The 57,671-nt window shown below is 61.7% G+C and carries 42 protein-coding genes, 1 tRNA gene and 6 pseudogenes (1 of these 49 running past the window's edge); 32 read left to right on the top strand and 17 right to left on the bottom strand.

Going from position 1 to position 57,671, the window contains the following annotated elements; all coding sequences use genetic code 11:
* The 5 genes and pseudogenes from ACVIIW_RS17470 to ACVIIW_RS17490 all read left to right on the top strand — a co-directional run.
* On the top strand, positions 1-1,337 hold the 3' portion of the coding sequence (locus tag ACVIIW_RS17470; RefSeq protein ID WP_456701847.1) for a methyl-accepting chemotaxis protein. 556 nt of this gene lie to the left of the window's left edge; the window shows 1,337 of its 1,893 coding nt (coding positions 557-1,893); its start codon lies off the left edge, out of view; its stop codon occupies positions 1,335-1,337.
* A gap of 278 nt (positions 1,338-1,615) precedes the next feature.
* Entirely contained in the window at positions 1,616-1,882 is a 267-nt protein-coding gene (locus ACVIIW_RS17475) for a hypothetical protein (protein ID WP_456701848.1), read from the top strand.
* A 1,193-nt stretch (positions 1,883-3,075) separates the two neighbouring features.
* A pseudogene (locus ACVIIW_RS17480) lies at positions 3,076-4,174 on the top strand (M16 family metallopeptidase); the annotation flags it as partial.
* 7 nt (positions 4,175-4,181) lie between these two features.
* Positions 4,182-4,499, top strand: a pseudogene (locus ACVIIW_RS17485) (M16 family metallopeptidase); the annotation flags it as partial.
* Positions 4,500-5,177: 678 nt separating this feature from the next.
* Positions 5,178-5,366 carry a hypothetical protein gene (locus ACVIIW_RS17490; protein WP_456701849.1) on the top strand — a complete coding sequence of 63 codons (189 nt, stop codon included), beginning with the start codon at positions 5,178-5,180 and terminating at the stop codon, positions 5,364-5,366.
* 392 nt (positions 5,367-5,758) lie between these two features.
* Here the strand turns inward: ACVIIW_RS17490 and ACVIIW_RS17495 are convergent, their stop codons facing one another.
* A complete protein-coding gene (locus ACVIIW_RS17495; protein WP_456701850.1) occupies positions 5,759-6,922 on the bottom strand; it encodes a hypothetical protein in 1,164 nt (387 codons plus the stop codon).
* An 863-nt stretch (positions 6,923-7,785) separates the two neighbouring features.
* Here ACVIIW_RS17495 and ACVIIW_RS17500 point away from each other — a divergent pair.
* A pseudogene (locus tag ACVIIW_RS17500) lies at positions 7,786-8,024 on the top strand (TRAP transporter large permease subunit); the annotation flags it as partial.
* A 614-nt stretch (positions 8,025-8,638) separates the two neighbouring features.
* Here ACVIIW_RS17500 and ACVIIW_RS17505 read toward each other — a convergent pair.
* Positions 8,639-9,139, bottom strand: coding sequence for a hypothetical protein (locus ACVIIW_RS17505; protein WP_456701851.1), 501 nt, complete (start codon positions 9,137-9,139; stop codon positions 8,639-8,641).
* Between ACVIIW_RS17505 and ACVIIW_RS17510 the strand changes: the two genes are divergently transcribed.
* Positions 9,111-10,142: an NEL-type E3 ubiquitin ligase domain-containing protein gene (locus ACVIIW_RS17510; protein WP_456701852.1), complete on the top strand. Its 1,032-nt coding sequence runs from the start codon at positions 9,111-9,113 to the stop codon at positions 10,140-10,142. The two genes, ACVIIW_RS17505 and ACVIIW_RS17510, sit on opposite strands and share 29 nt — an antisense overlap.
* A gap of 275 nt (positions 10,143-10,417) precedes the next feature.
* On the opposite strand, the gene ACVIIW_RS17515 is transcribed toward ACVIIW_RS17510, so the two are convergent.
* Positions 10,418-10,636, bottom strand: coding sequence for a hypothetical protein (locus ACVIIW_RS17515; RefSeq protein ID WP_456701853.1), 219 nt, complete (start codon positions 10,634-10,636; stop codon positions 10,418-10,420).
* A gap of 1,804 nt (positions 10,637-12,440) precedes the next feature.
* Here ACVIIW_RS17515 and ACVIIW_RS17520 point away from each other — a divergent pair.
* From ACVIIW_RS17520 to ACVIIW_RS17555, 8 genes and pseudogenes are all read left to right on the top strand, one after another.
* Positions 12,441-13,038: pseudogene (locus tag ACVIIW_RS17520) on the top strand (methyl-accepting chemotaxis protein).
* 477 nt (positions 13,039-13,515) lie between these two features.
* A complete protein-coding gene (locus ACVIIW_RS17525) occupies positions 13,516-13,704 on the top strand; it encodes a hypothetical protein (RefSeq protein WP_456701854.1) in 189 nt (62 codons plus the stop codon).
* Between the two features lie 604 nt (positions 13,705-14,308).
* A complete protein-coding gene (locus ACVIIW_RS17530) occupies positions 14,309-14,575 on the top strand; it encodes a DUF6894 family protein (protein WP_456701855.1) in 267 nt (88 codons plus the stop codon).
* A gap of 1,443 nt (positions 14,576-16,018) precedes the next feature.
* The gene (locus ACVIIW_RS17535) at positions 16,019-17,269 is read left to right on the top strand and encodes a tyrosine-type recombinase/integrase (protein WP_456701856.1); all 1,251 of its coding nucleotides are present in this window, start codon (positions 16,019-16,021) and stop codon (positions 17,267-17,269) included.
* 596 nt (positions 17,270-17,865) lie between these two features.
* Positions 17,866-18,036 (top strand): AMP-binding enzyme, encoded by a 171-nt coding sequence (locus tag ACVIIW_RS17540; RefSeq protein ID WP_456705186.1) that lies wholly within the window; start codon positions 17,866-17,868, stop codon positions 18,034-18,036.
* Positions 18,009-18,206 carry a hypothetical protein gene (locus ACVIIW_RS17545; RefSeq protein ID WP_456705365.1) on the top strand — a complete coding sequence of 66 codons (198 nt, stop codon included), beginning with the start codon at positions 18,009-18,011 and terminating at the stop codon, positions 18,204-18,206. The genes ACVIIW_RS17540 and ACVIIW_RS17545 overlap by 28 nt, the downstream gene beginning before the upstream one ends.
* Before the next feature lie 711 nt (positions 18,207-18,917).
* Entirely contained in the window at positions 18,918-20,021 is a 1,104-nt protein-coding gene (hisC, locus tag ACVIIW_RS17550) for a histidinol-phosphate transaminase (RefSeq protein WP_456701857.1), read from the top strand.
* A 220-nt stretch (positions 20,022-20,241) separates the two neighbouring features.
* Complete coding sequence (locus tag ACVIIW_RS17555) at positions 20,242-21,270, top strand: LLM class flavin-dependent oxidoreductase (protein WP_456701858.1); 1,029 nt, start codon at positions 20,242-20,244, stop codon at positions 21,268-21,270.
* A gap of 644 nt (positions 21,271-21,914) precedes the next feature.
* On the opposite strand, the gene ACVIIW_RS17560 is transcribed toward ACVIIW_RS17555, so the two are convergent.
* Together ACVIIW_RS17560 and ACVIIW_RS17565 are read right to left on the bottom strand one after the other, a co-directional pair.
* Positions 21,915-21,990 (bottom strand) — tRNA-Ile (locus ACVIIW_RS17560).
* Between the two features lie 325 nt (positions 21,991-22,315).
* Positions 22,316-23,290: a Bug family tripartite tricarboxylate transporter substrate binding protein gene (locus ACVIIW_RS17565; RefSeq protein ID WP_456701859.1), complete on the bottom strand. Its 975-nt coding sequence runs from the start codon at positions 23,288-23,290 to the stop codon at positions 22,316-22,318.
* Positions 23,291-23,396: 106 nt separating this feature from the next.
* Between ACVIIW_RS17565 and ACVIIW_RS17570 the strand changes: the two genes are divergently transcribed.
* Positions 23,397-24,362, top strand: a complete 966-nt coding sequence (locus ACVIIW_RS17570; RefSeq protein ID WP_456701860.1) for a TAXI family TRAP transporter solute-binding subunit — start codon at positions 23,397-23,399, stop codon at positions 24,360-24,362.
* Positions 24,363-24,392: 30 nt separating this feature from the next.
* Here the strand turns inward: ACVIIW_RS17570 and ACVIIW_RS17575 are convergent.
* A pseudogene (locus tag ACVIIW_RS17575) lies at positions 24,393-25,348 on the bottom strand (IS481 family transposase).
* Between the two features lie 124 nt (positions 25,349-25,472).
* Positions 25,473-26,687 carry an ABC transporter substrate-binding protein gene (locus ACVIIW_RS17580; protein ID WP_456701861.1) on the bottom strand — a complete coding sequence of 405 codons (1,215 nt, stop codon included), beginning with the start codon at positions 26,685-26,687 and terminating at the stop codon, positions 25,473-25,475.
* 365 nt (positions 26,688-27,052) lie between these two features.
* Here ACVIIW_RS17580 and ACVIIW_RS17585 point away from each other — a divergent pair, with 365 nt between their 5' ends.
* Genes ACVIIW_RS17585 through ACVIIW_RS17595 form a run of 3 tightly spaced genes read left to right on the top strand, consistent with a single transcriptional unit; the run spans position 27,053 to position 31,010 of the window.
* On the top strand, positions 27,053-27,886 hold the full coding sequence (locus tag ACVIIW_RS17585; protein WP_456701862.1) for a substrate-binding domain-containing protein: 834 nt from the start codon (positions 27,053-27,055) through the stop codon (positions 27,884-27,886).
* A 54-nt stretch (positions 27,887-27,940) separates the two neighbouring features.
* Positions 27,941-29,047, top strand: a complete 1,107-nt coding sequence (locus ACVIIW_RS17590; protein ID WP_456701863.1) for a molybdopterin-binding protein — start codon at positions 27,941-27,943, stop codon at positions 29,045-29,047.
* Positions 29,048-29,060: 13 nt separating this feature from the next.
* Positions 29,061-31,010, top strand: a complete 1,950-nt coding sequence (locus ACVIIW_RS17595; protein ID WP_456701864.1) for a molybdopterin biosynthesis protein — start codon at positions 29,061-29,063, stop codon at positions 31,008-31,010.
* A 74-nt stretch (positions 31,011-31,084) separates the two neighbouring features.
* Here ACVIIW_RS17595 and ACVIIW_RS17600 read toward each other — a convergent pair.
* The 3 genes and pseudogenes from ACVIIW_RS17600 to fdhD all read right to left on the bottom strand — a co-directional run.
* Positions 31,085-31,177, bottom strand: a pseudogene (locus ACVIIW_RS17600) (DUF1674 domain-containing protein); the annotation flags it as partial.
* A 189-nt stretch (positions 31,178-31,366) separates the two neighbouring features.
* The gene (gene mobA, locus ACVIIW_RS17605; RefSeq protein ID WP_456701865.1) at positions 31,367-32,008 is read right to left on the bottom strand and encodes a molybdenum cofactor guanylyltransferase MobA; all 642 of its coding nucleotides are present in this window, start codon (positions 32,006-32,008) and stop codon (positions 31,367-31,369) included.
* Positions 31,989-32,879, bottom strand: coding sequence for a formate dehydrogenase accessory sulfurtransferase FdhD (fdhD, locus tag ACVIIW_RS17610; RefSeq protein WP_456701866.1), 891 nt, complete (start codon positions 32,877-32,879; stop codon positions 31,989-31,991). Before fdhD ends, mobA begins: the two co-directional genes overlap by 20 nt.
* 107 nt (positions 32,880-32,986) lie before the next feature.
* On the opposite strand from fdhD, the gene mobB reads away from it, so the two are divergent.
* From mobB to ybaK, 8 genes are all read left to right on the top strand, one after another.
* Positions 32,987-33,514, top strand: a complete 528-nt coding sequence (mobB, locus tag ACVIIW_RS17615; protein ID WP_456701867.1) for a molybdopterin-guanine dinucleotide biosynthesis protein B — start codon at positions 32,987-32,989, stop codon at positions 33,512-33,514.
* Between the two features lie 9 nt (positions 33,515-33,523).
* The gene (locus tag ACVIIW_RS17620; protein ID WP_456701868.1) at positions 33,524-34,780 is read left to right on the top strand and encodes a molybdopterin molybdotransferase MoeA; all 1,257 of its coding nucleotides are present in this window, start codon (positions 33,524-33,526) and stop codon (positions 34,778-34,780) included.
* A gap of 45 nt (positions 34,781-34,825) precedes the next feature.
* Entirely contained in the window at positions 34,826-35,089 is a 264-nt protein-coding gene (locus ACVIIW_RS17625) for a sulfurtransferase TusA family protein (protein ID WP_456701869.1), read from the top strand.
* A 317-nt stretch (positions 35,090-35,406) separates the two neighbouring features.
* On the top strand, positions 35,407-37,059 hold the full coding sequence (locus tag ACVIIW_RS17630; RefSeq protein ID WP_456701870.1) for an OFA family MFS transporter: 1,653 nt from the start codon (positions 35,407-35,409) through the stop codon (positions 37,057-37,059).
* A 91-nt stretch (positions 37,060-37,150) separates the two neighbouring features.
* The gene (locus tag ACVIIW_RS17635) at positions 37,151-37,435 is read left to right on the top strand and encodes a hypothetical protein (RefSeq protein ID WP_456701871.1); all 285 of its coding nucleotides are present in this window, start codon (positions 37,151-37,153) and stop codon (positions 37,433-37,435) included.
* A gap of 249 nt (positions 37,436-37,684) precedes the next feature.
* Complete coding sequence (locus ACVIIW_RS17640; protein ID WP_456701872.1) at positions 37,685-39,394, top strand: NADH-ubiquinone oxidoreductase-F iron-sulfur binding region domain-containing protein; 1,710 nt, start codon at positions 37,685-37,687, stop codon at positions 39,392-39,394.
* Positions 39,391-42,159 carry a formate dehydrogenase subunit alpha gene (gene fdhF, locus ACVIIW_RS17645; protein ID WP_456701873.1) on the top strand — a complete coding sequence of 923 codons (2,769 nt, stop codon included), beginning with the start codon at positions 39,391-39,393 and terminating at the stop codon, positions 42,157-42,159. The genes ACVIIW_RS17640 and fdhF overlap by 4 nt, the downstream gene beginning before the upstream one ends.
* Before the next feature lie 119 nt (positions 42,160-42,278).
* The gene (gene ybaK / locus ACVIIW_RS17650; protein ID WP_456701874.1) at positions 42,279-42,752 is read left to right on the top strand and encodes a Cys-tRNA(Pro) deacylase; all 474 of its coding nucleotides are present in this window, start codon (positions 42,279-42,281) and stop codon (positions 42,750-42,752) included.
* A gap of 9 nt (positions 42,753-42,761) precedes the next feature.
* On the opposite strand, the gene ACVIIW_RS17655 is transcribed toward ybaK, so the two are convergent.
* Complete coding sequence (locus ACVIIW_RS17655; protein WP_456701875.1) at positions 42,762-43,445, bottom strand: GntR family transcriptional regulator; 684 nt, start codon at positions 43,443-43,445, stop codon at positions 42,762-42,764.
* Between the two features lie 150 nt (positions 43,446-43,595).
* Between ACVIIW_RS17655 and tcuA the strand changes: the two genes are divergently transcribed.
* The gene (gene tcuA / locus ACVIIW_RS17660; RefSeq protein WP_456701876.1) at positions 43,596-44,987 is read left to right on the top strand and encodes an FAD-dependent tricarballylate dehydrogenase TcuA; all 1,392 of its coding nucleotides are present in this window, start codon (positions 43,596-43,598) and stop codon (positions 44,985-44,987) included.
* On the top strand, positions 44,974-46,074 hold the full coding sequence (tcuB, locus tag ACVIIW_RS17665; protein WP_456701877.1) for a tricarballylate utilization 4Fe-4S protein TcuB: 1,101 nt from the start codon (positions 44,974-44,976) through the stop codon (positions 46,072-46,074). Before tcuA ends, tcuB begins: the two co-directional genes overlap by 14 nt.
* A gap of 3 nt (positions 46,075-46,077) precedes the next feature.
* Here tcuB and ACVIIW_RS17670 read toward each other — a convergent pair whose 3' ends face one another.
* Positions 46,078-46,746 (bottom strand): esterase/lipase family protein, encoded by a 669-nt coding sequence (locus ACVIIW_RS17670; protein ID WP_456701878.1) that lies wholly within the window; start codon positions 46,744-46,746, stop codon positions 46,078-46,080.
* Positions 46,747-46,751: 5 nt separating this feature from the next.
* A complete protein-coding gene (locus tag ACVIIW_RS17675; protein ID WP_456701879.1) occupies positions 46,752-50,156 on the bottom strand; it encodes an acyl-[ACP]--phospholipid O-acyltransferase in 3,405 nt (1,134 codons plus the stop codon).
* Between the two features lie 671 nt (positions 50,157-50,827).
* On the opposite strand from ACVIIW_RS17675, the gene ACVIIW_RS17680 reads away from it, so the two are divergent.
* Positions 50,828-51,448: a TetR/AcrR family transcriptional regulator gene (locus ACVIIW_RS17680; RefSeq protein ID WP_456705187.1), complete on the top strand. Its 621-nt coding sequence runs from the start codon at positions 50,828-50,830 to the stop codon at positions 51,446-51,448.
* A 15-nt stretch (positions 51,449-51,463) separates the two neighbouring features.
* On the opposite strand, the gene ACVIIW_RS17685 is transcribed toward ACVIIW_RS17680, so the two are convergent.
* The 3 genes from ACVIIW_RS17685 to ACVIIW_RS17695 all read right to left on the bottom strand — a co-directional run bounded on the left by ACVIIW_RS17685 (position 51,464) and on the right by ACVIIW_RS17695 (position 55,336).
* Positions 51,464-52,768, bottom strand: a complete 1,305-nt coding sequence (locus tag ACVIIW_RS17685) for a GGDEF domain-containing protein (protein ID WP_456701880.1) — start codon at positions 52,766-52,768, stop codon at positions 51,464-51,466.
* Positions 52,769-53,004: 236 nt separating this feature from the next.
* A complete protein-coding gene (pncB, locus tag ACVIIW_RS17690) occupies positions 53,005-54,309 on the bottom strand; it encodes a nicotinate phosphoribosyltransferase (RefSeq protein WP_456701881.1) in 1,305 nt (434 codons plus the stop codon).
* A 100-nt stretch (positions 54,310-54,409) separates the two neighbouring features.
* Positions 54,410-55,336 (bottom strand): LysR family transcriptional regulator, encoded by a 927-nt coding sequence (locus ACVIIW_RS17695; protein WP_456701882.1) that lies wholly within the window; start codon positions 55,334-55,336, stop codon positions 54,410-54,412.
* Between the two features lie 95 nt (positions 55,337-55,431).
* Between ACVIIW_RS17695 and pcaH the strand changes: the two genes are divergently transcribed.
* Together pcaH and pcaG are read left to right on the top strand one after the other, a co-directional pair.
* A complete protein-coding gene (pcaH, locus tag ACVIIW_RS17700) occupies positions 55,432-56,214 on the top strand; it encodes a protocatechuate 3,4-dioxygenase subunit beta (RefSeq protein ID WP_456701883.1) in 783 nt (260 codons plus the stop codon).
* Between the two features lie 3 nt (positions 56,215-56,217).
* The gene (gene pcaG, locus ACVIIW_RS17705) at positions 56,218-56,844 is read left to right on the top strand and encodes a protocatechuate 3,4-dioxygenase subunit alpha (RefSeq protein WP_456701884.1); all 627 of its coding nucleotides are present in this window, start codon (positions 56,218-56,220) and stop codon (positions 56,842-56,844) included.
* 21 nt (positions 56,845-56,865) lie between these two features.
* Here the strand turns inward: pcaG and ACVIIW_RS17710 are convergent, their stop codons facing one another.
* Positions 56,866-57,477: a LabA-like NYN domain-containing protein gene (locus tag ACVIIW_RS17710; RefSeq protein ID WP_456701885.1), complete on the bottom strand. Its 612-nt coding sequence runs from the start codon at positions 57,475-57,477 to the stop codon at positions 56,866-56,868.
* Between the last annotated feature and the right edge of the window lie 194 nt (positions 57,478-57,671).

A 57,671-nucleotide genomic window follows, 5' to 3' on the forward strand; every position in this document is an offset into this window, starting at 1 on the left:
CAGATCTTGCCCCGGAATCCAAGACTGAGTTGAGGACTCTGATTGCTTCTTATCGATCGAGCTTTCTTTCGTTTCTTGTATCGCAGCAAGCGCTGGACGACCAAGTTGACGATCTCCTCCAAATCTACAGCCGGAATCGTCCCCTTCTTTTGAAGGCAATAGCAGCCGCGGAGGCGCGCGCTGTCTCTGCTGAAGAGCGTGCCGTTCGCCTCAGAGAGACTTTGGGTTGGGCAATCGGGCTTGCAACGCTCGGGATTGGCTTCATTGCGGTGCTTGTTGGCCAGAAACTGGCGAGACTTATAAGCCACATGAGCGCGGCAATGCGTCAAATTGCGGCCGGGCAGTTCGATGTCACGCTGCCGGGGCTTGGCCGTTCAGACGAGATCGGGGACATGGCTCAGGCCATGGAAGCGTTTAAGCTGCGATCGAGGGAAAAACTGCAAGAGGAACTTGCAGCGAGTCAAGAACAGGATCGCGCGCTCGCGGAGCGCCGCAAAGCAGAGCTTGGGGAACTGGCAGTCAGATTTGAAAGTGCCGTCAGCAGCGTCATTAATACGATGTCGTCCGCATCGACCGAATTGGAAGCTTCCGCTCGGGAGCTGACGGAGACGGCACAGCTTACTCGGGAGATCTCTGATAACGTTGCGTCCGTATCGGAGGAGGCATCAGCCAATGTTCGGCTGGTTGCTGCGGCAACGGAAGAGATGATGGCGTCCGCTTCCGAGATCGGCCGCCAGGTCGCGCGATCGACAGAGATCGCCCATGGAGCCGTGCGAGAGGCTGAGGAAACAGACCGGCGGATGAGCCAGCTATCGGCAGCTGCAACAAAAGCCGGTGGGGTGGTTGACCTAATTGCAGCGATCGCCAGGCAAACCAACCTCTTAGCGCTCAATGCAGCGATCGAGGCCGCTCGTGCCGGCGGCGCCGGCCGCGGCTTTGCCGTTGTGGCGCTTGAGGTGAAGTCGTTAGCAACTCAGACGGCGAACGCGACAGCTGAAATTGGACAGCAGATTTCTGATATTCAGGCGGCGACGCTGGAATCGGTCGGCGCCATCACCAGCATTGGAAACAGCATTGGCAGAATCTCACAAATTGCATCAGCGGTTGCCTTGGCGATGGACCAGCAGGGCGCAGTCACGAAAGATATTGCTCGGAATATTCAGCATGCCGCCGCGATGTCGACGACTGTCGCAGGCAACATCAGGCAGGTCGCGCAGAAAGCGTTCATGACAGGTGCATCATCGTCGCAGGTGCTGACATCTGCAAATGTGCTTGCCCGAACCAGCCATCATCTAAAAATCGAGGCCGATGACTTTCTCACCGGGATCCGATCATGATCCTTAGGCAGAGATGTTATGCAAGGCGCGGCGAAGGCGCTCTAACGGCACGTGGCGCTTGCCGGCTCCTGTAACAGGCATTCTCCAGACAGGGCGATACTTGCATGCCCTGACCGGGTAAAGTCGGCTTACCGCTAACGAATGTTGCAGCTCTGCGCCAAGCGAAACACGCGACCGCGCCATCCGAGCAAGGTTCTTGAATTGTCTCCTTATCCTCTCCGTTGCATCCACACAGCTGCGCCGAAGTAAATCGCGCGATAGTCGCGGAGCGTCCAGCCATGATTGCGCCGCCAATGGAGGCTGGCCTTGGCATACCGCCCGACACTGCCGACAAGGCCCTGGCGGCCGAAGGCACCCCAGCGCGCAGGAAAGAAGGCAAGCGCAGGCAGGCCGGAAGTGCAGCGAGTTCCGTAGCCGGGCAGTCCGCTATGCCCGACGCCGACACGGCGCGAGCCGCTAAGGTTACTGTGCTGTCGGATCTGGACACGAAGAAACTCGCGAGGCTCGGAGGAGGCGCATGCCAGGACGATATCGTCGGCAATTGAAGGAGACACTGACGCGCCAACCTCTTGGAATTCGATCCGGGCAGTGAGAGCCATTTCGCAACGCGCCATACGAAGCCCGAAGATGCCGACCACGTCGTGGACACCGTGGTCGCGCGGCTGCAGAACGAATCTACGGCGATTGAGGCCTGTGTAGCCTGTCTCAACGAACCTCGCCGACCCCGCCTACTCATGGCTATGCAAGTGCCCGAAGTGCACGACAAAAATCTCCGCCTCAAGGCGGTGTTCTCGGACGTTCAGGGCAGGCACATGCGTTGAAGGCACGAAAGGCTCGATCGCGGTCGATTGCATGAAGACCTACGCGTTCCGCTCACAGAAGTACCTCGAAGGGTTGTAGGAGGCGAGGAGTTCGCTCCCTTGGAGCCACCGCGCACGTTGAAGGGTGAGCCAGGAAAGCTGCTCGAGATCAAGCTTCAGCCGGCACCGCTGGGCAATTGGTGCGTACCAAATCCGATGTGGATGGCTTGAATGATTATCTCGAGCTTAAGTACTTGTGTCTCCGCATCTAAAGAGGCTCGGCGCTTTGTACTGCTGCCGATCTGGTGAAATTCTGGAAGGCGCTCAGGCCGTACGCCGTACAGATAAACAGATCAGTCATAGCGGGCCGAGCGAAGATGCTGCCCAAAACGCTGAAGTGGCTGATTAGCAAATCCGTTCGCTGCGCGCTCGGCCATCACAACCGAGCGATCCGCTTTGCGGATCGTCACTGATGACTCGGCAGTGTGCCCGGTGCGCGGTGGAGCTGCCCACAGATCACCACGTTCGCCGGCGTGGCCGGATAGGTAAGCGCGCAAGATCTGAGCCCACGACGTCCTGTCCGATGAACCACGCTGTGTGCGGATGCTGACAAGTTGGTTTGAGCGACCACGCTATAACGAAATGATTATCTGCTTTGGCATGGCTAATGCAACGGGCGGCTACACACTGGACCGACGTTATTGCGATGGATCAATCGCGGTCTGGAGAATCGCAAAAGATGGAGCGTCCGATGCACACGTCGACACCGACCTTATTTTTCATTGTGAATAAATTGCAACGGCGCTTGAAAAATGCTCTGACACTCCAGCTGAAATCCCGTCTTTGTCGACCCTTCTTTTCGCAAGTTCTAGCTGGAGTGCTTTTAGGGGCGCGGCATCCTCATCTCAATCGGTCATTCGCCCGCTAGCATGACGTTGATGTGCGCCCTCCTGTTGAACGGCGTCTCATCGGCATCTTTTGCAGGGACGCGGCCAACCAGCTTCACGCTTCCCAACGGCCTCCAGGTCGTGGTGATCCCGGATCACCGCACCCCCGTGGTCACAGAGATGATCTGGTACAGGGTCGGATCGGCCGACGAAACGCCGGGCAAATCCGGTCTTGCCCACTTCCTCGAACATCTCATGTTCAAGGGTACCGAGAAGCATCCCCTCGGCGAATTCACTCAGACCGTGCTCCGCGTCGGCGGCAACGAGAACGCTTCGACCTCCGTCGATTACACCAACTATTACCAGCGCGTGCCGAAAGAGCAGCTCCCGACCATGATGGAGTTCGAGGCCGATCGCATGAGCGGGCTGGTGCTCAAGGACGAGAACGTGCTGCCCGAACGCGATGTCGTGCTCGAAGAGTACAACATGGGCCTTGCCTAACAATCCAGACGGGCGGCTCCACGAACAGCTCATGGCCGCGCTCTATCTCAATCATCCTTACGGCCGGTCGGTGATCGGCTGGCGTCAGGAGATCGAAAAGCTCAATCGCGAGGACGCGCTCGTCTTCTACCGTCGCTTCTACGCCCCGAACAACGCAATCCTGGTGATCGCCGGCGATGTCGAGGTCGCCGATGTGCGTCCGCTGGTCGAACGCAATTTCGGCGCCATCCTACCCCGGCCGGCCATCCCGGCGCGGCGCATCCGTCCACAGGAGCCGGAACCTGCAGCGCCGCGCACCGTCACACTGTCCGACCCGCGCGTCGAGCAGCCCAGCCTGCGCCGCTACTATCTGGTGCCCTCGGCGACCACCGCCGCGGCCGGAGAGAGTGCCGCGCTCGACGTCCTGGCGCAGTTGGTGGGGAGCGGCAGCAACTCGTATCTGTACCGCGCGCTCGTCGTCGACAAGCCGCTCGCGGTCTCCGCCAGCGCTAGCTATTCCAGCATCTCGCCCGACCCGACCCGGTTCGCGATCTCGGCCTCGCCGAAACCAGGCGTCGGCTTTGCCGAGGTCGAGGGCGCGATAGACGGCGTGATCGCCGACGTCGCCCGGAACCCGGTCCGCGCCGAAGATCTTGAGAGGGTCAAGACCCACAGCCGGTACGCGTGCCGAGCGCGCCGGCGATACGACAAAGGCGATCGAGGAGGAGGTCCGCCGTATCGCCGAGGATGGACCGACTCAGAAAGAACTCGACGACGTAAAGTCCTATCTCAAAGGCTCGCAGATGCTGGCGATCGACACGTCCTCCAGTTTGGCGCTGAAGCTGCTGCAGCATCAGGAGCACAAGCTGCCGATCGATTACATCGAGAAGCGCAACGCCATCGTCGATGCCGTGACTCTGGATGATGCCAAGGCGGCAGCCAAGCGGCTGTGGGGCCACGGGCTTTTGACCGTCATTGTCGGCCGCCCTCTCTAAGCCCGGTCTAACACCAAAATGTCCAGCTGGTCTAAACCGAGGGAGCTGAGGCTGCGAGGCTTCAGCTTCCTAAAGGGGGCGTATAAGGATGCGCCCTTAGAGGGCGATTCCAAACAACTTGCCGCAATTTTTCTAGCCCGAAAATCGCCTGATTAAGGCGCAGGTGGCACTGGCACCAAGCGTCCAGCCCTTCACCGCCCCATCGTGGTACCTGCCAACCAGCTCAATGCCCGCGCTTGGCGAATCGCTCGATGGCCTGAAGCTGCCTGCGTCCACTGTTCTTATCCTCACCGATGTTGGCCGTTGATGACGAGGACCGGTTGGAGACTTTCCGCCGCGCGGCGGTCGCTTGGTACTCTGCCGTGGTTGATGTGAACGGAGCATTGCAGCGCGATCAGCGCGGCAAGACGTTTGCTGCATCACCGTCGGTTTGGTGCGCTCTGGGCGTCGTCGATCACGAGGTTCTCCGCGAGCTGATGGGCGGACGACTTAAACAAGCCCCTCACTGCTGGCGCAATCAACCACGCCTTCAATGCGGCGGAAGATGCCAGGCTTGCGGGTGTCGATTGGTCGCGAGGGCCTCATTGGCTGAAGTTCGGCGCGAAGCAGGGCCATTCTGGTGCAATCGCTCTGGGTGGCCCGAAGGACCGGCTTCGCTGGTGTACAAGGCGCTTCAGATTGAAGGGGCGAAAGAAGTACCGCGGACCGCTCAACCCGGAAGCCGTGGCGATGATCAAGAAGCTCGCTCGCGATGAACAGTTGCATCAGCACCAGATCGCCGCGCAGCTTGAAATCAAGGCCGTATCAACGAGGTCCTCAACGGGCAGCGCTTCCCGGAGGTTAACCCGGCGGCTTGAAAACCGATGACGTAACTTGGAGAGGACTTCGGCCCCCATCTTCATGATTGAGAGCGCCAAAGAGGGCATAGCTATTCCGCATCAGAGTCATCTTCTACTGAGAAAGCGCGCGGTTCAACCAGCAGTCTCTAAGGTAGAGCTCAGTCGCGAAGGCGATACGCCGGTTGTCAAAGGAGAAGTCAAAAGGGCAAGCAAGCGACGCAGGCTTTTAGCTCATTGAGGTTGAATTTTCCGATCTCACCCCGCTGATGGATGCACAAGGAAATTGGCCATCTTGGCCTACTCGATGGAGAAACAGTGCAGGAGTGGCCTGCCGCGATGCTTGATTTTTAAAACTAAGGTACGCCCACCAAAACTGAATCATAGGTTAGCTACGACTAGCTTGCTCTCACATTCCTGTCTTCACGAGAGAACTGCCGGCTCACGGACAGAATGGAGCTTCGGCTTAAATCCAACTCGCGCATTTTTGTAATCTATCAAAATCGAGTAGAAAAGAGCCGTTAGCCCACCGATGTTCATTCCGTCCTGAGCGCGCATAAACTCACATTTATCACACATGATCAGAGACAAGCCTTGAACTGCAGGTGTCAATGCCTTGCTGCGTATGGTTAGTAATACCGTTTCTTTGCCGTCAGTTAGCGAAAAGGCAAGGTCAGCGCTCATCCCCTTGCAAGAAGACACCCAAAAATCTGGTATCGTTTCCGGCAATGTTTCGGGCCAATCGCGTTTCCGTAAGTAATTTTCGGGATCGCTTAGAAATACTGGACCCCCTGCGGTGTCGATCATAGCTACGGATGTGTTTTCTCCCTTTCCCGGCCAATCTGTTCTCTGCGCACCTATGACCAAGGATTGCGGTTTGAGCGCCATCCAAGCCAAATTTTGAAGGATCTTTAGCGTCGTCGAGAAGCCGTCCGGTTTTGCCCTGCATAGGGTAAGGTACGATCCAGGTGCAACCCGCAGCTTACCGCCTGAGGCAAGAACTTGATCGACGGGAGCATAGTCGATCTGAACGTAGTCTGCCCCGTATGAAAGCGGGGATCGCAGTTCATGCGAATCTCCGGCTGACCAAGGGTCTACACAGCCAATCCCAAAATTTGCTGTGTACTCCCCACAGTCATTCACGTCAGTGCAGGCGTAAAATGTGCAAGAGGATATCGTATGCGTGCCTCCCGCGCGCGGTAGCACAATTGGGCCTGTGACAATATTTGCTGGCGCGCCCCATGGTTCTCTGACATCTTCAGCTTCGATTTTGTAACTCTTTTTGAAATTGGGTAGTCGCTGGATCTCGTCAAATCGAGGCAAAATGAGAGTCGAGTTTCCAGAATCTACAAGCAGCTTGATATTGGGATGCCCGCCGCCCGCCAATCCCACGTGTACGTACGCGTCGAAGTTTCCATCCTTAGAGACGCTGTCAATCGGAATGCGAATATCTGCATCCGTGGCTATCGCTATCTCAGATGTCGCTTGACGCTTCTCAACTAGCAGCGTCAAAAAGCTCGAGACGGACTCAATCTCAGATCGATCTATCATAAGTGGCGGATGGAGCCTTGGGCCCGAACGGCTCATGCGTGTCTCCTCCCTATTTTAATGCGTCCGATACTCGCCCGCACCATGCACAAACGTACCACTTCGTGGGATGCGAAACTATCACAAGCCAGTAGGGATGCTGTGGGGCGGACATGGCCCCACGACCTTGAGTGACCACGCAGCCGCACTCTCCGCTGGCCCAGTGCGACCAAACGCTTGAGATACACGATACAGGCCAATCCGCAGCAAAAAAGCTGAGCAGAAGTCGCCGGCAATCAAAGTTTCCGAGTACTAGAAACGGGCAAGCCGCTCTGCCGCAAAGAATGTTTGAGCGCTATCAAAATGAGGAAACTCGCGTCATTGGCTGCCGCAGGGTGCGATGTAGAACTGGGCGCAGTTGCTGTTGGCGTCGCAATAGCAGACGGCGAGCGTATTGTGAGCGGGGCTCTGACGCGCCGCCCCCTATTCGCTTGATTTCCCAGGCCACCGCCGAAGCTCGAGCCTTCGGCACACGGGAAAGCGATCTTCGCCAGCACCTCTCAAGCAGCACCTCACCACGGAGTTGGGATACCACGCGATTGCGCTGCTTGAGCCTGAAATGGAAGTACAACTCGGACGTGGTTTACAGCGCGACGAGACAGATTGCGTGCGACTACCTCCCAGACCCCGTGCTTCGTCCATTTCGTCGAGCACGAACCAGAACGGACGGACCACGTTGAGTCACTCTTAAAGTGAAAACTTATATACTATTCTCGCTGAAGAAGCAGGGCTACGCTTCAATCGCATTTGTAGCTGTGACTTTTCCACCGAACCGCCTTTCTCTGTGTTGCAGAAGCTGGCGAAAGAGAGTTTTCGTATACGAGCCCCCTTATCCGGCTGCGCTGCAGGGCAGCGCCTGCGAGGGTCTGCTACTGTTTCCGCTCGCGCGGCTGGTCGGGGTGCACGACGTCCACTACGCGAATGTGGTCGTCCTTGGGCATCGGCCTGTTCGCGCCGCCGTTCGGACTTGTACGCGGTCTGTGCCATCAGCCGCATCAACCGGGATATGGGCATGAGGCCGATCGTGGGCTACATCATCGCGCTTCTGATCGGCACCCTGATCGTAGCAGCCGTGCCGTGGCTCTCGATCGGCTTCCTTTGACAAGCTCGGCGGGAGCCTCACGGAAGGCGAGCTTCCTGCTCAGGCGAATTTCGGCATATACAGCGGCAGACAGTCCCGGGCATGTTAGCCGACCGGATAAACCAATCTCGACAGCTTATCGACAGCTGAGCTTCCTAGTATGCGAACGTCTCGATCTAGCCGATAGAGCCGCCTTCTTGGCTGAGGCAAACATGTCATGAAGTTCAATGAACACAGAACGGGCCCAGCCTCGCGCTGGCATAGCTTCCGAATCCGAAAGCACCGAGCCAACGTCGGGGTCCGCTGGACGGTCCCCCTCATGCCTGCCGCAGTGGGCGTCAGTCCTGGCCCGATGGGCCACAGGAGCGGCGGCCGCCGACCTCGTCTCGTCCCAGGACCGCGTCCTAGCGAGCTGGGCAGTGGAAGATGGGCAGGGCGAAGACGAGAATCGGCAACAGGCGGTCATCCGGACGAGGGCATGGCGGGACGAGGGCAATGTCAGAGACGAGCTGAATTTGTCGTCATTGTCCCTGACCGCTTTGCCAGCCTCACTCCTGCCCACGCTCCGCACCCTCAACGTCATCGGTAACCAATTGAGCAGCCTGCCGAGCCAGCTTCCGGGCGGACTCCGGGACCTATACGCCTCTGACAACCGTCTGACTGGTCTGCCCGCCCTCCCGAGCAGGCTGAGGCACCTCCAGCTGATGGCTAACGAGTTGGCCAGCCTGCCGGCAGAGCTCCCATCCAGGCTCCGCAGCTTGACCGTCGATGGTAACCAGCTGACCGATCTGCCCGCCCTTCCGGCAACGATTGAGGAGTTTTCCGCCAGCAATAATCAGCTGATCAGTCTGCCCGACCTTCCAGCTAGGCTCCGCCGCCTCGACGTCAGCGAAAATCAGCTGACGAGCCTGCCCGATCTTCCAGCCAGATTGCGCTACTTGGACGCAAGCGACAACCAATTGACAAGCCTGCCCGAAATCCCGGCCAGACTTGGATATCTGGATGTCAGCGAAAACCGGCTGACGAATTTGCCCGAGACGCTCCCGGGCGGGCTTGAAATGCTCGGCGCCAGGAACAACCAGCTGACGAGCCTGCCCCTCGACCTTAATGACGCAGCTCGGCAGCGCGTACAGCATCGACCTACGGTCGAATCCGATACCGGCCCCGGTGCTGGCCGATTTGGCGTCAGCCACGCGTGGCGCGCATTATACCGGCCCGCAGGTTTTACTTTCTATGCCGCTACAACCGCTGGAACATCAGCCGCGGCTTCTGCACGAGGTTGTCGCGGATTGGCTCGCGGACGAGCCCGGCGCAGTGGATGCATGGCAGGGCTTCGCCGAAGAGCCAGGTGCGCAGGACTTCGCTCTCTTTCTTGAAAGGCTCGCGGGCACGGTGAACTATGGTCATCAGGCGTTCCGCGACCGGGTGGCCGAGAATCTGCTGCAGGCCGCATTGAGGCCACAGCTGCGCGAGCAGTATTTCGAGCTGGCCAATGGAGCGACTGCGTCCTGCGAGGACCGCATCACTTTGACCTGGAATGGCATGCAGACCGCACGCGTGAACGCTGATGTCAAGGACGGGCTTTATGACAATCGGCTCGACAAGCTGATCCAACATGGCCGTGTCATGTTTCGCTTGGAGGCGCTTGACGACATCGCGCGCGAGACGGTCAACTCGCTCCGTCGTACCGACCCGGAGGCCAATATCGACGAGATCGAGGTCTATCTTGCCTATCAGACCCAGCTACGGGATCGACTGGAACTGCGCCACATCGCCCCGGATATGCGCTTCTTGAATCTCGCTGACGTCACGGCGGACGACGTTGCTAGGGCTGAGACGTCGGTGCGGGAACTGGAAGCGACGGGTTTCGAGGATTTTCTAGCAACGCGCTGGGAGCCCTGGGATACGGTGGTGAGGCGGATCGCCCCCGATGATCATGTCGCGATGCGGGACCGGCTTGCCGATGCGATGGAAGATGAGTTTCCGACGCGCTTGAACGAGCGGCTCGCGGAGCATGGCCTGACAAATGATGTCGATGCCCGGAGGGTGGTCGGAGCTCAGATCCTCAGCGAAATCGCACGTGAGATCAAAGGCGAGCTGATGCACAAAGTTCTGCGGCAGCACGGCCTCGAGCCCTGATCGTGCGATACCCGCCCCAATCATGCACACGCGGCGTCGCCTTCTTAGAACTGATGGACGGCGGCATCGGCGTCGTAGACGGGCACGCCGGTCTCCGCGGACAATTTCGCGTTGCGGCGGCGACTAGAGCCGCCGGAAAGGGCGTCGGGCGTGAGCCAGATTTTAAGAGCCCTCGGCCTCTGACGCGGGCGCCTCTAGGTGCCAGGCCTGCTCGCGGAAACGGGAAAGTACAGTCCTCCAGCAGACTCTACTTGCGGTGAACCGATCCAGCCAGACTAACGGTCTCCCGCGCGCCAGTCCGCGCCATGAAGCCGCGTCATCTCGCGATGAGCGCGTCTGATGAGGGCACGTTCGAAGCAACGGCCGGCAGCGAACGACGCGCCGAGCGCGAGGATGCAGCCGAAATAGCTGTTCACCAGATCCCAGGTAGCGTTACCGGCAGCAACCGCGAGGAAAGTACCTGCAATGACTATATTGCGAATGCGTCCGACCATCTTGGTCCCGGGCAAAATACGAATTTCAAGCTTAGCACGGCAGCTATGGCGATAATCAGCGCAAAGCAGCTATCGCCTGCCGTCTTTCTGCTTAATGGGTCTTATGATGAGCCAAGGTCCACTTGCGAACAGCTCGCCCAGCGGCAGGGTCGTGGCCGACAGGCAGCGACGAAGCTCATTGAGCACGAGCCGTGCCGAGCGCGCTCGGAATAGGCATTCCGTCAAATTTCGAGACGACAAGACTTATCCTGACTGGAATGGAGGTCTGATCTTTGCGCTGAAGCCACCATTCGATCGCGACGTGACCTGACCTCATCACAACCTCGTTGGTCTCTTCGAACATCCGCTATGGAAGGCGACCGGTGCTGCGATGCGGATTGCCGAGAAGAAGGCATGACCGCATTGGTCGTAGCAGCGCCGATGCGTCGCCGATCCTTTAGTTTGGGTAACAAGTTTCGCCGATCCCTTGCTTCCTTGCCGCGAATCCTGACACGCGCCCCGCTCGGGAGCCACATCAGCAACAAGTATGCTGCAAAGCTCACCTGCCCCTATTCCGGTTGCGATCGTCAGGCGGACGGCGATTGAAGCGGACTGGGACGAGATGGGTGTCGCTCTTCCGGAGCTTGCCAGGCTTGACAAAGCGTTGCGAGCCTCAGAATGCGAGAGGCAACGAGATACTTCTGCAACTCGCGCGTCTCGGTCGCAGACGGGGCGGCGGCAGGTTGGAGTGCGCGCCGCCGGATGACAGCAGGCAATTGCGGGGAAAACAGGATCTTCGTGCGAGCTCTGATGTAGATAACACGTCTACTATTCTTTCGGTCATAGACAGACACATCAGCAAGCTGCTCAAGGCCGCCAGCGAAAGGGATAGCATCTCGATGTACGAGCCTGCCCCCGTTTCCAGAAGGCTAGGTTTAAGTCCTGGAAGGTATCCGTCCTCGTAGAGACCACGGATCCACCCCGCTGAACGACAATCGAGGGCTCGCTATCGAATACGAAGGAGACCTTCAGGTCGTCTGCCGGTAGCATGCTTTCCAGAGGCTCTATAGAGGTGTCCATTGCGGCAAGCTCGGCATGCTCCGCATCCTTCAATGTGTGAGCCAATAATCTCAAAGCATCATGCGTGTGATGCTGCCTACCTTCTGTTATGCTACAGATCTTCTCGAGCCCCTCTCGCGATCGATATGAATGGCCAGGCGTGACTGGCCCGACAACAGCTCGAGGATCGACTGAGGACTCTCAGTTCGTCGGCACCAACAGCGCGCCACCCGTTCGATTCATGAGCGATGCTCGAAAAAACGTAGTCAATGAGTGAACTGGCGAAGCGAAATTTAAGCTCAACATCGCGGCTAGGAATGGCCAGCTGTCGTAGGTCGTAAGATAATCGACCACCGGGGTGCTCAAAAGTGGTGCCGCGCCAAACGAGCTTCAATCGTTGAGGTTGTCCAGTGACAAGCCGAAATTTAGACTTACAGACTCGGCGTTGAAAGACGCCGACGAGCGACGGTGTTCGTCCGATCGTCGTGTGTGTTTGGCAGGACATAACGGACCTGGTTCGCATGCGCGAAGAGCGGCTGATTCTTGCGAAAAGATTTGACAGCGATGTATCGCGAGTGGTCGACGTTGTGGCGAGCTCGATGCAGGACATGCAAGCGGTCGCGTCGGAAATGACGGCTTCGACGGGAGATGTCTGTCTTCGCACTGAAGCGTGACAGCAATAGTGAAAAAGACCGAAGAACACTCGACCGCAGTCTCTTCGGCCGCTCAGGACTTCTCGGCCTCGATTTCAGAGATCAGCCGACAAGTGTCCAGCGCCGCGAATATCTCGCAAACTGCGCGCGGCAAGACCGCACATGCTGAAACAACATTAGGTGAGCTCGTTGCGTCGGTGACAAAGATCAGCAGCGTCGTCCAGATGATCGAAGGTATAGCCTCGCAAACCAATTTGCTGGCGCTCAACGCAACCATCGACAGCACGGGCTGGCGAAGCGGGGCGAGGCTTTGCAGTGGTGGCGGGAGAAGTGAAGAATCTTGCTGCGCAGGCAGCCAAAGCGACCAGCGAGGTTGATGCTCAGATTGTTGCCATTCAACAGAGGACGGCACAGGCGACCGCTGCGATGGGTGATATCGCCGACATCATCGAAAAAGTACAAGAGATATCGAGCGGCATCTCGGCGGCAATTGAAGAGCAATCGATTGTGAAGAACGACATCTCAAGAAGCATCACCAGCATCAGTGTTGATATGCGCGAAGCGTCCAGAGATATTGACCAGTTAAATGACGCCTCGCGCACCTCTGGCTCGTCGGCGGACCAAGCCATTGGAAAGGCGAGACATTTGAGCAAAAGTATCTCTTCATTACAGGGGCAGGTCAGCGACTTCTTGGCTCACATGCAGGCGTAGTGCGGCGCTTCCGGTCCAAGCGCAAGTCAGGAAACAATGCGCCATGAACGTCTGCACTCAAACTTTCTCGGGTCGGGCGCGTGGAGCGATGAGCCTCGGAAGTCAAAGTGTGCCGGTTCGTAGGCGAGGTCAGCAGCTGGCTGAAAGGGGGACCAACCAATGCTGTTACGAGGAGTCTATCGACGCGAATAAGAGGCCGCCACCCCAAAAACTAAGTACCCGTAGTTGCCGGAACGTTCCCATAGACGAACAGCGCAAGCAGCGACCGACCAACGCCGTTACACATGAAGGGGCGCCTGCTCAACGGGCTCTGAGGCTAGAATTCGAGCACGCTATTCGCCTTGAAGATGACTGCCTCGAAGAGCACACGTCGGCTATCCAAAGTCACCGGGCAGGTATCCTGCGGAGCACGGTGCCATTTGTACTATCCTAGTCATCAGCGATCTGCTACGCCCTCGGCATGATCGGGACGGTTCCATGAAAGACATCCTTGTCCACCTTGAGAGGCTCCGGGCGAACATCGCCAACTGCGAGGAGCTTAGACGATCGGCTAAGAGCGACATCAAGCGAAATGTCTTTCGCCGCGCGGCGGCGCACTACAAGGTTTTAGCCGGCGAGCTGGAGTGTGCATTAGCCGAAATGCAGACCAAAGAGGCTGGCGAGTAACGCCGCCTCAGTTGGCTGGCATGAATTGCACACCGGCTCCACCCTAACTTAGATTTCGAGCATGGGCAAAGAGCTAGCTCGGGGGCGAGAATCTTCCACAGTCGGCGTCGCCGCGATGCTCCTGTTCGGCCTTTGGTCCATCTCAAGTAGCGCGCGTCGGACGAGTGCTGCTTGTCTCGGGCAGGAACACCGAGTGGCGTGATGAGGCAGCCCTGGATAGTGTACGCATTGGCACGGGGCTGACCACCGTCGGCCTCGCAACCCTGCCGATGGCCCTTGGGTGAAGCCGCCCTAAGCCGAAAAAAGCCCCAGCATCACCAAGGGGAAGTGAGCTGGGGCAAGGCACCTTCTAGCCCAGCATCACGAACTGGGCTACCGGGAAAACTACGTAAGTCCTGCACTGTTCCCTGAGCCCTGTTGCTAGTCCTTCGGCATCCGCAGCCACAGCTCGACTTTTAACCAAACGATTGACGTCCAGATTAGCTCAGCGCGCGGCGGCGCGGCTATCGACAAGTACAACCCCCCGTTTATGACCTGTCATTTTTGACAGGTACGGCGCATCCTTAGATAGCGCACGATGACCTCATAGACGAGGGCCGTGGCCATGCAGCGTTACTACTTCCCGATACTCCACAATGGCGAGGCACAGCCGGGCGAGATGGGAGAGCTATTTGGCTCGGCTGATCTCGCGCTGAAATACGGCGCTCGTGTCGCTCAGGATATTGGGAGCGATCCGGAGTTCGACCCCGTTAGCGGCACGGTCGTGTTGGTTTTGGACGAGAGGGGTGCTGAGATCGGGCGGCAGGTGGTGATGCAATCTATCACACTGAAACAGTGGACCCGCCGAAGAGTCTCAAGAAGCCATAACTAAAATTATAGATCTGCGGAGCGGGAATGGCTAAAGCGTATGCCGCTCGGAATTCTGGCTGACGGGAGAGTTTGATCTCAACTGGCGAGCATACGGTCGCTACGGCAATAAACAGGCGAGCAGGCGGGCCTACGGAGATATCGCGAGCCCCGACGTCGACCACATCGCAAGCCGAGCTGCTGCGAGGGCCGCAAGTGCAAAGCCAGGACGGCGCCGGATGCCTCTAGAAAAGTGGCTGGAGCAGGAGCGATACGACGAAGCTGACCGCAGCGTGCAGAAGTTGCGCCGACCAGCACCGGTGGCGACGAAGCGGACGATGAGGAGGAAGTCGACCTGCGCAGGAAACACGTGCCAGATCACTTCGCTATCGCTGAAGGCGATCGTTGACAGCGCTGTCGTTGCGCGGGGGATGATCGTTGGTTAGAACTACAGACCGACCAGCGAGGCGTTGCGGTCCTTCTAGAGAGGACACGGCGCCTCACTTCAAAAGGTGGGCCAAGCGCAGTTCGGACGGCTCACTACCGCTTGTGGCGTAGACGAGGTGAATGACTCCTCAGATCTGCACGGGAAGTCATTCATCATGGTCCGGGACACATTTGCCGCCGTTGCCTAAAGGTACAGGCAGTTCTGACCGGGCTCCTTTCCTTCCGGCCTATTGCCGCAGCTAAGCGCTTGATCCCCTTAGCTATGGGGCCGATTTCCAGGGGGGGCGTGGAGGCCACCGCAATCTCTCCGACGATGGCCGCCACGTACCGGGCCCACAATCGCGCGCGCGAAGCCGCAGATTTTCAGATTAGTTTCCCCCTGTGTGCAGCCGGCAACGGCCACACCAAGACCGCTGAAGCGGCAAAAACGAAGCCCTTCATGGGGTGCACTTCACGTGAATACAGCAAACGACACCTCAAGGGACCAAGCGCGTCACCCTGCCAGGGATCCTCTTCCCCAACGCTCTCAGCAGGGTAGGCCATGCTCTGGAGGGTGAAGGCTGGGTCGTGAAGGGGACCGTCCGGGACGGAGGCCAACCCGCTGCTGACGTTACCGCTGTCCGGCGACAAGACAGGCCCGTTTCGCCAGATCGGACGGTCCGTTTACCGCGCGGCCAAAGCAGGTCCAAGAAGCAGGTGGTGCTGCGCACTCTGCTCAGTTTTGCGAGGCGACCGCCAATCCTGCGATGGAACGAAAGAAAGCTTTACTCCCCACCATGCGCCGACATCTTAGTTCACCTTTAACGGTCGCGCCATGGGCCTCTATGCCAAGTCGAACGCAACCTGAAATTACACTCGATACCCCTCTTCGCCTCGTTGATGCCGTGAAGATCGCGTTTCCTATGGGAGGAATTTCGGTCGCCGGTCTACGTCGCGAGCGCGATCGTAACCGATTGGTCACCGAGAAGATAGCGGGCAAGGAATTTACAACCCTGGCTCATATCCAACGGATGAGAGAGCTATGCCGCGAAGAACCAAGGGAGCCCGACTTCAGCTCAAGGCTGCCCGCCGGAATAAGAGCGGAAAGATCACCCACCAGGCAACCTGGATCATCAGAGACAACGGCCGGGATGTCAGCACAGGCTGCGTTGCAGATGAGATTGCGGCCGCGGAGGAAAAACTAAAGGACTACATAAGCTCTAAACACACGCCGAAGCGACGAATTCGCCACATAGATGATATCGCAGTTGCGGACGTTCTCTCGATCTATTTAGACGCGCAATTGGACAAACTTCGCGAGCGTTTCAGCGTCGATGGCGAGAGCGAAAATGCCATCCCCGATATCCGCAAGTTCAAAAAGCGGATCGAGCGGTTGAACGACTGGTGGGGAGCAAAAATGCTAGGCGAGGTAAACGGGGAGGCGTGTCGCTCGTTTGCCAAGAAGCGCGCCACGAGGGGAGGCGCGCGCCGAGACCTTGAAGACCTCCGCGCAGCCATTGGTCACCACGCGGCCGAAGGATATCATCGGGAAATCGTCAAGATATCGCTGCCACAGAAGGGCCAACCTCGGGACAAGTGGTTGACGCGGAGCGATGCGGCGAAACTGATTTGGACCTGCTGGCGCTATCGCGAAATGCAAAAGGGCTCTCGTCGGCCGACCGACGATGTGAAGGTCCCGACAAGCAAGCGTCCACTGCGCCATCTTGCACGGTTTATTTTATTGGGGATCTACAGCGGAACTCGTGCTGGAGCTATCGCAGCTGCATCTCCCATTCCGGCCATTGGTCGCTCTTACGTCGACTTAGAGCGCGGCCGCTACTACCGCCTGAAGCAGGGCAGCGCGAAAACCAACAAACGGCAGCCAACCGTGCCAATCCCCTTGCGCTTGCTTGCGCACCTGCGGCGCTGGCACCGAGCTAATCCAGAGGCGAAGCATTTCGTGGAGTACAACGGGAAGGCTGTGACCTCGGTGAAGACGGCATTCAAGAGTGCTGTCAGGCTCGCAGGCCTGGCACCGGGAATCTCCCCTCACACTTTGCGGCACACCGCAGCGACTTGGCTTATGCAGCGAGGGGCAGATCCGTGGCAAGCGGCGGGCTATCTCGGAATGTCGCTCGAGGTGCTGCTCAACACTTACGGCCATCACCATCCCGACTATTTGTCGGATGCGGTGGAAAAAATCGCCAGTCGCGATCCGACTGGGGAAAGAAGATCGCACGTTTCTAGTTCAATATCTGGTGCGGTTATTCCGATCCGGCGAAATGACGCCTGATAAGTTACTGAAATATCCGGCAGGCCCTGAATACGTATCTCTATGCAGAATCTCGCCTCTAAATTCCGGAATTGTTCAAATGTGTTAGGCGCGACACGCGCGCGCGGCTCGACAGGAAAGCTCGTTGCGTCTGCGCGAAATGCGGACATGCCATCTATGCTCCGCGCGGAAGGCCGAACCGGCCAGCCCTAGTGGAAACATCACCAGGGTGCCCGCAGCTTTGTCCCTGGTGGACAGGGACGCCGGCCAGCGTCGATATCGTTAGCGTGCAGCAATTTGACGGAGCGCAAGAAAGCCCGCTGCATATTAAAATCAAACATATCGTCGGTGAGTTATTGACCAACGATCCGTGCACGAGTGCAGGAAGCGTCGTAATCGGTGAGTATCTCAACCAACATGAGTCTTGTCTGTCGTCTCTTCACTTCACTCACTTTCGTAAAATGTGCGAGTCTCGACAGAAGGCAATCGCACGCGACGTTAGATTGTAAGGTGCTAGCACACGTGACGGTCGCGTCTGGCTATCCAATCGCCCCGGCTATTGAGACATGGGCATATCTATCCCGCTGTCGCTAAATGCGCTGTTATCGGCCGGCTTGATGCTCGCTGGGAAGAAGTGCCGGTCGCTCATAGTCAAGCAGCCTGGAGCTCAAATTGAGGTGGACCTTCTGATCGAATATGTGAGATCGCAGCTCGCCCGCTTCAAGGCGCCTCGCGAAATCATCTTTACGAACGAATTGCCGTGGACCGCATTGGGCAAACTTCAGTAATTCAAGTTGAAGGAGCTGGATGGCTGCTCGAGCAATCAAACTGCGGCAAGTTGATTGTTTGGCAGGAGACAATTTGCGGCTTTGCCGGGCATATCAGCGATCGCAGCCAACTCGAACCTCGCGACGGCAGTGCAGTTATCTTCTGCAAGCGTGAGTCAATGCCGGCCTGACAAAGAGGGATCTTCGCAGTTGCACTGCATCCACCCTAGGAACGCCACCTGTTCAGCCGGGACTACAAAGGCCGAGGGATAAGCCTAACACGCAGCGGACGTTAGAGGCGACAGGCGGGATGACGGCATTAAGGTCTCAGCTTTCCGACGATATGCTCGCTGCGCCTCGCCGGCATACCTTCAACGCATCGCCCCGTCGAGTAAAGTAAATCAGGCCAAAGACGCCAAAAGGGGCTTGAATCGTACGTAGCGTCAAATTGTACGATCTAGGACAACGACGCCGTGGCGCGCCCGGACGAACTCCGGGTAAGCCGTTAGATCCACTGCTTCGGCACCTCGGGAGGCGCCGCCGAGGAGCGGATGGCTGCCTCACTCGCCGGGCAATCGGCCCAAAGTGCGCGAGAGCAAAGGATGAGGAATGTACTGGACAGCGAAACGATGATCGACATCGCTCAATGTCTACAGACGAGAGACTTCGGCCGATAAACCCTTTGAACCCTTTCTGCAGCAGCGGGTAACTGCGAACTCCCGGGATGTCTGCACGGGAAAATGTCGACATGCATGCGAGTAGCTGGCCGACTTTCGTGGTCCGGCCCCGATGCGCTGAACGCCAACTGAAAATTGTTAGTTCGAGCACTCCTGCCGTTCGCTTTCCGCGCAATTGCCGAGTCTCTCGCTCAAAACCTCGGTACGAACAAACGAAAGATATTCATGACGGAAGCAAAATTGGCGACGCTGCTATCCTCGCTTACCCCGATCGCTCAAGTATTAGACGCTACCCCGACAGGATTACTGCCAGCTCTAGATGAAAGCTATGTGAGGCTACATACGAATGAGAATCCATTTCCGCTGCCACGCGAGGTGATGCGAAGCGCGATTGCAGCGCTAGAGCGGCAATACATTTATCCGGAGCATGACAATGTCGCCTTGAGGGAAGCGGCGGCCGCTGCCTATGGCATCTCTGTGGATCGCGTTATGGCAGGAAATGGATCATCTGAGCTTCTTAGCCTAGTCTATAGAGCCTTTCTTGCTCCGGGTGACAGCGTCGCAATGATGTCGCCGGGGTTTTCGTTTAATCGTCAGCTTGCCAAGCTACAAGGGGCGCAGTTAATTGAGGTCCGCTGCAACGAACATGACTGCCTGCCGATCAATAATCTGCTCTTCGGCCCTGCAAAACATGCCAAGTTCATTCTGCTGGCTAATCCGAACAACCCCACGGGCTCGTTCGTGCCCATTGCTGAGATCGAGCGACTCGTAGCGCAATATGACCGGTTGGTCGTCCTGGACGAGGCCTATATTGATTTCGCACCGGAGAACGGGCTGCATCTAGTCGATCGCTATTCGAATGTTCTGGTGTTGCGCACGTTCTCTAAGAGCTACGCGGTCGCGGGAATTCGCATTGGCTTCGCGTTCGGCCATCCCGAGCTGATTGGAAGACTTCGCGCCCTCCAAAATATGTTTAACATGAATGTGGTGGCTCATGCCGTCGGTATGAGTGTCCTTGCCCACCGCAGCGCTTACGACGAGAACCATAAGCATATAAAGAATGAGCGGCAGCGGATTTCGAACGCCCTTTCCGGCTTCGGCTTCTCGATACTGCCCTCACACGCAAATTTTCTGCTTGCCTGTGTCCCTGCCGGTCGGGACGGAAGATGGTGGCAAAGCGCTTTGGAACGTCAGAAGATCCTCGTTGCCACCTTTCCGGATGACGGCCTGGAAGATTGCATTCGCGTTAGCGTCGGCACAAGTGAGCAGATGGAGGCCTTTCTTGGCGCCGTCGGCAAGGTTCGCCGTGCTGCAGATCGCTACACTTGATCATCATTCTACTCGCGTCTGGCACGTGCACGAGAGGTTCTGCGGCGCCTGCTCTTGTCCCTAGCTGAGGCGCCTCGACGTCTACCGGACGAGCGCCTTGAATCATCCCATCGCCGGCGGGCAATCAATACTGGTCTGCATCACAAGCAATAGACCGCGCCTTCTACTCCAATCGTTTGCAAGCACGCGAACCTCAAACTCCTAAGCTGGAGATAATCAAGTGACTAACACCACTGCTTCAAACCCAACTTGCGGCATCTTCGATCATTTTGACGATAGTGGGCGCAACATCACCGAGCAATACGCAGACCGTTTAATGTTGGCCGAGGCCTACGATCGGCTCGGATTCTACGCCTATCATCTGGCCGAGCATCACTGTACCCCCCACGGACGAAGCCCGTCCCCGAACGTGTTTCTGTCCAGCGTCATACAGCGCACCCGCCGGCTTCGCGTCAACCAGTTGGTCATGCTGCTTAATCTGTACCACCCGTTGCGTGCCTTCGAGGAAATCTGCATGTTGGACCACTTGAGTAATGGCAGACTTGAAGTCGGTATTGGTCGTGGTTCACTCCCAATGGAGCTGACCTATTTCGGCGTGAATCCGGATGTGGCTTCTAGTCGCTACGAGGAAGCATCTCAGATCCTTGTCAATGCAATGAATGGCGGCATTCTAAACTATAGGGGCCAGCATTTTGTTTTGGACGATGTTCCCTTAACTCTTGCATCTCATCAGCGTCCGCACCCCCCGACGTGGGTCGCCACAAACCGGCCAGAGTCGGCCGGTTGGGCTGCGGCCAATGGCGCGAACCTTGCCTGTGTCGGACCGTCTTCTGTTGTTCGCAAAGTCACCGACGTATTTCGCGCTCATGGAAACCTTAGGCGCCCGGCCGACGGTGGGGACCTGTTTATTGCTTTGCTCCGCATGATTGTGATCGGACGTTCCCAGGCAGAGGCCTATTTGCTTGCCGCACCTGCTTACGAGCGGTGGCTCGCTAACTTTAAGTTCCTCTACGAAATGAACGACATACCGCTCCCGGCCAACCTTCCTCCGACCTTCGAGGCCGCAATCGCAAGCGAACTGTGCGTCGTAGGAACACGCGCTTCTGTGCGGCAGACCGTTCTTCAACATCTGGAAGAGGCCGGCGCTAATTATCTCCTTTGTCAGCCTGCATTTGGAAATCTGTCAGTCGATGCAGCCATCAATACCGCATCTGCCATCCACTCTGAGTTCATCGCGCCAGGCGGGTGATTGGCGCAGAATCACAGCTTGCGTGTGGTAGGCACAGTCAGAGGTTCCGGGCTTCTAGCGTTTGGCGAGAAACTTCAGTTCACCAGGAACGGGTAGCAGGGTGTCGGCATCAGACTTTGTCAAGCTCGATCTCGCCGTCGAGAACATTGAGCCCTCGAAGAGATAGTAAGACGAAAGCACGCCTTCGCTTGCTCGCGGAATCCTGAGTGCGCCCATCGAATTCCAACGCGCGAGCTACGCATTTGCCGCACCTGTTGAGCCATGCTCGCTTCAACGGCAACTAAGCCAATTCTGGGCACGCCAGGCCATTTTTCATTCCTTCAAACCTGATCCAGGACAATGGCATGGATCTTTTCGGCGTGCCCGACGCCAGCGTCGATCTTATCGGTCTTGACTTGAGCCCTGGGCGATCGCACAGCATCGATTTGGCCGGTACCAAAAGGGCGCGTAGCGCGCTGTCTCGGAATGCCGCTGGAGGTGCTGCTCAACAAGTTGGCCGCCACGTTCCGACTATTTGTGCGATGCCGTCGACAAAATCGCTAAGGCGACCCAGCCAGTGAACGAAAAGCGCACGTATCTGGTGCGGTTTCTGGTGCGGTGATTTCAGTCTGGCGACTTGGTGGCTGATAACTTATTGATTTATTTGGTGGGCCCGGCAGGACTCGAACCTGCAACCAGACCGTTATGAGCGGCCGGCTCTAACCATTGAGCTACAGGCCCCGCCGCGAGACGGCTCGCGGGAATGCGCGGCCGGCAACGGTGCGGGGGTTCGTTTACAGGGATGGAGGCGGGGGTGCAATGCCGGGTTGGGCGGAAGGAGACGCTGGCGGCGTGGTTTACGAATTACCGAATTTTGGGATCGTGCCCTTATGCGCCTGTTTTGCCCGACGAGTCAACCGCTGTCCCCGTGGTTTTGGTTTTCCTGCCGTAAGGCGCTGTAATCGGCCGGCTTTCTACTGTGCATGGGGTTGTTTTCGCGTTTTGGCGGGAGGAGGCCCGCAGGCCCCCGGTCGCGCCGGCGATTGACCGGCGGCCGGCCGCCCGCTCAGTCCACCGAGACCCCGGCGAACTCCACGACCTTGCGCCACTTCTCGGTCTCGTCCGCGACGAGCCTGCCGAACTCGGCCGGCGTCATGGGCCTCGGGATGCCGCCGGTCTCGGCGAGGCGCGCGACCAGCTTCGGGTCCCTCAGCGCTTCGCCGACCGCCTTGTTGAGGATCTCGACGATCTCGCCAGGCGTGCCCTTCGGCGCGGAGATGCCGTAGAACCCGACCGATTCGAAGCCCGGCACGGTCTCGGCGATGGCGGGCACGTCGGGCAGGGCGGGCCAGCGCTGCGGCGAGGTCACGCCGAGCGCGCGGACGCTGCCGCCCTTCGCCTGCTCGAGCGCGGAAGGCAGGTTGTCGAAGATCAGCTGCACCTTGTTGGAGATGATGTCGGGGAAGGCGATCGCCGATCCGCGATAGGGCACGTGCACCATGTCGCACTTGGTCATCGCCTTGAACAGCTCCGCCGACATGTGCACCGAGGTGCCGTTGCCCGACGAGGCGAACGAGATCTTGCCGGGATTGGCCCTGCAGTAGTCGATGAACTCCTGAACTGACTTCACCGGCATCGCGTTGGAGACGACCAGCATGTTGGTGAGCTGCATGATGCTCGCGACCGGCGTGGTGTCGCGCAGGAAGTCGAACGGCAGCTTCTTGTAGAGCGAGGTCGAGATCGCGTTGTTGGGCGCGACGAACAGCAGCGTGTAGCCGTCGGGGGCTGCGTTGATCGCGGCACCGGCCGCGATGTTGCCGCCGGAGCCGGCGCGGTTCTCGACGATGAATTGCTGACCGAGATGGTCCGACAGCCACTGCGCCATGATGCGTGCGACGATGTCGACCGGCCCGCCGGCGGCAAAGCCGATCAGCCAGTGAACGGGGCGGTCGGGGTAGGCGGCGGAGGCCGGAGGGGAGGCGGCGAAAAGACCTGACAGAAAGACCAGCCCGAAAACAGCGCACCGCAAAATTCGCAACATGTCGCCTCCCGTTGTTCTATCGTCGTTGTGGGGATGCTTTCACAAAAACCGCCCGCTGCCTACATCGCCTCTCGTCGATGTTGACGCAGGCGCAGCCGGAACGATCATGAAGTTCGCTTTTCCCATTCTTCTCGGCGCGGCACTGCTCGCGAGCCCCGCCGCCGCTCAAACCGGAGGCAACGCCATTCCGACCACCACGATCAGTTTGGGCACCGCAACGCCGGGCGGCGGCTTCCCGCTTTATGGCAACGCCTTCGCCGAGGTGATGAATGCAGCGGATGGCTCGCTCACCATCGCACCCCGCAACACCAAGGGCAGCAACGAAAACATTCCGCTCCTGGAGAAAGGCGAGCTCGATCTCGCTTTGGTCGCGGGCGAGCCGGCCTATGAGGCCTTTGGCGGCATCGGCCGGGCGAAGGTCGCGCTGAAGATCCTGACGGCCATCTATTCCAATCCCGGCATGTTCGTGGTGCGGGCCGACAGCCCCTACAAGACCATCCACGATCTCGTCGGACAGCCGATCGCGTTCGGCGCCAAAGGTTCGGGCCTGCCGATCCTGGCGCGCTACGTGCTCGACGGTCTCGGCCTGAAGCAGGACGAGGACTTCAAGGCCGTCTATCTCGACCGCGCCGGCGACGGGCCTGCGATGGTCGAGGATGGCCGCGTCGCCGCGCTCTGGGGCGCCGGCATCGGCTGGCCCGGGTTTGCCGCGGTCGCATCGAGCGCGTCAGGCGCGCGCTTCATCGCGCCCGATGCCGACGAGATCACGCGCATCCGTGCCAGGCACGCGTTCCTTAAACCGCTCACCGTGCCGGCCGGCTCCTATCCCAAACAATCCGAGTCGATCGCCTCGCTCGGTTCCTGGAGTTTTGTCCTCACGCGCGAGGATCTGCCCGACGACGTCGCCTATCGTCTCGCCAAGACGCTGCACGGCGTGGAAGCAACCTTCTGCAAGAAGCTGGCGCAGGCCTGCGAGACCACGGCGGCGAACACCGTCGCCGCAGCACCGAGGCCGGAGCTGATTCATCCGGGCGTGATGAAATATTTTCGCGAGATCGGAGTTGTGAAGTAGCGAATGGCCTGTGGTGAGTGGCGAATGGAGCTAGTTGTGGAGCCTCAAGAGGTTGTCCTCAGTCAGACCGAGGCGGCTGATCGGGGTTTGTGACTTTATACCACCATGAGGCCGGTGCCAGTTGTATCGATGCAGCCAGATCGGCAGCTCTTGGGCGCGGCGATTGGAGGTTGGATAGGCTTTGGCATAAGCCCATTCCCGTAGTGCGGTTTGGATGAAGCGCTCTGCCTTGCCATTCGTTCTCGGCGTGTAGGGTTTGGTGCGGATGTGCTTGATGCCCAGGTCGCGGCACGCCTCGCCGAAGGCGTGAGATCGGTAGCAACCGCCATTGTCGGTCATGACGCGCGTGACGGTGACCCCAAGGCCTCCATAATAAGCCACAGCCGCCTTGAGAAAAGACACCGCGCTGTCCACCGTCTCGTCCGGTTTGATCTCCGAGAAAGCGACGCGGGAATGGTCGTCAATGCAGACGTGGACGAACTCCCAGCCGACGCCTCGGCTCCTGTTTGGACCACTTGAATCGCCGGTGATGCGATGACCAACCCGCTCGAAACGCCCCAGCTTTTTGATGTCGATGTGAATGATCTCGCCTGGAGACTCACGCTCATAACGGCGCTCCGGCTCGGCCGGTTCAAGATCGCGGATCCGGTTCAAGCCCAAACGACGAAGCACTCGGCTGACCGTGGCTGGCGACACCTTGACCTCGATTGCGATTTGCTGGCCGGTGTGGCGCTGCCGGCGCAAGGCCTCGATGGCGGTGCACGTGGCCGGCAGGGTTTGGCTCGGCGATGAATGAGGTCGAGACGAGCGGTCGAGCAAGCCAGCCACACCGTTCTCGCGGAAGCGCTTGACCCATTTGGCGACCGTCTTCGGCGTCGTGTTGAAAGGTCAGCCGCGCCGGCCTGGCTCAACCCACCCTCGACCACGCTTCGCACCATCGCCTCTCGACCTTTGGGCGTCAAAGGCGCATTCTTGTGGACGTTCATCTGGTCTCTCCTTGGAACACTGAAGCTTCGCAACCTCAGCTTCCTCGGTTCAGACCAGATGGACAACCTCTTGAGAGACCACAGCTAGTCCTATTCGCCCGCTCCTATTGGCCATTCGCTAACCTCACTTCTTCACCAGTGGGCACGCCGGGTCCGGCGGGCCAAAGGCCTTCTCGCCGGAAATCGTCGCGAGGATCTTGTAATAGTCCCACGGATATTTGCTTTCCCCGGGCGTCTTCACCTGCACCAGCCAAAGGTCGTGCACCATCAGATTGTCGTCGCGCAAGTGACCGTTGCGGGCGAAGAAATCCTCGACCGGCGTCTCGCGCATTTTCGCCGCGACCTTGAGCGGATCGTCGGTGCCGGTGGCCTTGATGGCATTGAGATAGTGCATCACGCTGGAATAGACGCCGGCCTGCCACATCGTCGGCATCTTGTTCGTCTTGGCGAAATAGCGCTTCGACCATTCGCGGGTCTTGTCGTCCATGTCCCAATAGAACGAGGTCGTTAGCAAGAGGCCTTGCGCCGCCTGCAGGCCGAGGCCGTGGATGTCGGTGATCAGCGCGAGCAGCGCCGCCATCTGCTGGCCGCCCTTGAAGACGCCGAATTCCGAGCCGGTCTTGATCTCGTTCATGTTGTTGGGCGGGCCGGCCGCGATGCCGATGATCTTGGCCTTGGAGGCCTGCGCCTGCAGCACGAAGGAGGAGAGGTCGGGCGTCGCCAGCGGCGGCTTCACCGAGCCCAGCACCTTGCCGCCATTGGCGGTGATGACGCTGGAGGCATCGCGCTCCAGCGAATGGCCGAAGGCGTAGTCGTCGGTGATGAAGAACCAACTGTCACCGCCGCGCTTGACCACGGCGTCCGCGGTGCCGACCGCGAGCGCCCGGGTGTCGAACACCCACTGCATCGCATAAGGCGAGCAGAACTTGCCGTGGAAATCGGCGGTACCGGTGGAGTGGGTGATGAACAGCCGCTTCTTCTCGTTGGCGATGTTCTGCACCGCGAGGCCAACGGCCGAGACCGGCACGTCGACGATCAGATCCACCTGGTCGACGTCGTACCAGCGCCGGGCGATCGCGCCGCCGACATCGGCCTTGAGCTGGTGGTCGCCGACCACGATGCTGATCGGCTTGCCGAGCACAGAGCCACCGAAATCGTCGATTGCCATCTGCGCAGCCGTCACCGAACCCTGGCCGGTTGGCGCCGAGGCCGGGCCGTTCATGTCGGTGAGAACGCCAATCTTGACGATGTCGTCGGACACCTGCGCCGACGCCGCACCCGTCAGTAGCGCTGCCGTCAAGGCGGCGGCGACCGGCAGTCCAAATCTCGCTGGATTCACGATTGTCCTCCCCTGATCCGGCGCGTTGGCCGAAAGTTGTCTGTCCCGGGTACGGCCCGGCTGAATTGGTTTCTTTTGCAACTATTTGGGGGTGGGCGTCAATCTCAGCCCGCGAAGCGGATCCGCCCGGCGCGGGAGGGGATCGCAGCCGGCAGGCCCCTCGGCGCGTGCAATCAACGTGCCGGTTGATTGGGCGAAACTTCCCAATGGCCTGCCTCGGCGCGCTGACCCGCGCATCGTGAACTTGCCTTCCGGTCGTGGCTCAAACCAAGCGCCATTGCTTGTTGCCCGCGCGACGGCCACATCCGTCACGAGTGTGGCGCAATCGATGATCATGATCGCGTCGTTTTCAATGGAAACCTGTCATGGCCGTTCGCCGACTGACCGTTGCATTTGCGCTGCTCTGCGGCCTTGCCGGGGGCGTTGCGGCCTCGTTTGCCGAGGAGCGTGCGATTGTCCTGGCCTCGACGACATCGACGCAGGACACTGGCCTGCTCGATTATCTGTTGCCTATTGTCCGCGACAGGACCGGCATCGCGGTGACGGTGATCGCGCGCCGCAGCGACGAGGTGCTCGACGTTGCACGACGAGGCGAGGTCGACGTCGTGTTGATGCATGCCCGGCCACAGGAGGAGAAGTTCGTCGCCGACGGCTTTGGCGCGAAGCGATTCGACGTCATGTACAGCGATTTCGTTTTGGTCGGGCCGAAGAGCGATCCCGCCGGTGTGAAGGGCAAGGACATCGCGACTGCGCTAAAGGCCATCGAGGCCAAGGGGGCACCGTTCGTGACGCGCGGCGATCGGTCCGGCACCCATGCGGCGGAGCTTGCACTCTGGATCGTCGCCGGCATCGATATCGCGAGCGTCAAGGGCGCCTGGTATCGCGAGAGCGGGTACGGCATGACTGCCGCCCTCGACGCGGCTCGCACGGCCAACGCCTATGTGCTCGCGGATCGCGGCAGCTGGATTGCCTATAAGGACCGCGGCGATCTCGACGTCGTCGTCGAGGGCGACAAGCGGCTGCTCAACCAATACGGCGTGATGCTCGTGAATCCGAAAAAATTTCCGAACGTCAGGAAGGAGCTCGGGCAGGCCTTCATTGACTGGCTGATCTCGCCGGAGGGGCAGGCGGCGATCGCCAACTACAAGGTCGACGGGCAGCAGGTGTTCTTTCCGAACGCGGAGAAGCCAGGCGGCTGAAGGACGAGGCACGAGCGGTTGCCAAACTGCGCGATGCGTGGTCCATCATGAGGCATGACCCAGCGCCTGCCCCCCTCGCTGACGCCGCTAGACACCGCGCTCGCTATGCTTTTGCGCGGCGTTGATCCGGTTGAGCCGGTCCAATTGCCGCTGGATGAAGCGGCCGACTGTATCTCCGCGGGGATGCTGTTGCTGCCGGCCCATCCGCCGCGAGACATCGCGGCCGTCGATGGCTGGGCGCTGTGCGCCAACGATCTGGTCGGCGCGTCCTCCTATTCGCCGCTGCCTCTGGCCGAGCTTCCAGTGTGGGTCGAGACCGGTGATGCGATGCCGGCGGGATGCGATTGCGTGCTCGATGCTGATGCGGTCGGGGTATCGGGCCCACTCGCCCAGGTGCTGGTGGAAGGCGTTCCGGGACAAGGCGTCGCGCGTGCCGGTAGCGATATCGCCGGGAACGCGCCCGTGGTCACAGGGGGATATCCCGTCGGTGCAGCGGCCCTGCTGCTCGCCCGTGTCGCCGGGCGCGACCAGCTAAGTGTCAGGCGGCCGCGGCTGCGCATCGTCAACGTGCCCGGCGGGACCGCGACGATGCAGATGATCGCCAGCCTCGCACGCAAGGCAGGACTCGATGTGAGCGCCCATCAAGCTGCCTCGCGCGGTACGGCATCGATCGGGGAGGCGCTCGATGCCTCAGCCTGCGATCTCCTGCTGACGATCGGAGGCAGCGGCGTCGGCCATGCGGATGGCACGGTCGCGGCGCTGGTTCAGCGCGGAGCGCAGCTTGATCATGGCCTTGCGCTCCAGCCCGGACGCACCGCGGCCTCAGGGCGGATCGGAAAAGTTCCCGTCGTCGTCTTGCCCGGATCGCCAGCTCAGGCGCTGGCGGTCTGGCTTGCGCTGGTGCTTCCGCTGATCGATCGATTTTCGGCTCGGCAGCCGCGCCGCGCAGTGACCCTGCCGCTTGCGCGAAAGATCGCTTCCAGCGTCGGCATTGCCGAGATCGCCCTGCTGGCCGAGGAACATAAGACGTGGCGGCCGCTTGCCGTGGGCGAATGGCCGCTCCAGGCCATGGCCGGCGCGGATGCATGGTTGCTCATTCCCGCCAGCCACGAGGGATTTGCCGCGGGCGAGCCGGCCGATGCTTATTTGATGCGGGAATGATATGGGTTCCGGCATGACGAGGATCCCAAAGCCGCCAGACCGAAGCGCACTTGAACAGGAGCAATTCCTCAAAATCCTCTCCCGCGAGGAGGCGCTGGCGCGCTTTGACGATGCGCTGTTCCCGCGCGCAGTCCCGAGCGAAGCGCGCAAGCTTGCCGACGCGATCGCCGCAGCGCTGGCAGAAGACATCACCGCGCCGATGGACGTGCCACCATTCGATCGCTCCAATGTCGACGGTTTTGCCGTGCGCTCGGCGGATCTTTCAGTCGCCGGTGAGGGCGCGCCGGTGCGGCTCGCCCTCACCGGCGAGACCATTCATTGCGGCACCGTGCCGGCGCTGCAAGTGACCGCGGGAACCGCAACGCCGATCGCAACCGGCGGACCGCTTCCCCGCGGCGCCGATGCCGTGGTGATGGTCGAGCACACCCAGCCGGCCGGCGCTGATGCGATCGACGTCCGTCGCGCCATATCGCCGGGGCAGTTCGTATCCTACGCCGGATCTGACATCGCACGTGGCGAGACGCTGCTACGCGCCGGCACGATCATCGGCTCGCGCGAGATCGGCATGTTGGCGGCCTGCGGGATCGCCGAGGTGAAGGTCGCGCGCAAGCCGCGCGTTGCCGTGATCTCGACCGGCGACGAATTGGTGCAGCCCGGCGACACGCTCCCGCCGGCCGCAATCTACGACACCAACGGGGCGATTGTCGCGGCTGCGATCGACGAGAACGGCGGCGAGGCGGTCTTTCTTGGCGCCATTCCCGACGATGAAGCCAAGCTCGAAGCCGCGATGCGCGATGCGCTGGCGGCTGCCGACATGCTGGTGCTGTCAGGCGGCACGTCGAAAGGCGCGGGCGACCTGTCCCATCGCATCATCAGCCGGCTCGGCAGGCCCGGCATCATTGCGCACGGTGTCGCCCTCAAGCCCGGCAAGCCGCTGTGTCTGGCGGTGTGCGACGGCAAGCCGGTGGTGATCCTGCCGGGCTTTCCGACATCGGCGATGTTCACCTTCCATGACATGATCGTGCCGTCACTGCGCAAGATGGCTGGCTTGCCGCCGCGCTCCGATACCGTGGTGAATGCGACCGTGCCGGTGCGCGTTGCGTCGGAGCTTGGCCGGACCGAATTCGTCATGGTTTCGCTGGTCGAGGGCAATGATGGATTGATCGCCTATCCCTCCGGCAAGGGCTCCGGCGCGATCACATCGTTCGCACAGGCCGACGGCTTTTTGCGTATCGACGCGCTCGCTGACCAGATGCCGGCCGGCACGATGACCGAGGTGACTCTGTTCACGCCGCACGTGCGCGTGCCTGATCTCGTCATCGTCGGCAGCCACTGCACCGGCCTCGATCTCGTCACCACGCCTCTCGCGCATGCAGGTCTGATGGTGCGCTCGATTGCGGTCGGCAGCCTGGGCGGACTTGCAGCCGCAAAGCGCGGCGAATGCGATCTCGCGCCGATCCATCTGTTCGACCACAAGAGCGAGACCTACAACACGCCTTATCTCGTCGAAGGACTCGAGCTGGTGCCGGGCTGGCGGCGCATGCAGGGTATCGTCTTCCGCAGGGGTGACAAGCGTTTCGAAGGGCTTGGTGCGAAGGAGGCCGTCGCCGTCGCGCTCGCCGATCCCACCTGCATCATGGTCAATCGAAACCAGGGCGCCGGCACGCGCATCCTGATCGACCGGCTGCTCGGTGGCGCCCGCCCTGAGGGATACTGGAACCAACCGCGTTCGCACAATGCCGTCGCGGCGGCCGTCGCGCAGCACCGCGCCGACTGGGGGATGACCATTGCGCCGGTCGCCCATGCCGCCGGCCTCGGTTTCATTCCGCTCTCGGAAGAGCATTATGACTTCGCGCTGGTGACGGCGCGAAAGCAGCGGCCCGCGGTGCAGGCTTTTCTCGATGCCCTCGGTTCGGGCGAGGCGCGTACGGCGCTGGAGCGAGCCGGCTTCCCACCCGCTTAGACAATCGGCTTTCGGCCGCGGCGCCGATGCATTCCGGGCCTACGTTATGACGCCTCGTCGGTGCCGCTGGAGGCGGCTTGCGCGGCGCGTTCACGCTCCTCGGCTTCGGCGAGCGCACGCTGCGCGGCGGGCGGCAGCGGCTTCGGGGCCGGAGGGACCTCAACGATCGTGTCGCTGCCCGTGGCCTGCTGGCTCAGCCGCTTGGTGCGATCGATCGCGATCGAGAGATCGAATACGAAATCGACGACCGTGAAAATGGCATTCAGGAGCGGGTCGATCATGGCTGGTCCGGAGGCATGTCCCGACCAGTGGTCGCTGCCGGGCTCGACCCGGTTCGATGTCCCGTTGAACCTCCATCAGGCCGCATCATCCAGCGCCGCCAGCCGCTCTGCTTCGGCGATGTCCTCCACCGTGTTGGCATTGAAGAACGGATCGAGCGGCTCGGCAGGCCACGTCACCGTCGCGAGCGGATAGCGCGCGGTCCAGCGGTCGATCTTGCGGACATCCTCGACGACCAAGGCGTGGCGCAGCTCGGCGCGCAAGGCGACGCGCCACAAGCCGATCACCGGATGCGACTGATTGCCTGATGCGGCGACCGCGAGCTGGGCGTTCTCTCGCAGGCGCCCGCCGTGCAGGGCCGCGACGAGGTCGCGCGGCAGGAACGGGCAGTCACCGGCGGCGCTGAGCACCCATTCGATCTGCGGCCGGTTCGCTGCGGTCCAGTCGAGCGCGGCGAGGATGCCGGCGAGCGGGCCGGGCAAGCCGGGCACATCGTCGGCAATGACCTGCAAGCCGAACCGCGCGAAGCGTGCCGGGTCACCATTTGCGTTGAGGATCAGCCCGTCGCATTGTGGCTTGAGGCGCGCGATCACGCGCTCCAGAATGGTGCGTCCGCCGATCGTGCGCATCGGCTTGTCGCCGCCGCCCATGCGGCGTGCGAGACCGCCGGCGAGCAGCACGCCTTGCGTCAGCGGAGTTTCAGTCGTCACCACTTTCACCCTTGCGCTTGTGCCTTGCCGATTCCTCCTCGACGTAAGCGAGATTCTGGTCGTAGACGATCCGCTCCTCGCCGGCGAGTACGATGAAACGCTTTCCGCGGGTGCGTCCAACCAGCGTCAGGCCCACTTGTCGCGCGAGATCGACGCCCCATGCGGTAAAGCCGGAGCGCGATACCAGGATCGGAATGCCCATGCGCACCGTCTTGATCACCATTTCCGAGGTGAGGCGTCCCGTGGTGTAGAGGATCTTGTCGGATGCATCGACGCCGTGGCGGTACATCCAGCCCGCGATCTTGTCGACGGCGTTGTGGCGGCCGACGTCCTCGGTGTAGCAGAGCGGCTCGCCCTCCCTGCACAGCACGCAGCCGTGGATCGCGCCGGCCTCGAGATAGAGCGAGGGCATGGTGTTGATGGTCTGGGTCATCTGGTAGAGCCAGGAGGTGCGCAATGCGGCCTTCGGCAGTGCGACGCTTTCGACCGCTTCCAAGAGGTCGCCGAAGGCGGTGCCCTGCGCGCAGCCCGACGTCTGCGTCCGCTTCTTCAGCTTGGCTTCGAAATTGGTGTGGTGCTCGGTGCGCACGACGACGACCTGGAGGTCGTCGTCGTATTCGACCTCGGTGACAGCGTCATTGTATTTCAGCATGTTCTGGTTCAGCAGGTAGCCGAGCGCCAGATATTCCGGATAGTCGCCGATCGTCATCATGGTGACGATCTCCTGCGAATTCAGATAGAGCGTCAGCGGTCGCTCCATCGGGACCTTGATCTCCACCCTGGCGCCGGTCTGGTCGGTTCCGGTCACGCTCTGGGTCAGGCGCCGATCGTCGGGGTTTGGGATAATCAGGGGCACCGGGACTTTATCGATCTTCATCATGGCCGCGACGTTAGCATGACATTCGGGTCAAGCCGATATAAGCATGCCCACAATGCTTAAGTAGACGGTTCCAGCCGCGTCATGCGGCTGGCGGAGATCGAACTGTTATGAAAGTCATCGGCCTTGCAGGCTGGAGCGGTGCGGGCAAGACCACGCTGTTGACGCGACTGATCCCGCATTTCAACGCGCGGGGCCTGCGCGTCTCCGTGATCAAGCATGCGCATCACCAGTTCGACGTCGATGTGCCCGGCAAGGATTCGTGGCGCCATCGCGAGGCCGGTGCGGCCGAGGTGCTGGTGGCCTCGTCGAACCGCTGGGCGCTGATGCACGAACTGCGCGGTGCAGCCGAACCGCGATTGCCGGAGCTGCTGAGCAAGCTGTCCGAAGCCGATCTCGTCGTGGTCGAGGGTTTCAAGCGTGAGCCGCATCGCAAGATCGAGGTGCATCGCGCCGGCAACGGCAAGCCGCTGCTGTTTCCTGACGATCCCGGTATTGTCGGAATTGCAACCGACGCGGCGGTTGAAACCCGGCTGCCGACTGTCCATCTCGACGATATCGAGGCTGCGGCGGCGTTGCTGCTGCATGCGGCGATGCCGGCCGAGGAAGCGGTGGCAAGAAGCGCGGCGAGGCGCTGACGAGGCACCATGGCGCAACTGTCGGACGATTGCTTTGCTTTCGGCGGACCGATGATGTCGGTCGACGAGGCCGTGGGCCTGATCACGGCACGCGTCAGCGCGATTGCTGACATCGAGACGGTGGCGCTTGACGACGCCGACGGGCGCGTGCTGGCGCGCGATATCGCAGCGCCGCTGCCGCTGCCGCCTTTCACCAACTCCGCGGTCGATGGTTACGCCGTTGGCAATGCCGACCTTCCGCAAGAGGCGGAACAGGCATTCCCGCTCGACGGGCGCATCCAGGCCGGCGGCTCTGCACAAGCGCCGATCAAGCCTCGTCACACCGCGCGCATTTTTACCGGCGCGCCGATGCCGCCGGGGGCCGGGACGGTCTTCATGCAGGAAGACGTCCGCGTCGATGCATCAGGCAAGATCGTGCTGCCGTCCGGGCTGAAGCCCGGCGCCAATGTTCGCCCGGCGGGGGAGGACATTCCCGTTGGCCATGTCGCGCTGCGCGCCGGCCAGCGGCTGCGGCCGCAGCATGTCGCGCTTGCGGCGGCATTCGGCCTTGTCAGGTTCGAGGTCGTCAGGCGTATTCGCGTGGCGGTGTTCTCCACGGGCGATGAGCTCGCCTCGCCGGGCGAGTCGCGTGCGGCGTCGCAGCTGTTCGATTCCAACCGTTTCATGCTCATGGCGATGCTGCGCCGTCTGGGCTGCGAGGTCTCGGATCTCGGCATTCTGCGCGACGAACGCACTTCGCTGGCGAACGGATTGAAGCAGGTCGCGGGAGGCCATGATCTCATCCTCACCACCGGCGGTGTCTCGACCGGCGAGGAGGACCACGTCAAGGCGGCGGTCGAGAGCGTCGGCTCACTGGTGCTGTGGCGGATGGCGATCAAGCCGGGCCGGCCGGTGGCGATGGGCATCATTGGCGGCACGCCGCTGATCGGGCTGCCCGGCAATCCCGTCGCGAGCTTTGTCACCTTTGTCCACGTGGTGCGGCCAACGGTGCTCGCGCTCGCCGGCAGTCTGCCGGAACCGCTGGTGCCGATCCCGTTGCGCGCGGCGTTCACTTACAAGAAAAAGCTGGGCCGCCGCGAATATGTGCGTGCCTCCTTGCGACGTGGACAAGATGGTACGCTCGAAGCCGTCAAGTTTCCGCGCGAAGGGGCCGGGCTGTTGTCGTCGTTGGTGGAGACCGATGGCCTGATTGAACTGGGCGAGGATATCGCGCGCGTGGAGCCGGGTGAGGACGTAGGTTTTCTATCCTATGCAGCCCTCATCTGAAGCCCTTGCGTTGACGCCCTTGATCCCTCCCGCCATGTTGCGCCCATGACCAGAACGACGCTCGATCTCACCGGGCTGAAATGCCCGCTGCCCGCCTTGAAGACACGCAAGGCGCTGAAACCATTGCAGCCGGGCGATCAGCTTGAAGTCCACTGCACGGATCCGTTGTCGGTAATCGACATTCCGAACCTTATCCGCGAGACGGGCGATAGGGTGGAGATCACCGAGCGCAACGAGGCGCGCATCGTGTTCTTGATAGAAAAGACGAATGGTTCGATAGAAAGCGCCAATGCTGCGCTGCGTTCTTAGGCGCGTTACTGCGCCGATACCGACCTTTTATCTATCGACATCGATCACAGCTTCTGCCCCAATTGACTTTGTGCTCTCGGCCGCGGCGGTTGAGTCTTCTCCGCGATGCGCGGAGCAGCGGGCCAGGCACGCAAGCCTGCATATCGTATCGGGCATAGACCCCCGGCCGAGGGGTTAACGTTTTCAGATGCGCGTGACGATCCTGGCGCGTGTCGGGTGATTGTGCGGAGCAGCAGGGACGGCTGCGCCGCAATGGGCTGAGGAACAGAAGCGTAGCGGCAGTCTTGCTCAGAAGGGCAGCTGCAGGGGAGGAGTGCATGACGACAATTGAGAGCGCTGGAAGAATTTCGGGCGCCGGCGCCGGTTTTCTGGATCGCGAGCGCACGATCGCCAAGGCCGGCTTCAATCGCTGGCTGGTGCCGCCGGCGGCGCTGTGCATCCATCTGTGTATCGGTATGGCCTATGGCTTTTCGGTGTTCTGGCTGCCGCTCTCCCGTGCGATCGGATTGACTGCGCCGAAGGCCTGCCCGGATATGTCGCTGTGGTCGGAGCTCTTCACGACGACCTGCGACTGGAAGGTCGCAAGCCTAGGGTGGATGTTCACCCTGTTCTTTGTCCTGCTTGGCGTCTCCGCCGCGATCTGGGGCGGCTGGCTTGAGCGGGCCGGTCCGCGCAAGGCCGGCTTCGTTGCCGCGCTTTGCTGGGGGGGCGGCCTCCTGATCGGCGCGCTCGGCATCTACGTCCATCAACTCTGGATCATGTGGCTCGGGGCTGGCGTCATCGGCGGCGTCGGGCTCGGCCTCGGCTACATCTCGCCGGTCTCGACGCTGATCAAGTGGTTCCCCGATCGGCGCGGCATGGCGACCGGCATGGCCATCATGGGCTTTGGCGGTGGTGCGATGATCGGCGCGCCATTCGCCAATCTGCTGATCAACTACTTCAAGTCGTCGAGCGACGTCGGTGTGTGGCAGACCTTTGTCGTCATGGGTGTCGTCTATTTCATCTTCATGACTATCGGTGCCTTCGCCTATCGCGTGACGCCAGGTGGCTGGAAGCCTGAGGGTTGGGCGCCGCCAAGCGAAAACAAATCGATGATCACCGAGCATCATGTCCACCTGAACAACGCGCACAAGACGCCGCAGTTCTGGCTGATCTGGTGGGTGCTGTGCTTGAACGTGTCGGCCGGTATCGGCGTCATCGGCATGGCCTCGCCGATGCTGCAGGAAATCTTTGCCGGCAAGCTGATCGGACATCCCGAGCTCACCTTCAGTCAGCTCTCGGCCGATCAGAAGACCGTGATCGCCGGCATTGCGGCGGGCTTTGCCGGTCTGCTCTCGCTGTTCAACATCGGCGGCCGTTTTGCCTGGGCGTCGCTGTCCGACTATATCGGCCGCAAGAACACGTATTATACGTTCTTTATTCTCGGCATCGTGCTCTACGCGCTGGCGCCAACCTTCGCAGCGATGGGTTCGAAGCTGCTCTTCGTGCTCGGCTTCGGAATCATCCTGTCGATGTATGGCGGCGGCTTCGCGACCGTGCCGGCCTATCTCGCCGACATGTTCGGGACCCAGTTCGTCGGCGCCATCCATGGACGGCTGCTGACGGCATGGTCCACTGCGGGGATCATCGGCCCAGTCGTGGTGAACTACATCCGCGAGTTTCAGCTCGCGGCGGGCGTGCCCCGTGATCAGTTGTACAACACGACCATGTACATACTCTGTGCGATGCTGATCGCGGGTATCATCTGCAACTACCTCGTCAAACCGGTCAATTCGAAATGGTACATGAGCGAGGCGGAGGTCGCGAAGTTGCAGGCGGCGAACGCTGGTGCGGGTCCGGTCCAGACCGGCTCGTTCGGGATCGGCACCGGCGGCCTGGATGGCAAGGCTGCGCTGTTCTGGCTGTTCGTCGGCATCCCGCTGATTTGGGGTGTGTACAAGACGCTCCAGAGCGCCTGGCAGATCTTCTGATCGCAAAGCCATATCGTCGCGGGATGCCGACTGTTCGGCATCCCGCGACATCTGTCTTCCAAATCGAAAATGGGACCCAGGGGGATTTCCGATGCTTCGCACTCGTATCTGCCTTGCCGCCGTGCTGCTGGCCGCAGGCCTTCACACCGCATCCGCACAGACGGCAACCACGCCGGCTAATCCGGCGCCTGCCGCGACGACCACCGCCAAGCCGGCGGGCAAGATCAAGCTCACCATGCAGAAGCTGAAAGAGATGAAGGCGAAGTGGGCCGCCAACAAGCCGAAGCTGAAGGCGTGCCGCGCCGAGGTGAAGGCCAAGGGACTGATTGGCGACGACCGCTGGTTCTTCATCCAGGACTGCATGGAGAAGACCTGACAAGGTGCCGCGCTCAACTCGCTCAAGGCGGCGTGGCAGGGCGGCTGGCCGCCCCCTAAATGATGGCAGAGACGCTCTAAATTCGCTTGGCATCTGGTATGCCAGACGCTAGAGTTGCCTGGAAATGAAGCCTGAACTGCGCGGCGGGCAATCCGGTTCCCCGATTGTCAGGCGTGGAAGTAAGGGCGGATCGCGATGGGTTATCTCGCTCAGAGATCATTGCGCTTTTGAGGAGAACGCGACGTTTCCATGAGCAGCAACGACGACGTTCACAAGGTCAGGGACTTCGAGCATCCGGGCGAGGGGCGCCGGCGCGCCAAGGCGACGCCCAAGGGCAGGCAGGTCGATCCCACAGCCGCACACGAGATCGAGCAATTGCTCGGCGACAAGCCCCGGCGGCGCGATCTCCTGATCGAATATCTGCACCTGATCCAGGATACCTATCACCAGATATCGGCTGCGCATCTTGCCGCGCTCGCCGACGAGATGAAGCTTGCCTTCGCCGAAGTGTTCGAGACCGCGACCTTCTACGCGCATTTCGATGTGGTGAAGGAAGGCGAGCCCGACGTCGCGCCGCTGACGATCCGTGTCTGCGATTCGTTGACCTGCGCCATGCTCGGCGGCGAAAAGCTGCTCGCGGATCTGCAAGACGCTGCGGGCCCGGGCATCCGCGTCGTGCGTGCGCCTTGCGTCGGCCGGTGCGACAGCGCGCCTGCCGCCGAGGTGGGCCACAACTTCGTCGATCATGCGACCGTGGCCAATGTGATGGCGGCGGCACAGGCCGGCGACACTCACGCGCATCTGCCCAAACATATCGGCTACGACGCCTATGTCGCCGGCGGCGGCTATAAGCTGCTCAATCGCGTGCGCTCCGGTGAACTGTCGACGGACGATTTGCTGAAGTCGCTCGACAACGCCTCGTTGCGCGGCCTCGGTGGCGCCGGCTTCCCGACCGGGCGCAAATGGCGCGCAGTGCTCGGCGAGCCAGGTCCGCGATTGATGGCGATCAACGGCGACGAGGGCGAGCCCGGTACGTTCAAGGATCGTGTTTACCTGGAGAGCGACCCACATCGTTTCATCGAGGGCATGCTGATCGGCGCGCATGTGGTGCAGGCCTCCGACGTCTACATCTACATTCGCGATGAATATCCGGCCTCCCGCGAGATCCTGACGCGCGAGATCGCAAAACTTCCCGCAGGCGGCCCGACGCTGCACATGCGCCGCGGCGCCGGCGCTTACATCTGCGGCGAAGAATCCTCGCTGCTCGAAAGCATCGAGGGCAAGCGCGGCCTGCCCCGGCATAAGCCGCCTTATCCGTTCCAGGTCGGCCTATTCGGCCTGCCGACGCTGATCAACAACATCGAGACGCTGTGGTGGGTGCGCGACATCGTCGAGAAGGGCGCCGACTGGTGGAAGGGCCATGGCCGCCATGAGCGTCATGGCCTGCGCAGCTTCTCGGTTTCGGGTCGAGTCAAAAATCCCGGCATGAAGCTCGCACCCGCGGGCATCACCGTGCGCGAATTGATCGACGAATATTGCGGCGGCATGGCCGATGGCCATCAGTTCTACGCGTATCTTCCCGGTGGTGCGTCCGGCGGTATCCTGCCGGCGTCAATGGATGACATCCCGCTCGATTTCGGCACGCTGGAGAAATACGGCTGCTTCATCGGTTCGGCCGCGATCGTGATCCTGTCGCAAAAGGACAGCGTGCGCGCGGCCGCGCTCAACCTGATGAAGTTCTTCGAGGACGAGAGCTGCGGCCAGTGCACGCCGTGCCGGGTCGGAACCCAGAAGGCGGCGCAGCTGATGCAGAAGCCGGTCTGGAACCGCGCATTGCTGGAAGAATTGAGCCAGGCGATGCGCGATGCCTCGATCTGCGGCCTCGGACAGGCGGCCTCGAATCCGCTGTCCTCCGTGATCAGATATTTCCCTGACGAGTTCAAGGAAGCGGCCGAATGACGAAGATTACGTTCGAGCTCGACGGCAAGCAGGTCGAGGCTAATGCCGGCGAGACGATCTGGCAGGTCGCCAAACGCCAGGGCCGCGACATCCCGCATCTCTGCTATTCGCCTGCGCCCGACTATCGCCCCGACGGCAATTGCCGCGCCTGCATGGTCGAGATCGAGGGCGAGCGCGTGCTGGCGGCATCGTGCAAGCGGACACCATCGGTCGGCATGAAGGTAAAGACCGAATCCGCGCGCGCGACGGCCGCGCAGAAGATGGTGATGGAGCTGCTGGTCGCCGACCAGCCGGCGCGCGAGACCAGCCACGATCCGGATTCGAAGTTCTGGCATTGGGCTGAAGCCACAGGGGTCACCGAGAGCCGCTTTCCCGCGGCCGAGCGCTGGGACACCGACGCCAGCCATCCGGCGATGCGGGTCAATCTCGATGCCTGCATCCAGTGCGGCCTCTGCGTGCGCGCCTGCCGCGAGGTCCAGGTCAACGACGTCATCGGCATGGCCTACCGTAATCACGGCGCCAAGATCGTGTTCGATTTCGACGATCCCATGGGCGAGTCCACTTGCGTCGCCTGCGGCGAGTGCGTGCAGGCCTGCCCGACCGGCGCGCTGATGCCGGCCGTGATGCTGGACGAGGCGCAGACCCGCGTCACCTATGCCGACAGGAAGGTGGATTCACTCTGCCCGTTCTGCGGCGTCGGCTGCCAGGTGACCTATGAGGTCAAGGACGAGAAGGTGATCTATGCCGAGGGCCGCGACGGCCCCGCCAATCACAACCGTCTCTGCGTCAAGGGTCGTTTCGGCTTCGACTACATCCATCATCCGCATCGCCTGACCAAGCCGCTGGTGCGGCTGCCGAATGCGAAGAAGGATGCCAACGACCAGGTCGATCCCGCCAATCCCTTCACGCATTTCCGCGAAGCGAGCTGGGAGGAAGCGCTCGACCTGGCGGCCAAGGGCCTCGCGAAAATCCGCGACGAGAAGGGCTCCAGGGCGCTGGCCGGCTTCGGCTCTGCCAAGGGCTCGAACGAAGAGGCCTATCTGTTCCAGAAATTGGTGCGCACCGGTTTTGGTTCGAACAATGTCGATCACTGCACCCGGCTGTGCCACGCCTCGTCGGTGGCAGCGCTGTTCGAAGGCTTGAGCTCCGGCGCAGTGTCCGCGCCGTTCTCGGCTGCGATGGATGCCGAGGTCATCATCGTGATCGGCGCTAACCCGACCGTGAACCATCCGGTCGCTGCGACCTTCATCAAGAACGCGGTCAAGCAGAACGGCGCCAAGCTGTTCGTGATGGATCCTCGCCGGCAGTCGTTGTCGCGTCATGCCACCAAGCATCTGCAGTTCAAGCCCGGCTCCGACGTCGCCATGCTGAACGCGATGATTCATACCATCATCACCGAAGGCTTGACCGACGACCAGTACATCGCCGGCTACACCGAGGGGTTCGAGGACCTCAAGGAGAAGATCAAGGAGTTCACCCCTGAGAAGATGGAGGCGATCTGCGGCATCCCGGCGCAAACGCTGCGCGAGGTGGCGCGGACCTATGCCCGCGCGAAATCCTCGATCATCTTCTGGGGCATGGGCATCAGCCAGCACGTCCACGGCACCGATAATGCGCGCTGCCTGATCGCGCTGGCGCTGATCACCGGACAGGTCGGCCGGCCCGGCACGGGCCTACATCCGCTGCGCGGCCAGAACAACGTGCAGGGCGCTTCCGATGCTGGCCTGATCCCGATGTTCCTGCCGGACTACCAGCCGGTCGGCCGCGACGACATGCGCGGCGCCTTCGAGAAGCTGTGGGGCCAGGAGCTCGATCCCGTGCGCGGCCTGACCGTCGTCGAGATCATGAACGCGATCCATGCCGGCGAGATCAAGGGCATGTATGTCGAGGGCGAGAACCCTGCGATGTCCGATCCCGATTTGCAGCATGCGCGCGGCGCGCTCGCCATGCTCGATCATCTCGTGGTTCAGGATCTCTTCGTCACCGAGACCGCGTTCCATGCCGACGTGATCCTGCCGGCCTCGGCATTCGCGGAAAAGGACGGCTCCTTCACCAACACCGATCGACGCGTGCAGCTCGCACGCCAGGTGATCAAGCCGCCCGGTGATGCGCGCCAGGATCTCTGGATCATCCAGGAGATCGGCAAGCGCATGGGCCTGCCGTGGAATTATTCCGGCCCGGGCGATGTCTACACCGAGATGGCCGAGCTGATGCCGTCGCTGAAGAACATCAGCTGGGAGCGGCTGGTGCGCGAAGGCGCGGTCACCTACCCGGCCGATGATCCGAACAAGCCCGGCAACGAGATCATCTTCACCACCGGCTTCCCGACGGAAAGCGGCCGCGGCAAGATCGTGCCGGCCAAGGTCATTCCGCCGGACGAGCTGCCTGATGCCGAATATCCGATGGTTCTCTCGACCGGCCGCGTGCTGGAGCACTGGCACACCGGCTCGATGACCCGCCGCGCGCAGGTGCTCGACCAGATCGAGCCGGAAGCGGTTGCGTTCATGTCGCCGAAGGACATGCGCAAGAAGCAGCTCGTGCCCGGCGATTTCATTCGCCTGGAGACCCGTCGCGGCGCGATCGAGGTCAAGGTCCGCTCCGACCGCGACGTCCCGGAAAACATGGTGTTCATGCCGTTCTGCTACGCGGAAGCGGCGGCGAACCTTTTGACCAACCCGGCACTCGACCCGTTCGGCAAGATTCCGGAGTTCAAGTTCTGCGCGGCACGTGCCGAGCGCGCGGAGATGAGGGATGCGGCGGAGTAGGGCGCGGTCGTCGTTTGACGGCGCAGCCCGGCGCCAACCACGGTGTCGTCCTGGCGAACGCCAGGACGACGGCTAGGGTGTCGCTTCGCACCTCGCAATGACGGTGTTAGAAGTGGCGCATGTCCAAAGTCACCCCGGCCACCCGCGCGCTCACAGCCGCAGGCGTGGTCTTCACGGTCCATATCTACGACTACGACCCTGATGCCGAGAGCATCGGCCTCCAGGCCGCTGCCGCGTTGGCCGAAGATCCCGCGCGTGTCCTCAAGACGCTGATGGCGCTGGTGGATGGCAAGCCGGTCTGCGTGATCGTTCCGTCCGATCAGGAAGTCTCGATGAAGAAGCTCGCCGCCTCCGTCAGCGGCAAGTCGGCGCAGATGATGAAGCCGCCGGAGGCTGAGCGCGTCACCGGCTACAAAGTCGGCGGCATCAGTCCGTTCGGGCAGCGCAAGCAGGTCCGCACCGTGATCGAGCAGAGTGCGCTTGCGCGCGGGCTGGTCTATCTCAATGGCGGTCAGCGCGGCCTGCAGGTGCGCATGAAGCCAACTGATGTGCGGGACATCGTGAAGGCGGTCGTCGCGGACGTGCTGGCGTGAGCGTTTTGCCTACTGCTTCTGCAACAATTTGAGCCGGCAACGCAGCGCCTCGCGGATATGCGCGCGCGCGAGCTGCTCGGCCTTGTCACCGTCGCGCGCGGCGATGGCTTCGATGATGGCCTGGTGCTCGCCGTGACTGGTCGAGGGACGACCTGTCACGGTGAAGGTGGTCGGGCCAAGCAGGGCGATCCAGTCCTGCAATTCGCGGGACGCGTTGTCGAGATAGCGGTTGCGCGCGGCGCGGCAGATCGCTTCATGAAAGGCGCGGTTGAGCTTCGCCATCTCGGCGGCGTCGGTCTCGGACGCCTCGACAAGGGCTTGCTCGATATCCCTGAGCGCGTCGATCTCCGGAGCTGATGCGTGCTCGGCGGCGAGGCGCGCCGAGGCGCCTTCCATGATCTCGCGCATGGCGTAGAGCTCGAGCACTTCCGATATGTCGAGGTTGCGCACGATCAGCCCGCGGCCAGCGGCGGGCGCCACGAAACCGCGGGCGGCGAGCCGGCCCAGCGCTTCGCGCACCGGCGTGCGGCTGACCTTCAGCCGCTGCGCGACCTCCTCCTCGCGCAGGCGGTCGCCGGCCCGGTAGCTGCCGGCCTGGAGCGCCTCGCAGAGCGAGCGGAACACGGCTTCGCCGAGTGCCACGCCGCCGCCGCGCGTGATCGATCCGCTTGCCTTTGCCGGGCGTCTGGCCATGAACCCTCGAAATGCAGCCTGCCCATGCAGAGATGCCGCTTGCAGCGCTTATGTATATCTTTGTATACAAAAGTACGCAATGGCTGTCGGGGTTGACCAAGGCCGCCAGCGAGCAGAATGTCTCCAACTTCGTCGCATCGGACCGAGGGAATGGGCAGCAAATACGATGTGCTGGTGATCGGCGGCGGCAACGCGGCGCTGTGCGCGGCGATCTCGGCGCGCCGTGGCGGTGCATCCGTGTTGGTTCTCGAAGGTGCGCCAAAGTTCTACCGTGGCGGCAACACCCGCCACACCCGCAACATGCGCTGCGCCCATGATGCCGCGACCGAAATCCTGACCGGCCCCTACACCGAGGAGGAGTTCTGGGAGGATTTGCTGCGCGTGACCGGCGGGCAAACCGACGAGGCGCTCGCCCGCCACATGATCCGGGAGTCCAAGGACATCCTGAACTGGATCGTGGAACAGGGTGTGCGCTGGCAGCCCTCGCTCGGTGGGACGCTGAGCCTCGGTCGCACCAACTCGTTCTTTCTCGGCGGCGGACGCGCGATGCTGAATGCGCTCTATCTCACCGCCGAGCGGCTCGGTGTGGACGTGGCATACGACGCTGAAGTCACCGATCTCGTGATCGAGGACGGCTTGTTTCTCGCCGCACGCCTGAAGCGACCGATCAAGGGCGCGACCGAGATTCGTGCCACGTCATTGGTCGCAGCAGCCGGCGGGTTCGAGGCCAACATCGAATGGCTGAAGCAATATTGGGGCGAGGCCGCCGACAACTTTCTGATCCGCGGCACGCCCTACAACCGCGGCTCGGTCCTGAAAATGCTGCTCGACAACGGCGTGCAGGAGGTCGGCGATCCCACCCAGTGCCATGCGGTCGCAATCGATGCGCGCGCGCCGAAATTCGACGGCGGCATCATCACGCGGCATGACTCGGTGGTGTTCGGCATCGTCGTCAACAAGCACGCCCAGCGCTTCTACGACGAGGGCGAGGACATCTGGCCGAAACGCTATGCCATCTGGGGACGGTTGGTCGCGGCGCAGCCCGACCAGATCGCCTACATCATCTTCGACTCGACAGTGGTCACGAGCTTCATGCCGACGCTGTTTCCGCCGATCGCCGGGCGGACCGTGGCAGAACTTGCCGGCAAGCTCGAGCTTGATCCCGGCGCGCTGGAAAAGACCGTCACCGAGTTCAATGCGGCGGTGCGGCCCGGGACGTTCGACCACACCATCCTGGACGATTGCGTGACCCAAGGCCTCACGCCGCCGAAGACGCACTGGGCGCGCAAGATCGAGACCCCGCCCTATCTCGCCTATCCGGTGCGGCCGGGCATCACCTTCACCTATCTCGGCACGCGCGTGAACAAGGAGGCGCGGATGCTGATGGCTGACGGAAAACCGTCCGGCAACATGTTCGCCGCCGGCGAGATCATGGCCGGCAACGTGCTCGGCAAGGGGTATGCCGCCGGCATGGGCATGACCATCGGCAGTGTGTTCGGGCGGATCGCAGGACGGGAAGCGGCGAAACATGCACGGAACTAGAACTCTTGATGAAGCCGATCGTCTGATGACGGTCTGCAATTCATGCCGCTACTGCGAGGGTCTTTGCGCGGTATTCCCCGCGATGGAGATGCGGCGCGCCTTCTCCGACGGCGATCTCAACTATCTCGCCAACCTCTGCCATGCCTGCGGCGCGTGCTATGTCGATTGCCAGTTCTCGCCGCCGCACGAGTTCAACGTCAACGTTCCCAAGACGCTGGCGGTCGCGCGCGCGGAATCCTATGCGGCTTATGCCTGGCCGCAGGCGCTCTCCGGCGCGTTCGCCCGCAATGGTCTCGTCATCAGCATTGTCGCTGCGCTCAGCATGGCAGCTTTCATCCTCGGTTTCGCCGCGCTCAACGACCGCGGCGTGCTGTTCGGCGTGCACACCGGCCCCGGCGCATTCTACAAGCTGATGCCGCACAATGCGATGGCCGCGCTGTTCGGCGTTGCGTTCCTCTATGCCGTCCTTGCGCTGGTGATGAGCGTGCGCGCGTTCTGGCGCGACATCGGCCCGCCGATCGGCGGCCGAGCCGACGGTGGCTCGATCTTCCAGGCGATCCGCGATGCAGGCGAACTGCGCTATCTTCATGGCGGCGGCGTCGGCTGCTACAACGAGGACGACAAGCCGACCGACCGACGCAAATTTTTCCATCACCTGACGTTCTATGGCTTCCTTCTCTGCTTCGCCGCAACCTCGGTGGCCACACTGTATCACTATCTGCTGGGACGAGAGGCGCCGTATCCGTGGTGGGACCTGCCTGTGGTGCTAGGCACACTCGGCGGCATCGGCCTCATCGTCGGCCCGATCGGCCTGTTCATGGCCAAGATGCGGCGCGATCCGGCGCTGCTCGACGAGCAGCGCTACGGTATGGATGTCGGCTTTATCGCCATGCTTTTCCTGACCGGCTTCACCGGCATGCTGCTTCTCGTCTTGCGCGAGACGGCCGCCATGGGGCTGCTGCTGGCGCTGCATCTCGGCGCGGTGTTCGCGTTGTTCATCACCATGCCGTATGGTAAGTTCGTGCACGGCATCTATCGCTTCGCGGCGCTGGTGCGTTATGCGCGGGAGCGGCGGACGGCGGCTTAGCCGTCAGGCTGTGCCGAAGCGGCCGTTGTTCAGAAACGCGATCGTCTGCTCGATCGCTACGCCGTGGCGTGGCAGTTCCGTATGGGACGCTTTCAGGACAATATGGTCGGCCATACCGGCCAATGTTGCGCTCTGAACTGAGACCCGTCCGTCATTCGGCTTCGGCAGAACGAAGAGACCAGCGACAGGATCGATGAAGCGGTTGCCTGCGATGACACCGACGGGATAGTCCACCGCGGGCAGCGCGTCCGGCCGGCGCGCTGTCGTGAGCTCGAGCCCCGCCGGCCCGTAAAATCCGCGGTACAGCCGAGATCCGCTCAGGAGATCGGCAACCTCGCTGCCGCCATTCGGCGTGCCCAGCATTACGACGGCGCCGAGCCGATAGGGCCGGTGTTTCGCGATATAGGCGCGCGTCACGAGACCGCCCATCGAATGTGCGACGAAATGGAGCGGAGCCTCACGTTCGGCGAAGCGGGCGATCGCCGGGTGGATATCGTCTGCGAGCGCCGCGATTGGCTTCTTGCGGCTCGCATAGTCGATGTTGAGCGTTGCGAATCCGGCCACCTGGAGCGCTCGCTCAAGCCTCTTGAGGGATGAGGAGCCGCGCGCGATGCCGTGAAGCAGAACCACTCCCGGACACCGCGCGCTGCCCATTTCAGGCGCTTCGCGCATCTCGCTTACGCGACCTCGCGCTCCGGCGAGGACGCTTGCTCGCGCGCCATCGTCGTCGCGGTGACGTAGTCGGTCTTGCCGGTGCCGAGCAGCGGCACCTTGTCGACCACCATGATCGTAGCTGGGACGGTCAGCTCGGAGGCGCCGATCGACTTGGCCTGGGCCTGCATCGCGCTGCGCTCGGCATTCTTCTCCGTCGTCAGCAGCACGATGCGCTCGCCCTTGCGCTGGTCCGGGATCGACACGGCAATCGAGCTAGCCTGCGGCCACAGCGTGGTCGCGATGCTCTCGACCGCCGACAGCGAGACCATTTCGCCTGCGATCTTGGCAAAACGCTTGGCGCGGCCCTTGATGGTGATGAAGCCCGCGGCATCGATCGCCACGATGTCGCCGGTGTCATGCCAGCCCTCGGGGAGCATTTCGAGCACGCCGGGATTTTCGGCCCTGAGGTAACCGAGCATCACGTTCGGGCCGCGCACCGAGAGGCGTCCGCCCTCCTCGATCCCGGGGACCGGATCGAGGCGGCTTTCCATCAGCGGCGACAGGCGGCCGACGGTGCCGGGGCGGTTGGCCATCGGCGTGTTCATCGCCAGCACCGGCGCCGTCTCGGTGACGCCATAGCCTTCGAGGATACGGATGCCGTAGCGCTCCATGAACACCTGGCGCGTCCGGTCCTTGACCGCCTCGGCACCAGCGATCACCAGGCGCAGGGTGCGGAAGTCGTAGGCATGCGCCGAGCGGGCATAGCCGGCGAGGAACGTGTCGGTACCGAACAGGATTGTGGCGCCGGTCTGGTAGATCAGTTCCGGCACGATGCGGTAGTGCAGCGGCGAAGGATACATGTAGATCGGAATGCCCGCGAGAACAGGCATCATCATTCCGCCTGTCAGGCCGAATGAGTGGAACACCGGCAGCACGTTGAACACCTTGTCGTTGGCATTGGCATCGACCCGCGCCAGCGCCTGCGCCGCGTTGGCGAGGATGTTGCGGTGGGACAGCACCACGCCCTTGGGCGTGCCTTCCGAGCCCGAGGTGAACAGCACAACGGCGGGATCGTTGGCTTGGCGGGCAACGCGCGGCGCGGACCCTGCAAGCAGGCCCTTGATCTTGTCAGCGGTGCCGATCGAGGCACGAACATCCTCGAGATAGACGACGCGCGCCTCTGCGGAGATCGCGGCCATCAGCTTGTCGAGCTTGCCCTTCTCGATGAAGGCCTTCGACGTCAGAACGGTCTTGACCTGCGCGGCCTTCATGGCGGCGAGAACGTTGACCGGCCCGGCCGAGAAGTTGAGCATGGCCGGCACGCGGCCGATGCTTTGCAGCGCCATGAAGGTGACGGCGACCCCTGCGGAGTTCGGCAGCAGCACGCCGACATTCTCGCCGGCCGAGGTACCTGTCTCGAGCTTGCGGCTCAGCACCTGCGCGCCGAGGATCAGCTTGCGATAGGTCAGCTTGGTGCCGAGCGCGTCCTCGATGATCACCTTGCCGGTGTCGCGGTCGCGATAGGCGTGTCCGAGCGCCTCGAACAGCGTGTGATCGAGCATGGCGTTCTTGACCATTGCATCGATCATGACGTCCTGGAGGGCCGCGCCCGCAGCGTTGCGGCGAGCCTTGCCCTTGAGGGCGTCATCGATCGGCAGCTTGACAGGCGGCAGGATCGTCACGGTCACCCGCGGGAACCACGAGCGCTTGATCTGGCTGGAGTTGAGGTAGCTGAGATGGGAGCGTTGCGCGCCCTCGATGCGAACGGGCACGACGACCGCGTCGGCTTTGTCAGCGATCATCGCGGTGCCGTCATAGACCTTCATCAGCGAACCGGAGACCGTGATGCGTCCTTCCGGGAAGATCACCACCGGCTCGCCCGCGGCAACGAGCTTGATCAGGTCGCGCGCGGCCAGCGGCTTGGTCGGGTCCATGGTGTAATGCTTGATTACCCGCAGGAACGGCTTGGCCCACCAGGCCTTGGAGATGCCGGTGTCGACCGCAAAGCTCGCATCGATCGGCAGCACGGCGTGCAGCAGCGGGCCGTCGATCAGGCTGACATGGTTCGGCGCGATCAGCATGCGTGTGCCTGATGGCGGCAGGTTCTCGAGGCCGCGCACTTCGGTGCGGAACAGCGCGCGGAACAGCAGGCTGCCGAAATCGCGTACGCCCTCCTTGCCCCATTTCGTCAGCACGAACCACACCGCGCCGAAGCTGGCGAGGCCGAGGCCGAGGAAGATCCAGCCGATGTGGAGGCCGGCCGCCTGCAACAGCGCGACGAACAGCGAGCCGACCACCATGAAGGCAGCCTGCAACACGTTGCCGGCGGCGATGATGCGGGCGCGCTCGTTCGGAGCCGACCAGGCCTGCACTGCGGCGAAGGACGGAACGACAAACAGGCCGCCGCCGAACGCGAAGCCGACGAAGTCGACCAGCATGCGCAGGCCGGCGAAAGAGGTCGCGAAGTCGATTGCGGCGACGTCGTTCCCTTTCACCGCGACTCCGATGGCCCACGCAAGGTCGATGCCGGCAAATCCCATCATGATGGCGCCGATCGGCACCAGCGCGAGGTTGGGCCGAACGTGGCTCAGGCTGGCCGCAAACAGCGAGCCGATGGCAATGCCGATCGCGAAGATCGCGAGGCACAGCGTCACCACGCCTTCGCTGCCACCGACCACATCCTTGACCAGCGCCGGCAGCAGCGACAGCACGATGGCGCCGACCAGCCAAAACCAGGAGACGACCACGGTGCCGTCCCACAGACGGTGATCCGCATACAGCGTCTTCAACAGGCCGAGCGTCGATGTCCAGGGATTGGCATCGACCGGCAGATCCGCTGCGGACGGCGTGGTCGCGGGAATGCGAGACGCAAAGGCCCAGGACAGCAGGGCGAGCACGACCACGGCCGATGCGACCCAGCCCATATGAGCGGAGCCGGCCACGAACTGGCCGCCTGCGACGGTGCCGAGCAGGATCGCCATGAAGGTCGCGCCTTCGACCAGCGCGTTGCCGGTCGCGAGCTCGCCGAGCTCGAGCTGGTCCGGCAGCATGGCGTATTTCACGGGGCCAAACAGGGCAGCGATGATGCCGAACAATGCGAGTGCCGTGAACAGCAGCGGCACCGAGTGCAGGAAGAAGCCGGCGGCAGCAAAGGCCGCCGCGAAGATCTCGGCGAATTTCAATCGCCTTGCGACGACGGATTTGACGTATTTGTCGGCGAGCTGGCCGCCGAGGCCTGAGAGGATGAAATAGGGGAAGATGAAGACGGCACCCGCGACCGTCACCAGAGCGTCGCCGTGGCCTGTCGCGGCGCTGTACAGCAGGATGATGACAAGCGCGTTCTTGAGCACGTTGTCATTGAGCGCCGAGAAGAACTGCGCCCAGAACAGCGGCGCAAAGCGGCGTGACGACAGCAGATCCCTGATCATGACGAGTCCTGTTTTGGAGGGCAGGCTGAGGTTGTTAATTTGTCGATGAAACGCCAAGACCGGAAGAGCGCTGTAAGGACGGTTGCAGGCCTATGATGGTCGCCCGGCTTGCTCTGTCCCCACGATTTCTCCGATCCTCTTGGTCTCCAGCTTGTCTCGTTAGGTTCGCAAATATCCGGTCGCGGCTGCAGTTTCGGGCGGAAATGCCGCGCTTATGGGGATATCGCCCCGACCGATAAGGAAAAGCTGAACCGAACTGTGGACAGTGGGTCGATCGGCCCGAATGTCCGGACATAGTAACTCCTTTGTTGCGACGCCGCTTCGCATTCGAGTGGACCCGCATGCGCATCTCGATGTCCTCAGGTGAGGTGAGCGAGATGGCGGAAGGGGTTGATGCGGCCGAGCAGGCTGAAACGGCGGTCCTCGTGGCGGGCACAGTCGGCCCGCCACATCCGGAAGGTCGCGCGGCGCTCAGTCAGCACGCCGGCAATGTCGCAGGCGGTTGCGATGCGATCGATCGGGGCCATCACAAGCCGCAAGACCGCTCGGAGGAAGCCGCTCGCGAGCGCCGCAGCGTCGTCGACGAAGGTAAAGGCGATATCGAGTGCCAGGGTTTGCATTTTGTCGATCTCCGGACTAATTTGAACAATGTTCACATGGGTAGCTTGAAAATGAACAATGTTCAAGAAGAATCGCTGTCGAACCAGAAAAAAAGTCGGCGACGGCTCCAGATCCTGGAAATCGCCCGCGGCATTATCGCAGCTAAAGGGTTGAGATCATTGAAGGTTCGGGACGTTGCCGAGGCTGCCGGCTGCTCGGTCGGCAGCGTCTACAATGAATTCGGCGATTTCGACGGGGTGATCCTGACGGTCAACCGAGGGACAGTACAGGCGCTGACTGCGCGGCTGCGCGCGGTTCCGGCCGAGGATCCGGTTGGGCAGCTCTATGGTCTGGCTGAGACTTATCTCGAATTCTTCTCCGCGAACGCAAATTTGCTGCGCTCGTTGTTCGAGCATCGGATGGAGGACGATCGTCCTTATCCCGACGACATTCTTCAGATGGTCATGGACGCCTTTTCCCTGATGCATCCGCCTTTGGTGCGGGTGTTACCGCGTGCGGACGACGTGAAGATCGCGCTGCTGTCGCGCACGTTGTTTTCGGCGGTGCACGGCATCATCTCGCTCGGCCTCGAAGAACGCATGGTTGCCGTGCCGCCGCAGATGCTGCGCCAGCAGGTTACGCAGTTTCTCGACACGCATCTTCTGGGTCTCGGGATCCGGCCGGCACGCTAACGGCGAAGCGTGCCGTCAAGCGCGAGCCGCTTCCCGTCTCGCCGCCACGAGGATGATTTCCGGTTTCCCATTGTCGACCTGAACCCGGTTGCGCCCCTTCTCCTTGGCGCGATAGCAGGCGGCATCCGCCCGACGCATCGCCTCTTCGAGCGTCGTGTTGCCATCGACGATGCAGGCAACGCCGATGCTGGCGGTCACCGCAAAGCAGCGATCGTCCCAGGCGAAGCTGAACAGCTCGAGCGACCGCCGCAGCCGTTCGGCGATGTCCATTGCGTCGTATGGAGCGCATTGCGGCAGGATCAATCCGAATTCGTCACCCCCGAGCCGGGCAACCAGATCGCGCGTTCGCCGGTTCTGCTGCAGCAATTGCGCGACCTGGCAGAGCAGCCGGTCGCCCGCGAGATGGCCGCAGCTGTCGTTGACGCCCTTGAATTGATCGAGGTCGAGCAGGAGCAGGCAGAGCGAACCTTCGTTGTGACCATCGAGCTCGCTTTGCAGGCGGGCCTCGAAAGCTCGCCGGTTGGCGATGCCGGTCAGCCAGTCATGCGAGGCCTGGAAGGCGAGCCGCTCTTTTTCGGCATGCAGCGCATCCTCGAATGCCTGGCGCTGCAGCACCAGTCGCCTCGTGAGCCAGATCAGCAGCAGGATCAAGGTCGCGGCGGTGGCGATGTTAAGCCATATCAGCGTCAGCTTGATGGCGCGGGAGCCTTCGCCCAGCACCGTCGAGAACCGTTCGGCATGCCCCGTGAATTGCCTGTTCAGCTCGGAGAGCCGCGACGACAGGAATTGCACGCGATCGCCGTCCCGAATGGGACCGTCCCTTAGCTCGCTCTTGATGACCTCACCGAAGACGCCGAGCTCCAGCAGCATTGGATCGGTGGCGGCCCATTCCCGGATCGCTTCGCGAAGGAAGCTGACCTGGTTGAAATGGCGGAACAGCCAGATCAGCCCGGGAACGTCATCGGGGTGGTTGCCGCCCTGCAGGAAACCGATGCGCGCGAGCTCAACATCGACGGGATCGCGCTCGAGCGCCCATCTCGCATATTCGTCGCCGATGGGGACCGCGAGCGAGGTCCGGTATTGCGCGAACTGGCCGGCGTTGCCCGAATGCAGATAGAGATTGAGGAAATAGACGGCGTTCTTTTGCGAGCGCGACCACATCGCCTCGCCCGCGACATAGGCTCGGACCGATGACATGACTTCCAGGCTGAAGCCCGCGATCATCGCTTGCAGCACGACGACCATGACGAACGGCGACACAAGCTTGATGACGTGAAGGAAGCTGCCTTCCTTCGCCGACGTTGTTGTTCTGCGAAACACTCTGCGTTCCCCAAATCCACTCAACGATCCCGACGGAGCGTCGGCTGATAACGCGGATTACGCGGGAATGCTGCTTAACTCGACCTAGAATGGTGAAGTGACCGTGACTCAGGGTGAAAGGGCCATGAAGCCGATGCGCGCAGATCGTCGCAAATGCTACCGAGCCGGAACTTGCGCGGCACTGTCACGCATTCGGCCTTCGCGATTAACCCGATCGAGAGAGTTTCAGCCTGGCGTCAGACCAGCACCGGCTGACGCACGCGGCCGGCATCGCCGAACACGCGCAGATAGCGCTCGATCTCGGAGGGCACGCCGGTTGCTTTCTCCGGATTGTCGGAGAGCTTGACGGCGGGACGTCCGTCGACCGACGACACCTTGCAGACCAGGGAGATCGGATCGAGATTGAACGTGCCATCCGGTGCGCAGCCGACGAAGTCGTTGGTGAGGTTGGTGCCCCAGCCGAACGAGAGCCGCACGCGGCCGGCGAAGTGGTGATAGGTCTCCTCGATCGAGCCGACATCCATCGCGTCGGAGAAGACCAGCAGCTTGTCCTTGGGATTGCGACCCTTCTTCTGCCACCATGCGACGATCTCTTCGCCGGCCTGGATCGCCGGCGCGCTGTCGGGCCGGAAGCCGGTCCAGTCGGCCACCCATTCCGGTGCGTCGCGCAGAAAGGCCTTCGTGCCGAACGCGTCAGGCAGCGCAATCAGCAGATTGCCCCCATAGGTCTGGCGCCACTGGTCGAGAATGCGATAGGGCGCCCAGCGCAACTCCTCGTCGTCCTTGGCCAGCGCGGCCGCGACCATCGGCAGCTCATGCGCATTGGTACCAATTGCCTCGAGATCGTTGTCCATCGCAAGCAGCACATTGGACGTGCCGATGAAGGACGGCCCCAACCCTTCCTTCACCGCTTCGACGCACCAGCGCTGCCAGAGATAGCCGTGACGGCGGCGCGTGCCGAAGTCCGAAAGCTTCAAGTTCTCCAGCGCGCGCAGCCGCTCGACCTTGGTCCACAGCTTGGCCTTGGCGCGGGCATAGAGCACGTCGAGCTCGAACCGGCCGCGGCCCTTCATCGCCGCGCGCGAGCGCAATTCGTTGAGGATGGCGAGCGCCGGAATCTCCCACATCGTGGTGTGGGTCCACGGCCCGTGGAAATGCAGCTCGTACTGGCCCTCGACCCTGCGCAACTCGTATTCGGGAAGGCGGAATTCGGCCAGCCAGCGGATGAAGTCCGCCGAGAACATGTGAGTCTTGCCGTAGAAGGTGTTACCGGCAAGCCAGATCAGCTCTTTCTTGGTGAAGCGGATGGTGCGGGCATGGTCGAGCTGGGCCCGCAACTCGCCCTCGTCGATGATCTCGGCAAGCCGCACATGGCGCGAGCGATTGATGACCGAGAACGTTACTTGCTGATTCGGGTACGATTCTCGAATCATCTGTAACATCAACAGCTTATAGAAGTCGGTATCGAGCAGGCTGCGGATGATGGGGTCCAGCCGCCAGCTGTGATTGTAGGTCCGGCTCGCAATGTCGGTCATCGTCATGGCCGAATTCTAGCGTGGTCGCGCGCGCCCAACCAGTGGGTTTGGCGAAGGGCAGGCCCCCGCACCGGAAGGGCGCAACGAACGTCGCCGCGCGCCGTATTCAGCTGCCGGCGCTCGCTGCAACGGACTCGAGCTGATTCCTGATCCAGCGATGCGCCGGGTCTTTCTGATATCGCTGGTGCCACACCATGAACATGGGCAACTCCGCCAGCGTGCGCGTGCGTGAGGCCAGTGGAATCCGCGCATGGGCGAAGCCCCGCATGACGCCGGGGGCGAGCAGGCTCGGCATGCTCGCCAGCATCTGCGAGCCGCGCAGGAAGGACGGCACGCCGGAGAAGCTCGGGACGGAGATGGCGATGTCGCGGTGAAATCCGTTCGCGGCGAGCCGGCGATCGAAATCGAGCCGTTCGTTGTCAGTGTAGACCACGGTGATGTGGCGCGCCGCGAGATAAGCGCCGCGATCGTTTGGCGCGGCACGGGTCTTGGGATCAAAATAACAAACGTAATGATCGCTCAGCAGTCGTTTCTGCACGATGTCGATGCCGGACGGCGGCAGCGGCGTGATCAGGAGATCGCAGCGATTTTCGCGCAGCATTCCGGGGGAGGGCGACTGCGAGAGGATCACGCGCAGGTTCAGGCTTTTCACCTGAGCGGCGACATGGTCGAAGAAGTGCGGCAGCAGCAAGTCGCGTTGGAAATCGTTGGCGGCGATCGTCAGCGAAAGCTGCGCGCTTGCCGGCTCGAACGTGACGCCGCCGGCAAAGCCGCGCATCTCATCGATCAGCGCGCGCGCCTTCGCGGCCAAGGCCTGGGCATGGGCAGTCGCGACGATGCCGCGGCCTGATTTGGCGAACAGAGGATCGCCGGCGATCCGCCGGAGCTTGTTCAACCCGTGACTGACGGCCGACTGCGTCAGGCCGAGACGCGTCGCCGCCGCTGTCACCGAGCCTTCCTCCAGCACGGCCAGGAACAGTTCGAGCGCATGGCCATCGAGGGCCAAATGATCGATTTTCTTCATGTAATGCATTATAATTGATCTATTTATTCGGAGAATAGGCGGGCCCATGATCCTGTCAACAGGTCGCGCCGGACTGGTCGCGGCCGCAGGGAGAGACAACGCCGATGAATGCCCAGGCGCCAGCCTCAAGGGATCCCCGCCTCAACAGCCCCGAGCCATTCACGCCGCGTGATGGCGGCTTCTTCCAGCGCGACCGCACGATCCATCCACCCGCCTTCGCGCCGGGCTACAAATCCTCGGTGCTGCGCTCGCCGCGCCAGGCGCTGCTCTCGATCGAGAACTCGGTCTCCGAGATCACCGGGCCGGTGTTCGGCCACAACGATCTCGGTCCGCTCGACAACGATCTGATCCGCAATTACGCCAAGGACGGCGATCCCGTCGGCGAGCGCATCATCGTCCACGGCCGCGTGCTGGACGAGACCGGCCGTGGTGTCCCGAATACGCTGGTCGAGTTCTGGCAGGCCAATGCCGGGGGCCGCTACCGGCACAAGAAGGACACATATCTCGCGCCTGTCGATCCCAATTTCGGCGGCTGCGGCCGCGCGCTGACCGACGATACCGGCTACTATTACTTCCGCACCGTGAAGCCCGGGCCCTACCCCTGGCGCAATTTCGTCAACAGCTGGCGTCCTGCCCATATCCACTTCTCGGTGTTTGGCTCAGGCTTCGCGCAGCGGCTGATCACGCAGATGTATTTCGAGGGCGATCCCCTGATTCCGATTTGTCCGATCCTGACGACGATCCCGGACAAGGACGCGTTGGATCGCCTGGTGGCGCCGCTCGACCTCAACGCCTCGATCCCGCTCGACTCGCTCGCCTACCGCTTCGACATCGTGCTGCGTGGTCAGCGCTCCACCTATTTCGAGAATCGCCCGGAGGGGAACTGAGCCATGCCGCAGCCGCTCAACTATCTCAAGGAAACCGCGTCACAGACCGCTGGCCCCTATGTCCATATCGGCCTGATCCCGGCCATGGCAGGCTTCGACATCTTCGAGAAGAATTTTTCCAACGTGCTGGTGACACCGGATACGCAAGGCGAGCGCATCACGCTGGAGGGCAGGGTCATCGACGGCAGCGGCTCGCCGCTGCGCGACGTCTTGCTCGAAATCTGGCAGGCCAATGCGGCGGGCCGCTACAATCATCCGGCCGATCGCTCCGCCGGCGCAGTCGGCGATGACTTTCGTGGCTGGGGTCGCGCCGGCTCTGATTTCGAGAGCGGGCTGGTGACGTTCGAGACCATCAAGCCGGGTGCGATCGTCGACAGGGCAGGGCGCAAATGCGCTCCGCACGTCAACGTCTGGATCGTCGCCCGCGGCATTAATATCGGCCTCAACACGCGGCTCTATTTCTCCGATGAGGAAGCTGCGAATGCCGCCGACCCGGTGCTCAATCTGGTCGAGCCACCGGTGCGTCGCAAGACGCTGATCGCCACTCGTAGCGAGCGTGCCGGCAAGGTCGTGTATTCCTTCACGATCAATTTGCAGGGGCCGGAGGAGACGGTCTTCTTCGACGTCTGAAGTCTGGCGATCGCCGCAGGGTCATTCCACCCGGTCGCCTCGACCCATCCCACCGCGCGGGGTGAACTGTTCGGCAATCGTTGTCTCGCGCGCCCGGGGTCGGTCAGAGGGGGCGCGCCCCACCTTTGGCTTCAGTCCCGCCAAATCGATGAATACGTCTGCCTGCCGCCGCAGCTCGTCGGCGACCATTGGTGGTTGGCTGGCAAGCGTGGAGACAACGGTCACGCGGACCCCGCGGCGTTGCACCGCTTCCACCAACGGACGAAAATCCCCGTCGCCCGAGAACAGCACGATGTGATTCACGTGGCGGGCGAGTTCCATCGCGTTGACGGTGAGTTCGACATCCATGCTGCCCTTCATCTTGCGGCGGCCGGTGGTGGCGTCCACGAACTCCTTGGCGGGTTTGGTGACGACAGTGTAACCGTTATAGTCAAGCCAATCGATCAAGGGCCGGATCGATGAATATTCCTGATCCTCCAGGACGGTCGTGTAGTAGAAGGCTCGCAGCAGGTTACCTCCGCCCCGAAATTCGCTGAGCAGACGTCTGTAATCGAGATCGAAGCCGAGTGCCTTTGCGGTCGCGTGGAGATTGGCGCCATCGATGAAGAGTGCGATCTTCTCAAACGAAGACATAGTGCACGGATCTCCGGTTCTGCCAGGGGCCGCAGGTTCACCCCCTGAAGGGTGTGTGCCTGCCGAAAAACACTGAGGTCGCGATGGCTTTACTGAAAAGGCGGCGCAGACGGCCGGACAGGGTGTGGCCGTCATGCGCCAAGTGGAGGGAGGCTAAGGCGACCGACGCCAGGGCGCCGAATGGATCCACGTTA

It is taken from the genome of Bradyrhizobium sp. USDA 4449, assembly GCF_054056275.1.

Excerpts from the sequence above, each read along its gene's own strand:
- ACVIIW_RS17590 (WP_456701863.1), top strand. The coding sequence starts at position 27,941 with ATGACCCAGCGCCTGCCCCCCTCGCTGACGCCGCTAGACACCGCGCTC.
- pcaH (WP_456701883.1), top strand. The coding sequence starts at position 55,432 with ATGAATGCCCAGGCGCCAGCCTCAAGGGATCCCCGCCTCAACAGCCCC.
- ACVIIW_RS17515 (WP_456701853.1), bottom strand. The coding sequence starts at position 10,636 with ATGGTCGGACGCATTCGCAATATAGTCATTGCAGGTACTTTCCTCGCG.
- ACVIIW_RS17680 (WP_456705187.1), top strand. The coding sequence starts at position 50,828 with ATGAACAATGTTCAAGAAGAATCGCTGTCGAACCAGAAAAAAAGTCGG.
- ACVIIW_RS17570 (WP_456701860.1), top strand. The coding sequence starts at position 23,397 with ATGAAGTTCGCTTTTCCCATTCTTCTCGGCGCGGCACTGCTCGCGAGC.
- ACVIIW_RS17620 (WP_456701868.1), top strand. The coding sequence starts at position 33,524 with ATGGCGCAACTGTCGGACGATTGCTTTGCTTTCGGCGGACCGATGATG.
- ACVIIW_RS17640 (WP_456701872.1), top strand. The coding sequence starts at position 37,685 with ATGAGCAGCAACGACGACGTTCACAAGGTCAGGGACTTCGAGCATCCG.
- tcuB (WP_456701877.1), top strand. The coding sequence starts at position 44,974 with ATGCACGGAACTAGAACTCTTGATGAAGCCGATCGTCTGATGACGGTC.
- ACVIIW_RS17695 (WP_456701882.1), bottom strand. The coding sequence starts at position 55,336 with ATGCATTACATGAAGAAAATCGATCATTTGGCCCTCGATGGCCATGCG.
- ACVIIW_RS17630 (WP_456701870.1), top strand. The coding sequence starts at position 35,407 with ATGACGACAATTGAGAGCGCTGGAAGAATTTCGGGCGCCGGCGCCGGT.
- ACVIIW_RS17595 (WP_456701864.1), top strand. The coding sequence starts at position 29,061 with ATGACGAGGATCCCAAAGCCGCCAGACCGAAGCGCACTTGAACAGGAG.
- tcuA (WP_456701876.1), top strand. The coding sequence starts at position 43,596 with ATGGGCAGCAAATACGATGTGCTGGTGATCGGCGGCGGCAACGCGGCG.
- ACVIIW_RS17710 (WP_456701885.1), bottom strand. The coding sequence starts at position 57,477 with ATGTCTTCGTTTGAGAAGATCGCACTCTTCATCGATGGCGCCAATCTC.
- ACVIIW_RS17585 (WP_456701862.1), top strand. The coding sequence starts at position 27,053 with ATGGCCGTTCGCCGACTGACCGTTGCATTTGCGCTGCTCTGCGGCCTT.
- ACVIIW_RS17535 (WP_456701856.1), top strand. The coding sequence starts at position 16,019 with ATGCCGCGAAGAACCAAGGGAGCCCGACTTCAGCTCAAGGCTGCCCGC.
- pncB (WP_456701881.1), bottom strand. The coding sequence starts at position 54,309 with ATGACGATGACCGACATTGCGAGCCGGACCTACAATCACAGCTGGCGG.
- ACVIIW_RS17625 (WP_456701869.1), top strand. The coding sequence starts at position 34,826 with ATGACCAGAACGACGCTCGATCTCACCGGGCTGAAATGCCCGCTGCCC.
- ACVIIW_RS17505 (WP_456701851.1), bottom strand. The coding sequence starts at position 9,139 with ATGCTGTACGCGCTGCCGAGCTGCGTCATTAAGGTCGAGGGGCAGGCT.
- ACVIIW_RS17475 (WP_456701848.1), top strand. The coding sequence starts at position 1,616 with ATGATTGCGCCGCCAATGGAGGCTGGCCTTGGCATACCGCCCGACACT.
- ACVIIW_RS17540 (WP_456705186.1), top strand. The coding sequence starts at position 17,866 with ATGCTCGCTGGGAAGAAGTGCCGGTCGCTCATAGTCAAGCAGCCTGGA.
- pcaG (WP_456701884.1), top strand. The coding sequence starts at position 56,218 with ATGCCGCAGCCGCTCAACTATCTCAAGGAAACCGCGTCACAGACCGCT.
- ACVIIW_RS17565 (WP_456701859.1), bottom strand. The coding sequence starts at position 23,290 with ATGTTGCGAATTTTGCGGTGCGCTGTTTTCGGGCTGGTCTTTCTGTCA.
- ACVIIW_RS17670 (WP_456701878.1), bottom strand. The coding sequence starts at position 46,746 with ATGCGCGAAGCGCCTGAAATGGGCAGCGCGCGGTGTCCGGGAGTGGTT.
- mobB (WP_456701867.1), top strand. The coding sequence starts at position 32,987 with ATGAAAGTCATCGGCCTTGCAGGCTGGAGCGGTGCGGGCAAGACCACG.
- ACVIIW_RS17525 (WP_456701854.1), top strand. The coding sequence starts at position 13,516 with ATGAAAGACATCCTTGTCCACCTTGAGAGGCTCCGGGCGAACATCGCC.
- ACVIIW_RS17675 (WP_456701879.1), bottom strand. The coding sequence starts at position 50,156 with ATGATCAGGGATCTGCTGTCGTCACGCCGCTTTGCGCCGCTGTTCTGG.
- ACVIIW_RS17635 (WP_456701871.1), top strand. The coding sequence starts at position 37,151 with ATGCTTCGCACTCGTATCTGCCTTGCCGCCGTGCTGCTGGCCGCAGGC.
- fdhD (WP_456701866.1), bottom strand. The coding sequence starts at position 32,879 with ATGATGAAGATCGATAAAGTCCCGGTGCCCCTGATTATCCCAAACCCC.
- ybaK (WP_456701874.1), top strand. The coding sequence starts at position 42,279 with ATGTCCAAAGTCACCCCGGCCACCCGCGCGCTCACAGCCGCAGGCGTG.
- ACVIIW_RS17495 (WP_456701850.1), bottom strand. The coding sequence starts at position 6,922 with ATGAGCCGTTCGGGCCCAAGGCTCCATCCGCCACTTATGATAGATCGA.
- ACVIIW_RS17510 (WP_456701852.1), top strand. The coding sequence starts at position 9,111 with ATGACGCAGCTCGGCAGCGCGTACAGCATCGACCTACGGTCGAATCCG.
- fdhF (WP_456701873.1), top strand. The coding sequence starts at position 39,391 with ATGACGAAGATTACGTTCGAGCTCGACGGCAAGCAGGTCGAGGCTAAT.
- ACVIIW_RS17530 (WP_456701855.1), top strand. The coding sequence starts at position 14,309 with ATGCAGCGTTACTACTTCCCGATACTCCACAATGGCGAGGCACAGCCG.
- hisC (WP_456701857.1), top strand. The coding sequence starts at position 18,918 with ATGACGGAAGCAAAATTGGCGACGCTGCTATCCTCGCTTACCCCGATC.
- ACVIIW_RS17655 (WP_456701875.1), bottom strand. The coding sequence starts at position 43,445 with ATGGCCAGACGCCCGGCAAAGGCAAGCGGATCGATCACGCGCGGCGGC.